A 55,833-nucleotide genomic window follows, 5' to 3' on the forward strand; every position below is an offset into this window, starting at 1 on the left:
GCACGAACGGCTGCCAGTTCTTCCCGCGACGGCCGTTCGTCTCACCTTGTGTGGCGGAGAAATACGCCATGGGTCCTTTGAACTGCACGGCGGGGACGTACCGCCGGGACAGTGCGTAATGGCGTCGATGCGCCTCGAACATGCGATGGAAGGTGCGCTGTCCCAAAAGCCCGTAGGGGCTTCCGGACGCAGCCAGTTCGCTCCGGAGGGTTTCGAGGTCCAGCGCGGACGCCTCTGGCGGCCGGTCAGTGGCACCAGGCGATGCGGCCTTGTCGTCGAGTTCCCCGAGCATCATCAGGAAATACCGTCTGACGGCGTTTTCCAGTACGAATCCATCGGACTCGCCGGCTGCCGGAATCTCCCGGCGCTCCTGCGGTGGCGGTGGCGGCGCGCTGTCGAGCAGGGCGAGGAATGCCACGCCCTCTCCGGCCTGCTGAAGCCGCACCGCTGCTTCGAACGCCACCCGCCCTCCGAACGACCAGCCCAGGACGTGGTACGGGCCGTGCCGCTGCACCTTCCTGATCTGCTGGACGTAATCGGCTGCCATCTCCTCCACCGATTCCGGTAGCGCGCCACCGCTCAGGACACGCGACTGCAAGCCGTAGACCGGCCTGTCCCGCAGATGGCGCAGCAGTCCGGAATAGCCCCAGCTCAGGCCGGAAGCGGGGTGGATACAGAACAGTGGCGGTTTCGTGCCGAGCGTGCGCAGCGGCAGTACGACATCGAGTGCGGCACCGGCGTCCGCGGGCACCTCGCACCGGCCGGCCAGCGCGGCGACGGTGGGGTGCTCGTAGACCGTGTTCAGCGCGATGTCGAAGCCGAGCGTGTCGCGGATCGACTCGATGAGTTCCACGACACCGAGTGAATCCCCGCCGTTCTCGAAGAAGTCGTCCTCGATACCGACCCGGTCCAGCCGCAGCGCCTCCGCGAACAGTGAGCACAGCGTGTGCTCCTGGGGAGTACGCGGATTCCGGTACGAGCTGCCGCCCGCCTCGTGTTCGCGCGCCGTGACCGTCATCGCGCCGCCTCCGCCGGAACCTGGTCGGCACGACCCGATGTGACGGCATCGGGAGCGAACCGCAGGACGCCTTTCAGCAGGCAGCGCTCACCGTAGAACGAGTTGCGGCCGTGCAGCAGGCGGCGGTTGTGCATGAACACGGCTTCCCCCGGCGTCAGCAGAACCGGCTTCGCCAGCCCGCCGTCCACGACCTGGTGCTCACAGAAGTCCGCGAAGCGACGCGCCATTTCGATCACTTCGGGCGGGTTCCCGGCGGAGACGCGGGTGCTGCTCCAGTTGAACGAAGGGATTCCCTGGTCGTAGTAGAGGATCGTGGAGACGCGGCGCTTCTCGCCCTTCTCGAAGAGCACCTCCGTCTCCAGGAGTTGCTGGAACAGCCCGGGGTCGAAAACCGACAGGTAGTCGAACACTTCGGACCCGTCGGCGACTACTGTCGCGCCGCCGAACCGCGCCTGCTGCACACAGTAGAAGAAGAAGATGTCGAATTCGACGTCGGTGTACGCTCCGTCGATGTGAAGTGGCATCCGGGTGTTGCCATAGCGGTACAGCGACTGGTCGACCGCGGCGGGGTCGTACCGGATGTCCAGCCAGCCGGCGGATTCCAGAGAAGCGGTCCGCGCGTCTTCGTTCTTGAAGTGGAAATCGCCGAGCCGCGAAGCCAGTCCGTGATAGAAGGCCCCGTGGTCGACCTCTTCGGGAACACCGGAGACCCTGACGACTTTCGTGCGGCTCAGTGCCGCGGATACGTCCTCGGCGCACTGTTCCGCGCTCCGGTACCGCACCGTGGCGTAGAAGTCGGTGAGCGTCTGCATGGTCCGGTCCGCTCTCATGGCGTTTCCTGCCCCCGGCGTGTCGGGCGGCAACCGTCGGTGATCTGGACCCGGTGGATCTCACGGCGCAGGCCCGGGTAGTCGTTGAGCGCCTTGTGCTGGACACAGCGGTTGTCCAGCACCACCACGGTTCCGCGCGTCCAACGGATCCGTGCGGTGAATTCCTCCCGCACGACATGGCCCGCCAGGAAGTCGATCAGCGGCTGCGCCGCGTCGCGCGGAAGACCGGCCACACCCGACATGTGGCAGGCGCTGACGTAGAGCGTCGGCAGTCCGGTTTCCGGATGGACACGGACGAGGGGGTGCCGGAACTCCTGGTCGGCGCGCGTCCTGTCCGCCACCCGGGTCACGTCCCCCAACTCCAGTCCGGCCGCGGCGCTGCCGTGGACCTTGGTCGCCGTGAACACCCCGTCCAAGCCCTGGATGCGGCTCTTGACGTCCTGGGGGAGCGCCTCGTACGCGGCGGTCATATCGGCCACCAGGGTGTCGCCGCCACTCTCGGGAATATCGATCCCCATGATCACCGTGTGCGACGGCGGAATCTCGTGGTAGGGGGAATCGGTGTGCCAGACGCCGCCGAAGTTCCCCCGGCTCTCCGGCTCCTTGATGATGCGCAGAATCTCCGGAAGACCCTCCATCGGTTCGCCGAACGGGTAGGGAGTGACCGTCCCGAAGCGTCGTGCGAAACCGAGGAACTGCGCGGGGGAAAGGTGTGCCTGGCCCCTGATGCACAGCACATGTCTGTCGCGCAGGATGCCGGCGAGAGCGGTGAAAGCGGCATCATCGAGAGCGGCGAGGTCCACCCCGGTGATCTCCGCACCGAACGCGCCGTTCATGGCGGCCGTCCGAAGGCGCGCCGGCTGTTCGGCCGCCCCGGGCCCGGCTCCCGGCGGCGCCGTGGAAATCGGAGTGTGCGTGCTCGTCCCGGACGTCACGGCGCGCCTCCCGCCGGCATCGCGGCATCGCCCGCCGCGACGTGGTGCTCACCACCGGTCGGTTCGGATCCGATCGTGCGGTCCCAGTCGAGGGCGACACCGCACTGGCGTGGCTTGGGGCGCTCCGCGTCGGACAGCACATCGGTGTGCAGGGGCACGGATTCGTGCCAGAGGGACCGGAGGAAATCGGGGTCGTTCTTCGACAGATAGGGGCTCTGCAATCCCGTGTACCGGGCCGGGACGCAGGTCAGGGTCGGCACCCGGAGATCGGGGTACAACCGGCCGCTCCACAGATCCTTCGTATCCGCCGTGGGGCGGCACGCCCGGTGGTCGATCGCGTCGAGGACCGGGGAGCCCGGAACGAAGCGCAGGCTGTTCTCCCCCATCGGGAAATCCCGGTCGCAGAAATAGGCCACGATGCGGTCCTGCCTGCGGGCAAGGGCTGCGTCGCGGAACGCGGCCGTCATGATGGTCGGTACGGCCACTCCGCCCACGTCGCGGTACTGCTCGATCGCCGTCAGCCGCATCCGCAATTGCGGCCTGCTGTCGAAGGCGCTGACCGAGACGCGCAGCTCCGCGCCGAGTTCCGCCAGGCGGACGGCCGCTTCGTCCGGCAACGCCGTGAACACCTTGGTGATGAAGACCGTGTGATGGCCCGATTCCCTGATGAGCTCGGTCAGCCGTACGGCCTTCGGCCAGTCCCACGAGGCGTCGCTGTTCCAGCCGTTACGGAGGTAGCCCTGGGTGGCCGGAATCGCCGCCAGGTCGGCGCGGAACACCTCCTCGTCCAGCACGTTGGGCACCCGGGTGCCGAAGTCGTAGCCGGACTCGAAAGCCCCCTTGGCGGCGAAACAGCTGCCGTAGCAGACCTGGGAGGCCGGCAGGCAGCCCAGCATCAAGTCGGTGGTGAGCGAATCGAAGGGAAGCCCACCGGCACGGCCCGCACGGATAGGGCCGCCCTTCGGGACTTTCAGCGCGGCGCCCTTGCCGTAGGGCTGGTACGCGCCGGCCGCCAGCCGCCGCAGCCGTTTCGCCGCTTCGTCGCTCTCGCCGGTGAGTTCTGCCAGTTCCCCGGCCATCACCTCGGACTTCGCGGCAGTCATACACCGCCTCCGGCGTCGGCGACCGAAGGCGTGGCGACAAACGTCCGGCGGGCCCGCTTCAGCTCACGGTGGACACTGCGCAGCTGACCACAGCCGCCGCCCACGTCCACACCCGCGCTCACGCAGATGCTCACATCGAGCCCGGCGGCGTCCAGCCCGCTGCGGAAGTACTCGTACCGCTCGGGCGGCGACGGAATAAGCCCCGCGTCCGGGACCTCGTTCCATGACTTGAGCTTGACCGAGAAGGCGTCGCCGTCCAGGAGTTTCACCAGTCTGTCCAGATCGGCGTCGGAATCGTTGACGCCGTCGAACAGCAGATAGTTCATGATGACCGGCACCCCGGAGGCCATCCGGTACTCCCGGGCGGCGTCCAGCACGTCTTCCAGCGGATACGTCTTGTTCGTGGGGATCAGCCGGGTGCGCACCTCGTTGGTCGTCGCGTGCAAGGACACGCTCAGCAGGCTGATCGGCATGCTCGGCAGCCGGCGCATCTGGGGGACGATGCCGGACGTCGTCACCGTCACCTGTTCGGTGAGGCCGTCCGCCAGCAGCCGCGTGGCGGCGTCCCGCAGATTGTCGAAATTGAGCAGCGGCTCCCCCATTCCGGCCACGACCACCTTGGTGAACCTGCCGCCCGGAACTCCGTCGGGCAGGTCGGCGGCGGTCAACGCCACCTGGCCGTAGATCTCCTGGCTGGTCAGGTCACCGAGATTGCGCTGCTTGCCGGTCTCGCAGAACACGCACCCGACGTTGCAGCCGGCCTCCGTGGAGATACAGGTGTGCGGCTCGCCGTCGAGCGTGTAGTAGATGCTCTCGACCGTGCTCCCGGAACTGGGGACGTTCCACAGGTACTTGATGCTGCCGTCGGCCGAGTTTCTCTTCTCCGCCATCTTCATACGTTTCCACGCTCCTCGATCGCCGTCCCGGACGCCGCCAGCTCCGTCTCCCCCGTGTCCCGCCCGGCCGGGGATTCCACTCCCACGACTTCTCCGGCCGGCACCGCGAAATACTCCAGCGGAGCGAAGATCTTGGTTCCCTTGAGCCAGCGCATCCCTTCGAAGGTTTCCCGCCGGTGCAGGACTTGAGCGTTGTCGTAGACGACGAAGTCGCCCATCCGCCATTCATGGGCGTAGACGTTCCGGTCACTCAGGCAGTGGTGGAGCAGCTGAGCCTTCAGCACGTCGCCCGCTTCGTCGGATACACCGATGAACCGCTCGGTGTTCTCGCTGACATAGAGGAATTCGCCGTCCCCTCGGGGCGAGGTGAGAAGCACGGGGTGCGAGACCTCGACGTGGTCCACGTTGTCGTGCGTGGGGGCCGGCCGCCGGGTCGACCACAGCGGACGGACCCGTTCGACGAGCTCGGCCGGGAGGGAGAGCCGGTGCACGGCCGTCGTGGCGAAGCTCGTCGCCCCGCCGCGCGTCGGCGGGACCAGGCAGTACAGCGAGGCCAAGGTGGCCGGGTCGCAGCGGAATTCCTGGTCGGAATGCCAGTAGTCGGTGTGGTTGTCGGCGACGCCGAGGGGCTTTCCCGACTCGTCCCGGAAACCGGTGAGGTAGCTGACGAAGCGGGTCGACGGCGCGTGCGACCAGGTCCGGGCCGGCTCCTCCAGCCGCCCGTCGCCGAGCTGCCTGCTCGCGCGCTCCAGTGCGTCGTCGTCCAGGACCTGGTCCCGGAACACCAGGACGCCACAGCGTGCCAGTTCGGTACGGATCACATGAACGGCTTCGGCGTCGAGAGCGCGCACATCGAACCCGGTGACCTCGCGGCCGAACCGAGGATGAAGATTGTTGAACCTCATTATCAGAATCCCTGGATTGCGGCAGTTTTCATGCCGGGCGGCGAACGATCTCCACGTTCGCGACATGCAAGCTGCGGATTTCTCGACCGGGGTCGATGGGACAGCTTCGGCACCCATACCCGACATCACTCGCCCATCACGCGGACCGGGGCCCTGACGCCGCTTATGGAGCAACCGGAATCATGCCGTCGGGGGATTGCCGCCGGATCACCGGCGCAAGCCGTGGTGAAAAACTGTCCGGCCCGTGGCCTTATCGTGGCCGCCATTGAAATGATGGACGGGTAACTGCCGACTGCCGCAGGGAAGTTGTACGCCCTGCGCTTTCGGTCACGGCCGTCGGGGCAGCGGCCGCCCCGGCCGGCGTACCGCGGCCGGAACCGGGAAACCTCCCGGACCCCCGCCCAGCCCCTCTCCCGCCCTGTGGATACCCGCCCCACCGAGCGGGGAGTTATCCACAGGACTGCCGGATCGGGCGGGGAAGCGGAAGACTGGGGGTGCGAAGCCGATCAGCGGGGGCCGGGACGGGGGTGCTGCCCCGGTTGTCGGGGCGGGCCGGGAGGCCGGGGATTGCGGAAGGACCGGAATCCGCCGGGACGCTGGGAACTGCAGGAGGGGGAAGGCATGCCGGGCTCACTGGCCGTGCTGCGTGACAGTCACCGGGCGGATGCGCAAGGGCTGCTGGCGCGGGCCGTCGAGGAGGAGGTGCGCCGCTCGGGCGGGACGCTGGACCGGGGCGTCCTGCTGTCCCGGGCACAGGCGGCGCTGGACGAGCTGGCCGGCAAGGCGGCCGAGGAGTACGGCGCGTACGTCCACGCGCTGGACGAGTCGGCGGCCGGCCACCGGCCGCTCTCCGAGCGGCTGTCGCGCAAGGAGCTGGGGACGCCCGCGGTGGCCACCCTGGTCGCGGCGGTCGCCGCGTTCGGCACGGACCTGGCGTACGGCACGGGCGCCGGCCCGGCCCTCGGCGTCGGCGCCGCGGTGGTGGCCGCGGGCGCCGCGGCTACGGTCGTGAAGCTGACGGCGGGGCACTGGCCGGCGGCGCACCGGCGGGCGGGCATGCGCGGCCAGCCGGGTGGCCCCGAGCAGCTGCGCCTCCAGTGGCTGACGGCTCTGGAGGTGCGCGGCATCCGGCCGTTCCTGGACCAGCAGCGGATGCTGACGGCGGCGACGCGCGGCGGCTCCGCCAACTCCGCCGCGCCCCCGCGGCCGTCCCGGGTGCCGCAGCTGCGCGGTGCCGACCGCAGCGCGGCGGCCCGCCGGCGGTCCGTGCTGGAGCAGTCCTTCGCCCACCTGCCGCGGCCGACGGAGCCGTTCGCGGGGCGGCAGGCCCACCTGCGGCAGATCGCGCAGTGGGTGCAGGCGGCCCGCGCGAGCACGGAGACCCGGCCCACGGTCGTGGTGCTGCACGGCGAGCCGGGCTCGGGGCGCACGGCGCTCGCGGTGCGGGCCGCGCACCAGCTGCGGGACCAGTTCCGCGGCGCCTGCGTGGTGGACCTGCGCGGCGACACGCCGGGCGAGACGCCGCTGCCGACGCGGGACGCGCTGCTGCACCTGCTCAACCGGACGGGCGCGCCGCGCGAGCAGCTGCTGTTCCGGGAGCGGCCCTCCCAGGAGCAGCACGTCAAACGGCTCACGGAGCTGTATCACAAGCATCTGACCGGCCTGCCGGTGACGGTCCTGCTGGACGACGCCTCGGACCCGGAGCAGGTGCGCCTCCTGGTGCCGGACCGCTCCGACAGCCTGGTGCTGGTGACCACCCGCGAGCCGATGCGGCTGCCCGGCGATCTCCAGGCGTGGGTGCACCAGCTGCCGGTGGGCGCGCTGGACCCGGTGGGCACCGAGGAGCTGCTGCGGGCCACGGCCGACGAGTCCGAGGGCGAGACCGGGCCGTACGACCACCAGTCCGTCGAGCGGATAGCGCAGCTGTGCGCCGGGCTGCCGCTGGCCCTGCGGGTGGCCGGTTCGTCGCTGGGCTCCCGGTCGCCCGCCACCCTGGCCGCGGACCTGGAGGCGAGCGCCGCGCGCCCGGCCGACGCCGGCCGGGTGACACCGGTCGAGGCGGCCCTGTGGCTGCGCTACACGGACCAGTCGGAGACCGCCCGCCGCCTGCTGCGCCGATTGGCGCTCGTGGGGCGGGCCAGCCTGGGGGCGGCCGCCGCGGCGGCGCTGCTGGGCGTGACCGAGCAGGAGGCCGAGCGGCAGCTGGCCGACCTGGCCGCCGCGGGGCTGATCGAGCACGTGCGCAGCGACCGCTACCGCCTGCACGCCCTCGTGCACCTCTTCGCGCACGCCCGCCTCGTGGAGGAGGAGGACCCGGCCGAGCGCGGCACCGCCCAGGAGCGGCTGATCCGCAGCTACGCGGAGCTGGCCGACTCGGTGATCCGCCTGGTGGACGGCCGTACGTCCACCCGCGCCGACCGCTTCGGCTCGCACGGCTTCACCTCCCTGGACGCGGCCCTCCAGTGGCTGGACGACGAGACCAGCTTCATCACGGCCGCGCTGCGCCACGCCGACCAGGGCGTGGACCAGGCGACCGTCTCCCACCTGCTGGGCGCGCTGGCCGACTACTGCCTGCTGCGCGGTGATCTCTACCGCCTGGGTGAGCTGAGCGAGCTGACCAAGGCCACGGACCAGGGCCTGCTCGCCCGGTCCGTGCAGTGGCGCACCGGTGTCGCGGCCCGCCAGCTCGGCGAGCTGGACAAGGCCCGTACGACCCTGACCTCGGTGGTCGACCTGTACTTCGAGGCGCAGCACCCGGTCGGCGCCGCGCGCGCCCTGCGTGACCTCGGGATCACGCTCCAGCAGCAGGGCAATCTGACGGAGGCCGCGGCCAAGCTGCGCGAGGCCATCGACATGCAGTCCGGCGCCGACGTGCGCGGCGACCGGGCGTGGACGCTGCACGCCCTGGCGGCGGTCGAGCGCGACCGCGCGCAGGTGGCGGAGGCGCTGGCGCTGCTGCGCGAGTCCCTTGAGCTGCACCGGGAGAGCGAGAGCGTGCACGGCCAGGCGTGGGCGCACTTCCAGCTCGGCCAGGTCTATCTGCGCATGGGCGAGGTCCCCCAGGCGGAGGCCGAGTTCCACGCGGCCATGGAGCTGTACGGCCGTACGCACGACGACCGCGGCACGGCGTGGGCGATGACCCAGCTGGCGCGGGCCCGCCTGGTGGACGGCGACCCGGACCCCGCGGTGGACCAGCTGCGCCAGGCCCTGCCCCTGCACCGCCGGTACGAGGACGCCCGCGGCGAGGCCTGGACGCTGTACTACCTCGGCCAGTCGCTGGAGGAGCAGGGCGACCTGGACGCGGCACTGCGGCACCTGGAGCGGTCGCGGACGATGTTCAGCCGGATGCAGGACGGCTACGGCCTGGCGTGTGCCCGGCACCACTCCGGGCGCGTCACCCGGGACCTGCGGGCGGCGCAGACCGGCTCGCTGCGCAACAGCGGCTTCGCCCGGCAGCTCCTCCAGGACGCCCGCAAGGACTTCCAGCGGATCTCCGTACCGCACGGAGAGGCCTGGTCCTGCCTGGAGTTGGTGATCATCGACGCGGGCAACGGCCGCACGGCGCAGGCGCTGGAGCTGGCCGACGAGGCGGCGCGCACCTTCGCCGGCTACGGCGACCGGCGCGGCGAGGACTGGGCCCGCTTCCTGCGCTGCACGCTGCTGCCGTTCGCCTCACCGGGCGGCTCGGTGGTCGGCTCGGCCGTGGCGCAGGAGGAGCTGGCCCAGCTCGTACAGGACCGGCACCCCACCCGCGACTCGAAGCTGGAGGACTGTGCGGAGACGTTCGCGCTGCTGCTGGACCGCGGCGTGGAGCTGGAAACGGGATGGGAGGCATGGCGGCTCGGCATGGTCCCGAACCGCCACGCGCGCGAGGTCATGGGCGTGTCCATACCCCCCGGGCAGTGACAACCCCGGTCCGGGCCCGGGCCAGGGCCCGGACACCGGCTCCGACGCCGGACGGGTCGGTGGCCGGCCGGCCGCCGCCCACCCCGTCCGGCACCGGGGGCGCCGCTCAGCCGGTCTTCGGCTGCGCCTTGCCCGAGGTCCGCTTGGCGGAGCCCTTCGCCACCTCCGCACCGCCGGAGGCGGCGGGCGCCTCCGGGGTCTCCTCGAAGTCGACCTTCTTCATGTGCCTGTTCATGGACTTCATCAGCAGCCAGACGGCGCCGCCGATGACCGCGAACACGATGAAGCCGAGGACGCCGGGGGTCACCTTGTCCTTGTCGAAGCTGTCGGCAAGGGTGACGAAGTGCGTCACGGCGAGGGTGCTAGTCGCGCTCATCATGGAGTCAATTGTTGCGGATGCCCGCGAAGAGGTCGTCCTCGGGGAGGGACGTGTCCACCAAAGACTTGGCGAGCTCGTACTCCTCCGTCGGCCAGACCTCCTTCTGGATGTCCATCGGCACCCGGAACCAGCCGCCGTCCGGGTCGATCTGCGTCGCGTGCGCGATCAGCGCCTTGTCGCGGATCTCGAAGAAGTCGGCGCAGGGCACGTAGGTGGTCAGCGTCCGCTCGCGGCGCTCGAACTCCTTCCAGCGCTCCAGCCACTCCCCGTACGGCGACTCCAGCCCGCGCTCCAGCAGCGCCTCGTGCAGCGCGACGGTGCGCGGCCGGTTGAAGCCCTGGTTGTAGTAGAGCTTCTGCGGCTGCCAGGGCTCGCCCGCGTCCGGGTACTTCTCCGGGTCGCCGGCCGCCTCGAAGGCCACCATCGAGATCTTGTGGGTCATGATGTGGTCGGGGTGCGGGTAGCCGCCGTTCTCGTCGTAGGTCGTGATGACCTGCGGCTTGAACTCACGGATCAGCTTCACCAGCGGCTCGGCCGCCGCCTCCACGTCCTGGAGGGCGAAACAGCCGTCGGGCAGCGGCGGCAGCGGGTCGCCCTCGGGCAGCCCGGAGTCGACGAATCCCAGCCACTCCTGCTTGATGCCCAGGATCTCCCGGGCCTCGTCCATCTCCTTCTTCCGCACCTCGTGGATGTGCTCCTCGATGTACGGGTCACCCTGGAGCTTGGGGTTGAGGATGGAGCCGCGCTCCCCGCCCGTGCAGGTGACGACCAGCACGTCCACCCCCTCGGACACGTACTTGGCCATGGTGGCCGCGCCCTTGCTCGACTCGTCGTCGGGATGGGCGTGCACTGCCATCAGTCGCAGCTGCTCAGTCAAGACTCGATCCTCAGTGAAAGGCCGGAGTAGATGTTTCCTATAGTGACCGAAGCACGGGGCGATTAATTCCGGAGCCCCCGGCAGGAGGTCGATCATGACTGCGGTGCGCGAGGGGCTGCCCGACGGACGCTACGGCCGCTCCGCCGACCGGCGTGCGGATCGCAAGCTGAAGATCGTCGGTGCCGTGCTGGGCGTGGCGCTCCTCGGCGTGGTCGGCTGGTCCGGCTACTCCTACATCGCCGGGCAGGACCTCAGCGGCCGGGTGATCACCTGGGACCGGGTGTCGGACCACGCGGTCAAGGTGCACCTGGAGGTCGTCAAGGGCAAGGGCGACACCGGCGTGTGCACGCTGCGCTCACAGGCCGACAGCGGCGCCGAGGTGGGACGCAAGGACGTCACCGTGGACGCCCCGAAGGAGCAGGTGGACGTGGAGGTCACGATCCGTACGACGGCGCGGGCGACCAACGCCGTACTGGTCGGCTGCACGTCCGCGGACCGCGGCTGACCGGAATCCGCCGCCCCGCCGCTTCCGCGGGCCGCCCCCGCGCACACCGTCCGGTGTGTCGCCCGGCACACTCCGCGCCGACGCGCTGACCGGCCACGATCCGGGCAGGTCCAGTTCTCGGCAAAATATCTCTTCCCCGTTTTGTGCCGGAATTGTTAGGCTCGTGGTTTCGCCCACCCGTGGAGGCGCAGCCTTCCTGGTAGGGCGTTTGATTTATCCCCAGCACCGACGAGGAGCACCTGTGACCCAGACCAGCGACAACGTCACCTGGCTGACCCAGGAGGCGTATGACCAGCTCAAGGCCGAGCTGGAGTACCTGTCTGGTCCCGCACGCGCCGAGATCACCGAGAAGATCGCGGCGGCCCGCGAGGAAGGTGACCTGAAGGAGAACGCCGGGTACCACGCGGCCAAGGAGGAGCAGGGCAAGCAGGACCTTCGCATGCGCCAGCTCAAGCAGCTGCTGGAGACCGCGAAGGTCGGCGAGGCCCCTGCCGCCACAGGTGTCGTGGCCCCCGGCACGGTCGTCACCATCGCGTTCGACGGAGACCCGGACGACACGCTGACGTTCCTGCTGGCCTCGCGGGAGTACGCGAGCTCGGACATCGAGACCTACTCCCCGCAGTCCCCGCTGGGCGGCGGCGTGAACGGCAAGAAGGTCGGCGAGACCGCCGAGTACGAGCTCCCCAACGGCAAGAAGGCGTCCGTGAAGATCCTGGACGCCCAGCCGTACCAGGCCTGAGCGCCCCGCGGCGCCGGCCTGTAGCAGACGACGTCCGGCCCGGAGCCCCAGCGGCTCCGGGCCGGACGTGTGTGTACGGGGTGGTGGCGACGGCGTACGGCGTACCGCACCCGCGCGGGGCGCGCCCGGCCCCCCGCTCCGGGCCCGCCCGCGGGCCGGTGGCTCAGGCCGTGGCCGATCGGTACTTGCGCACCGCGAGCGTACGGAAGGCCACGATGATCAGGACCGACCAGATCAGCGACGCCCACACCGGGTGCTGCATCGGCCAGGCGTCGGGCGCCTTGTAGTTCGGCGGCAGGTTGCCGAACAGCTCACGGGCGGCCTGGACCGTGGCGCTGAAGGGGTTCCACTCGGCGATGTGCCGCAGGAACGTCGGCATGTTGTCCGAGGGCACGAAGGCGTTCGAGATGAACGTCAGCGGGAAGAGCCAGATCAGCCCGCCGGAGGTGGCGGCTTCCGGGGTGCGCACGGACAGGCCGATGAGCGCGCCGATCCAGGAGAACGCGTACCCGAGCAGGAGCAGCAGCGCGAAGCCGGCGACGATCTTGCCGAGGTTCTCGTGGGTCCGCCAGCCGACCAGGAAGGCGACGACGGCCAGGACGACCAGCGTCAGCGCGGTCTGCACCAGGTCGGCGAGGGTGCGGCCGGTGAGGACGGCGCCGCGCGCCATGGGCAGCGAGCGGAACCGGTCGATCAGGCCCCGGTGCATGTCGTCGGCGATGCCGGCGCCCGCGCCCGCGGTGGCGAAGGTGACGGTCTGCGCGAAGATGCCGGCCATCAGGAACTCGCGGTAGGCCGCGGACGAGGTGCTGCCGCCGACGTTGATGGAACCGCCGAAGACATAGCTGAACAGCACCACGAACATGATCGGCTGTATCAGCCCGAAGATCACCATCTCCGGGATGCGCAGCATGCGTATCAGGTTGCGCTGGGCGACGGTCAGGGAGTCCCGTATGGACTGGCTGATCGCGCCGCGCCGCTTGGGCACCCCGACGCGCGGGGCCGCTGGGGTCACGGTGGTCACTTGGCGCCCTCCTTGGTCTCGGGTGCCGGCTTCGGGGCGCGGCGCCCCGAGCGAGCGGTCCGGCCGGACGCGGCGCCGCCGTCCGCGTCGTCGCCGTCCTCGCAGTTCGGCTCCGCGGCTTCCGCGACATGGCCGGTCAGCGAGATGAACACATCGTCCAGGGTCGGGCGGCGCAGCCCGATGTCGTCTATCTCCACACCGCGCGCGTCCAGTTCGCGGATGACCTCGGCGAGCAGCTTGGCGCCGCCGGTGACCGGCACAGTGATCTTGCGGGTGTGCTGTTCGATCTTGCTCTCGCCCTTGCCGAAGCCGCGCAGCACCTCGTCGGCCGTGCCGATGTGCTCGGCGGCGTGCACCACGACCTCGACCCGCTCGCCGCCCGTACGCGCCTTGAGCTGGTCGGACGTGCCGCGGGCGATGACCTTGCCGTGGTCGACCACGCAGATGTCGTGCGCGAGGTGGTCGGCCTCTTCCAGGTACTGGGTCGTGAGCAGCAACGTCGTGCCGCCGGCGACCAGTTCCTGGATGACCTCCCACAACTGCTGGCGGTTGCGCGGGTCCAGGCCGGTGGTGGGCTCGTCCATGAACATCACGGGCGGGCTGACGACCAGCGCGGCCGCCAGGTCGAGCCGGCGCCGCATGCCGCCGGAGTAGGTCTTGGCCGGCCGGTCGCCGGCGTCGGCGAGGTGGAAGCGTTCCAGTAGCTCGGTGGCCCGGGCCTTCGCGTCCCGGCCGCTCATCTGGTAGAGCTTGCCGACCATGGTCAGGTTCTCACGGCCCGTCAGGTACTCGTCCACGGCGGCGAATTGGCCGGACAGGCCGATGGACCGGCGTACTTCGTCGGGGTGCTTGAGGACGTCGATACCGGCGACGACCGCGGTGCCCCGGTCGGGCCGGAGCAGGGTGGTGAGGACGCGTACGGCGGTGGTCTTGCCCGCACCGTTCGGGCCGAGCAGTCCGAGGACGGTTCCTTCGGGGACGTCGAGGTCGACGCCGTCCAGAGCCCTCACCTTGCCGAAGGTCTTGACCAGACCCTCGGCGTAAATGGCGCCTGGCATGTGGGTACTCCCAAGGTATGGGTTAACTCCAGGAAGAATTTTACTTTTCGGACCATGGCCGCGCTATGGGCACATATCCGGCAACGGGGATGCCGTCCAGCGCACGGCGGCGCCCCCCGTCGACCCGAACCATAGCGCACACGCGATACATCGCGATATACGCCAGAAGACGTTTGCGTACCCGCGTCACCATGGCCCGCGCGATACCCCGGTCCCGCACCTCGGCTCTCGGCGGCCCGACAGCGGCGGAACCGCCCGGCCGGACAGGTTCTCAGCCCATGACGGTGTAGCCCGCCTGCCGCAGGGCCGTGCCGACCTCGGTGCAGTGTTCGGGGCCCTTCGTCTCCAGGTGCAGTTCCACCTCCGCTTCCGTGAGCCCGAGACGCGGATCGGTCCGTACGTGGCTCACGTCGAGGACGTTGGCGTCGACCTCCGACAGCACCGCCAGAAGCGTCGCCAGGGCGCCCGGCCGGTCCGTCAGCCGCAGGCGCAGGGACAGATAGCGTCCCGCGGCCGCCATGCCGTGCCGCAGGGTGCGCTGCATCAGCAGCGGATCGACGTTTCCCCCGGACAGCACCGCGACCACCGGCCCCTCGAAGGACTCGGGCCGCGACAGCAGCGCCGCCACCGGACTCGCCCCCGCCGGCTCCACGACCAGCTTCGCGCGCTCCAGGCAGAGCAGCAGGGCACTGGAGAGCTCGTCCTCGGTGACGGTACGGACCTCGTCGACGAGATCGCCAACGATTTTGAACGGCACGTCGCCCGGCCGCCCCACCCTGATGCCGTCCGCCATCGTCGTCGGCGCCTCGATCGAGACCGGCCGCCCGGCCGCCAGCGAGGGCGGATAGGCCGCGGCACCCGCCGCCTGCACCCCGATGATCGTCACGTCCGGCCGGACCGACTTGACCGCCAGCGCGACACCCGCCGCCAGGCCGCCGCCGCCGATGCCCACGACGATCGTGCGCACCTCCGGGCACTGTTCGAGGACCTCCAGGCCGACCGTGCCCTGGCCCGCGATGATGTCCCGGTGGTCGAAGGGGTGGATGAAGACCGCGCCGGTCTCGCGCGCGTACTCCTGGGCCGCGGCCAGCGTCTCGTCCACGACGTGGCCGTGCAGGCGTACCTCGGCGCCGTACTCGCGGGTCGCCGCGACCTTCGGCAGCGGCGCGCCGACCGGCATGAACACCGTCGAGCGCACCCCCAGCAGGGAGGCCGCCAGCGCGACGCCCTGCGCGTGGTTGCCGGCGCTGGCGGCGACCACGCCGGCCGCCCGCTCCCGCGGCGACAGGCCCGCGATCCGCACGTACGCGCCACGTATTTTGAACGAGCCGGTGCGTTGCAGGTTCTCGCACTTCAGATGCACCGGCGCCCCCACCAAAGCGGACAGGTGCCGGCTCCCCTCCAGGGCGGTGGACCGGGAGACGCCGGACAGGATCTTCTGCGCCTCCCGTACGTCCTCGACGGTGAGCGCGGCGGAGGCGGCGGACACCCCCGCCGTGCCCGGACCGGAAACGGAGGCGGAACCGGAACCCGGCTCCGGCGCCCGGACCGCACCGGACGGCGCCACACCCGCCGGGCCCGATGCCGGCCCGGGCGCCGGACCGGCCGCGGAACCGGAAGCGGAACCCGAAGGGGAACCGGAGGCGGGAGTCGACTCGTGCGGCGTGTGATCGGCCATGATGCCCAGTCTTACAGTTCGGCACGCGACGGGTCCGGTCGGCCGCCGGACCGGTGCCACAAGGGCACGTCTTTGGACAGCGCCGGTACGGTGCGCGCCCGGGCCGCGTACTCTGTCCCCCAATCCGTACGCATCCCATGAAGCGAGCTCCCGGCCATGCCCACCTCTTCGGACATGACGACCCACACCGACACCGCTCTTCTCGACGCGCTGCAACACCAAGTCGCCGTTTTCGCCCGCCGCGCCGAACAGAGCCGGCTCGGCGGCGTCGGCCAGGCGCGCAATTCCATGGACCGTGCCGCCTACCTCCTCCTCAACCGCCTGGACAAAGAGGGCCCGATGGGTGTCAAGGCGCTGGCCGCCGGCATGGGCATCGACTCCTCCACCGTCACCCGGCAGGTCGCCCCGCTGGTCGACTCCGGCCTGGTCAACCGCGCCTCGCACCCGGAGGACGGGCGCGCGGTCGTGCTCCAGCTCTCCGAGCGCGGCCGGTCCCGCCTGGAGGAGGTACGGGCCTCCCGCCGTGCTCTGATGGCGCTGGTCACGGAGGAGTGGACGGAGGAGGAGCGGGACGCGTTCTGCAGCCTGCTGACGCGCTTCAACGCCTCGCTGTCCACGGTCACGGCGACGCTGCCGGCGGTGCCGTCGAATTCCTGAGCGGGGCGTCGGGCGGTGAGCGGTCTTGCCGCGTCCCTGAGCGGGGCCGTCGAACGGTGAGCGGTGCCGCCGGGTCCCTGAGCAGGGCCGTCGAACGGTGAGCGGTGCCGCCGGGTCCCTGAGCAGGGCCGTCGAACGGTGAGCGGTGCCGCCGAGTTCCTGAGCAGGGCCGTCTAAACGGTGAGCGGTGCTGCCCAGGCCGCAGCGGTGCCCCCGGATCCTGCCGGTGCCGCCGAGGCCGCAGCGGTGCCTCCGGACCCTGCCGGTGCCGCCGAGTCCATAGCGGTGCCCCCGGACCCTGCCGGTGACCGTCGGGCCCCCAGCAGCGCCGCCGAACTTCTGAGCCGGGGCGAAGGCGTGCCGGAACGGCGCACTCCCCGCCCGCCCCGCGGCGGGGCGCATCCGTAGGGCCCCGGTTTTTCCCGGCCGCCTCTTGACCCGGTGCCGGGCCTGCCGTGCCATGTAGCTGTGCGAGAGCGGCGGGCAGCGCAGGAACGCCGTCGTGCCCGGGAGTTCGAGGCGTTCGTCGCGGGCGCGGCCGGACGTCTGCTGCGCGCCGCCACCCTCCTGACCGCCGAGCCCGAAGGGCAGCCGGCGCCCGCCGCCGAGCGCTTGCTCACGCTGGCCCTGGCCCGTACGTACGCCGCCTGGGATCGGCTGCGCGGCGAGGACCCGTACGACCGCGCGCGCCGGGAGATGGCCGCCCACTACGCGCACTCCGCCTGGCGGTCCCGCCTCCCCCGCGCCCTACGGCCCGGCACGCCCCCGCCGCCCGGCGGCCTGCTGGAGCGCCTGTCCCCGCCGGAACGGCTGGTACTCGTACTGCGGCTCTACGAGGGCGTGGCCGAGGAGCAGACCGCGGCGCAGCTGGGGCTGCCCGCGGAACGCGTCCATACGCTGTGCCTGCGGGCGGTGGGGCGTATGCGGAGCAAGCCACCGACCGGTAGCGCCGGGCGGTCCGTACCCGTCGGGGGCGAGACACCCCATCCCACACGGGAGGTACCGGGCCACCCCATACAGGACGTACCGAACCGCCCGCACGTACCGGACACATCACCCCCGGCGCCCCGGCACACGGAAGCCGCCGCACCATGACCCTCCCCGACCGCAAGGAGGCCGAGGTACGGCGGATGCTGGACGGGCCGCATCCGCCGGTCCCGCCCGACCTGGCGCTGCGCGCCGCCGCCGACGGCCGCCGGTTGCTGTCCCACCGGCGACTGGCCCGGCTCGTGCTGTGGCTGCTGGCCCTGGCAGCGCTGGCCGCGCTGCTGGTCTGGGCGGCGGTCGACCAGCCGTGGCTGCCGCCGCCGACGCACACCACCCCTCCGGTGGAAGGGTGGTGACCCGGACTCCACCGGCCCGCCGTCGTCCGCACACGGCGACCGCTCCGCCCCGCACCCGGGGCGGCCCCGGAATACGCCTTATCCCAGCGCCTGGGTGAGGTCCGCCACCAGGTCGTCGATCGACTCGATGCCGACCGAGAGCCGTACCAGGTCGTTGGGGACCTCCAGCAGCGAGCCCGCCGTCGAGGCGTGCGTCATCTTGCCCGGGTGCTCGATCAGCGACTCCACGCCGCCGAGCGACTCACCGAGGGTGAACAGCCGGGCACGGTTGCACACCTCCACCGCGGCCTGCTCACCGCCCGCGACGCGGAAGGACACCATGCCGCCGAAGGAACGCATCTGCTTGGCGGCGACCTCGTGGCCGGGGTGCTCCTTCAGGCCCGGGTAGTAGACCCGGGTCACCTTGTCGTGCGCGGCGAGCAGGTCGGCGATGCGGGCGGCGTTGGCGCTGTGCCGGTCCATCCGTACGGCCAGCGTCTTCAGGCCGCGCATCACCAGCCACGAGTCGAAGGGGCCGGCGACCGCGCCCATGGCGTTCTGGTGGTAGGCCAGTTCGTCGCCCAGTTCGGCGTCGCTCACCACGAGCGCGCCGCCGACCACGTCCGAGTGGCCGCCCATGTACTTGGTCGTGGAGTAGACCACCACGTCCGCGCCGAGGGCCAGCGGCTGCTGGAGGTAGGGGCTCGCGAAGGTGTTGTCCACGACCAGGCGCACCCCGGCGTCGCGCGCGACGGCCGCGAGCGCGGGGATGTCCGTGATGCCGAGGAGCGGGTTGCTGGGTGTCTCCACCCAGATCGCCTTCGTACGGGGGCGCAGGGCGTCCCGTACGGCCTGCGGGTCGGAGGTGTCGGCGACCGACCACTCCACCCCCCACCGCTCGACGACCTTGGAGATCAGGCGGAACGTGCCGCCGTACGCGTCATTGGGGATGACGACGTGGTCGCCGGGCACCAGGAGAGTGCGCAGCAGGGTGTCCTCGGCCGCGAGCCCGGAGGCGAAGGCCAGGCCACGGCGGCCGCCGTCGAGGGCGGCGAGGTTCTCCTCCAGGGCGGTACGGGTCGGGTTGGCGCTGCGGCTGTACTCGTAGCCGCCGCGCAGCCCGCCCACGCCGTCCTGCTTGTAGGTGGACACCTGGTAGATGGGCGGTACCACCGCGCCGGTCGCCTCATCGGGCTCCTGACCTGCGTGAATGGCAAGGGTCTCGAAATTCTGGGGGCGCTGCTCGCGCTGATCGCTCATGTCTGCCGAGGGTAGTCGTCCACACCCGCGAACTTTTCGGAACTTTCTGGTTCGCTGGATAGTGGATACATACAAGACACATCCGCGCCGGGATACGCCGAGACAGACCGAGACACACCGAGACACACCCCCGCCGATCCGCACCACGGCGGTACGCCCCGGCGCCCCCTGCCCGCCTCCCACGACCGGAATCCGAGACTGACCACATGGACGCTCTGCTGGTTCTCTTCGCCGCTGCCGCCCTCGGCGGTCTCGTCCTGCTGCCCTGGCTGCGGCGCAGGCAGGCCGCGCAGCAGACCCAGCAGGGCATGACGGTGGCGGCCGACCCCATGGCGGGCTACGGCTTCGTGCCGGCCCAGCAGCTGGACGTACGGCTGCCCGGCCCCGACCCGGAGCTGGAGGAAGCCCTCGACGAGATCCGGCGCGCGCACGACTGGCGCCCGGCCGCGCAGCTGCTCAGCGCGACCGGCGAGGACTGGGAGCGGCGCTGGCAGCGCGTGCAGACGCTCGCCGGGGCCGCGGCCTTCGAGCTGGCGGAACGGCCGGGGCAGGGCGGCATCTGGCTGCGGACATGGCGCTCGGAAGCCCCCAAGGACCCGGGCGGCGCGCAGACCCACGCCCAGTTCCTGGTCCTCCAGGCACTGCGCGACCCCGGCTCGCAGGACTTCCGCATGATCCTGGAGGAGGCCCGTACGGTCTGCCACGAGGCCGCGCTGCTGGCCCCCGGCAGCCCCATCCCGTACATCACCGAGCTGGCCGTCGCCCGCGGCCTCGGCGAGCGCCGCGCCGACTACGACGCGCTGTGGTCGAAGGTCACCCAGCGCGCCCCGCACCACATGGGCGCCCACCTCGCCGCACTGCCCTACTGGTCGCAGAAGTGGCACGGCTCCAAGGAGGAGGCCGCCGCCTTCACCGAGGCCGCCGCCGCGGCCGCCCCCGCCAAGAGCCTGCTCCCGGCCCTCCCGCTCTTCGCGGTGTACGACCACCTGCCCGAGGCCAACATGGTGCGCGGCCTCTTCCAGAGCGCCGTCGTCGAACGCGCGATAGAGGGCGCGCACTTCGCCCTCCGCGAGGCCCCGGCCGACCACCCCATGGCCCCGCACGTCCGGCACCTGCTCATCTGGTTCCTCGTCCACGCCGAGCGCTATGACGAAGCGATGGAGCAGCTCAGCCTGGTGGACGGCCACGTCGGCGCGGTCCCGTGGTCGTACGGCAGCAGCCCCGCCGCCGAGTACGCCGCGTACCGGGCCCGGGCCATCGCGGGATGGGAACTCGGCGGCGGCACGGCGGCGGACTTCCGCTCACGGTCATAACGACCGGGACGCCGGCCCCCACACCGAAACACTCCCACGCCCACTTCAGAACGCTTACGCACCCACACCGGAACGCTTCCACACCCGCTTCGGAACGCTTACGCACCCAACCCGAACGCCACCACACCCGCACCGGAATGCTTCCGCGCCCGCCCGGCGTTGAACCCGTCGGCCGCCCTTCCCCGTACGGTTTCCGTCCTCCTGCCATTGGAGCCCGACGCCATGCTCTTCAACCGCTTCAAGACTGCCCTCCCCTCCCCCGACGAGGCACTGAAGGGCCGCCCCGAGCCTGCCTTCACCGTCCCCGACCGCCACACGGTCCTCGGCACCCCGCTGCTCGGCCCGTACCCCGAGCACCTGCGCGTCGCCGACTTCGGCCTGGGCTGCTTCTGGGGCGCCGAGCGCAAGTTCTGGCAGGCCGAGGGCGTCTGGACGACCCTGGTCGGCTACCAGGGAGGCCACACTCCGAACCCCACCTACGAAGAGGTGTGCAGCGGCCTCACCGGCCACACCGAAGCGGTCCGCGTCGTCTACGACCCCGCCAAGACCTCCTACAACGCCCTCCTGAAGCTCTTCTGGGAATCCCACGACCCCACCCAGGGCTTCCGCCAGGGCAACGACACCGGCACCCAGTACCGCTCCGCGATCTACACCCACTCCCCCGCCGACCAGCAGGCAGCCGAAGCCTCCCGCACGGCCTACCAGTCCGTCCTGCACTCCTCCGGCTACGCCGACATCACCACCGAAATCCTCCCCGCCCACCCCGACCGCCCCTTCTATCCGGCCGAGGACTATCACCAGCAGTATTTGGACAAGAACCCGGCGGGGTACTGCGGGATCGGGGGGACAGGGGTGAGCTGCCCCGTCGGCATCGCGCCGGTCGGCGACTGACGGCTCGGGCTCTCAGCACAGGAGACGGCGGCCCCCTTGGCGGACGCGCCGATCGTCGCCAGTCACGGGTGGCCGGCCCGGTGGGCGGCAGGTCGGTGGGCGGCAGGTCGGTGGTCTGCCCCGTCCCGACCTGCCGCCTCCGTGAGAGTCAGCCTTGATGGCACGTTTTCCAGCCGCCTCCGGCCCGGCAGCGGAGCCCGGATGTCTTGTGCCGCGCGCCCTTGGGTCAGGGGCGTGCCACTGCTGCCGGTGCCGCTGTTTCCATGCGGCTGAGGAGAGCGCCGGCGGTCCCGGCTCCCGCCGTGGTCTTGCCGCACAGTGCCTGGGTGATGTGCGTGTCCAGGGCGGCGTCGATCGGGTGGAAGCCGGACGGACCGGCGTCCAGACGCTGGTACTTCATCAGGTTGATGCCCAGCGACATCTGGCGTCGGCCGTCCTCGCTCGTCAGCGCGTAGGTGCCGGCGCCGAACGCTCCGCCGTCGTGGCCCCAGAACCGGCCGCACGTCGGCAGGTCCTGCGCGTACAGACCGAGTCCGTAGTACCTGCCGGGGATGCCCGGGACCGGGACGGTGGTCTGCATCTCCCGCAGCTCGGCGGGTGCCAGGAGTTCGCCGGTGAGCAGCGCGCGGTAGAACTGGTTCAGGTCGGCGGTGGTCGAGACCAGTGAGCCGAGAGCCCAGGCCCAGGACATGTCGTAGACGCTGTAGTCGCGCGGCGGGTCGATCCGGCCGTACAGGGCCTCGTACATCTTCGCGTGCGGACCCTTGATGTACGGGGTGCGCGGGAAGTAGGTGTGGCGCAGTCCGGCCGCGCGGATGACGTGCCGCGACAGGTACGTCTCCGCGTCCTGGCCGGTGACCTTGGTCAGGATCAGCCCGGCGAGCACGTAGTTGGTGTTGGAGTACGAGTGCACGGCGCCGGGTTCCCCGGTCCGCGGTTCCGCCAGGCCGTACCGGACGAGTTCCAGGGGGCTGAAGTGGCGGAACCGGTTGTCGTCGATGCTCTGCGGGTCCATGCGGCGCAGGGACGGGAAGGCGCCCGGGATGTAGTCGCCGATGCCGCTGGTGTGGTTGAGCAGCATCCGTACGGTGATCCGGCGGCCCAGGTCGCCGGGGACGACGCCGGGGAGGTAACGGGCGACCGGCGCGTCGAGTGCGATCCGGTCCCGCGCGACCTGCTGGAGGATGCCGACCGCGGTGAACGTCTTGGTGATGCTGCCGACCCGGTGTTCCATCTGGGAGCGGACCGGGCGCCCGGTGTCGACGTCGGCGAGGCCGGCGGCTCCCCGCCATTCGTCCTCGCCGTCGCGTACGGCCGCGTAGACGCCGTACATGCCGGCCGAGTGGACCGCGGCGAGGGACCGGTCGAGTTCCTTGCGGTCGAGTTCCTTGCGGTCGAGGCCCTTGCTGATCAGGTGGTGCGAAACAGAGGCGGGGCCGGAGGTGGAGGCGGGGGCGGTGTTCGCCGCCGCCGGGGTCGCCGCCGTGGCCGTCAGCGCGAGGGCGACCGCCACGGCGGCTCCCGCGGAGCGCCATCTGGCGCAGTGGCCGCCGGGGCGGCGGAGCAGAGTGGGTATCGGTAAGGGCATGAAGCCGGTCTCCCGTGGAGCGTCTGTGGCCCGGCGGGCGGGCCAGGCGGAATCGGACCGTACGTTCGCCGTCCGGGTAGCGGATACCAGACATCGGGCAGCGGGCAGCCGCGGCCGTTGTCCGGCCGCGGCATATGCGGATCATGATTCTCGCGGGCGCGGCGGGGCCCGCCATCCTCCGTGAGCAGGAGCAGGTTCCGGCCGATGCGATACGGCTCGGACACGTCGCCCGGCCCCGGCCGTCCCGAGCGGGGCGGGGGCCTACGCCTCCCCCCGCCTCCCCAGCCGCGCCCGGTCCGCAGCCGCCCTGCCCTGTTCCCAGCCGGCGGCGTCGCGTACGCCGCGCATGCGGACGGCGGCGGTGTCGGGAAAGAGTTCGCCGGCGGTTTCGGCCACCGCGACTTCGCGGGCGGCCAGGACCGGGAGGAGGTCGGGGGTGCTGGTGGCGGCTTCCGAGGTCGCCTCCTCGGTGGCCGCTGCCAGGCGGGTGCGGATGCGGTCGGCGTAGGCGACGAGGAAGGTCTGGCGGAAGTCGCGGGTGCGGCGGGAGCGGCCGTGGCTGTGGTGGGCGTCTCCCGCGCGATGCATGGCGGTGGTGGCCTGGAGGAGCAGTGAGGTGTAGAGCAGTTCGGCGGCCTCCAGATCGGCCTCGAAGCCGATGAGCGTGGAGAAGGCCACGTCGCCGGACCAGACGGCCTGGCAGCGGTTGGCGGCGGCGACCGCGTCGAGCAGCAGCGCCTTCGCCTGCTCGTACGGTCCCTCGATGCCGATGCGGATGGCGGCGGGGGCGGTGGCCCGGCCGGCGCCGGGGCCCGCGCCGGCCCCGGCGTGGTCGAGCAGCGCCTCGTCGATGCTGTGCCGCGCCATCAGCTCCTGGGCCTTGGCCGACAGGGCTTCCGCTTCCTCCGGGTAGTCCGTCGCCTCGGCCTTGGCGAGCAGGCCACGGATGCGGCCGAGGAGTCGCGGCTCGGTGGGGGCGCTGCCGGTGCCCCCGGTGTCCCCGGTGCGCCCCCGTGTGGGCCGGGCGGTCGGCAGAGGGGTGATGCGGGGCAGACGCGCCAGGACTCGCAGCGCTGCCAGTACGTCGTACGTCGTCTCGAAGCGCGAGCTACGGCGACGGCGCGCCAGTTCTTCCAGATAGCCGGGCTCCGGCCCCCACCAGACATGGGCCCCGAGGTTGCGTAGCTGGGCCGCCCAGCGGGGGCCGCGGGCGCGCTCGGCCGCCCGGCCCGCGCGCTGCGACTCGGCGGCCATCGCGTCCACGACGACTGCCGTACGCGGACCGCCGCCCGTCTCCCTCCGTACGATCCGTTCCAGGTCGGCGGGCTGCCAGCCGCCCTGCCAGCAGCGGTGTACGGCGTCCTCCGCCGCCGCCAGCAGCGCGGCGCCGACGGCCTGCGGGCCCGCGGGGGCGGCCGCCAGCATCGAGGCACCGGCCTCCAGGGCGTCTTCGGCGGGCGGCCCGTCGTCGGCGTACCGGACGCTGCCGAGCACCGTGCCGACCAGTTCACGGGCCGCGGCCCGGTCCTGCTGCCGCTGTCCGTCCTTGCGCTTGCTCACATGGTCACGATACGGAGGACGGGCCCCCGCCCAAGCACCGGCGGGGGCCCGCTCCCGGAGGGGCGAAGGCGTGCTACTTCACGGCGCTGCCCGCGACCCACTCGTTCCAGTCCATGTTCCAGCCGTTGAGGCCGTTGTCCGGCTTGATGGTCTTGTCGGGGGAGTTGACCATCTGGACGACGTCGCCGATCAGCGAGTTCTGGTAGAACCAGGCGCCGTCGGTGCCCGGGTCCCCGGCGCCCTTCACGTCCTCCAGGCCGATGCAGCCGTGGCTGGTGTTGGCGTTGCCGAAGATGCCCTTGCCCCAGTAGTTGCCGTGCAGGAACGTGCCGGAGCTGGACAGGCGCATGGCGTGCGGCACGTCGGGGATGTCGTACTCGCCCTTGCCGTCGTTGTTCGTGAAGCCGACCGTGGAGCCGTCCATCCGGGTCTGCTGGTACTTCTCCGAGACGACCATCTTGCCGTTGTACGTCGGGTGGTCCTTGCTGCCCGCGGAGATCGGGATCGTACGGATGGTCTTGCCGTCGCGCACGACCGTCATCTGGTGGGTCTTGGCGTCGACCGTGCTGACCTGGGAGCGGCCGATCTGGAAGTTCACCTTCTTGTTCTGGACGCCCTTGACGCCGGGCGCGGCCTCGACGCCGTCCAGCTTCATGTCCACGCTGACCTTGGAGTTCGGCTTCCAGTAGTCCTTGGGGCGGAAGTCCAGGCGCTGGTCGCCGAACCAGTGGCCGACGATCTCCTGGTTGCTGGTGGACGCCACCTTGATCGCGGCCTGGACGTCCTTCTTGTTCTTCACCGGCTTGTCGAAGTTGACCGACACGGGCATGCCGACGCCGACGGTGGAACCGTCCTCCGGCGTGTAGTTGCCTATGAAGCTGTTCTTCGGGGAGACCGTGGTGAAGGTCGAGTGCTCGACCGCCTTGCGGCCCTTGGAGTCGGCGGCGTGCGCGGTGATCGTGTACTTGGTCGAGCGCTCCAGCTGCTTCTTCGGCTTCCAGGAGGAGCCGTCGGCGGCGAGCGTGCCCTCGACGGGCTTCTTGTCCTCACCCGCGGTCATCCGGACGTCGGTCAGCTTGCCGCCGGTGACGCTGACCTTGGCATCGCTGTTGATGCCCGCGTCGGCCGCGCCGTTCTCCGGCGATATCTTGATCTTGGCTTCGGAGGCGTCCTTCGCCGCCGCCTCGTCGACCTTCTTGGTGTTGTCGTGGCCGCCATCGTCACCGCCGTCGCCACCACCGCACGCTCCGAGGGTCAGCACACCCCCGAGCAGCGCTGCAGTGGCTATCAGGCCCTTGCGACGCTTGCTGTCCTTCATCACACGACTCTCCATTGCCTTGCTGCCGAACCCGGAAACCCCCGAGCCGGGCGCCGCACCGCGGACTGCCGGGCGACACCTCAGGAACGTCTGTTCCGTTTCGTCCGTTCCATACGTAGGACAGCTGTGGCAAATGACACGCAACCCCCGGACGCGGCGGGGCGTCGTCCGGGGGTGCGCGATGGGGGCCTGGGGGCGTGATGGGGGTGTGTGAGGGGAGTGCGGGCGGCGTGCGGGATGCCGGCGGGCAGGCGCGCGTCGTCGGCGACGAGCCCTCCGGCGTGCGCGGCCCGCTCAGAAGCGGACCCGCACCCCGTCCGCGGTCTCCGCGCCCTCGGGCTCGTCGTCCTCCGGGTAGTCCTCGTCCTCCGCGTCGTCCCCGAGGACCCACTCCGCGTCCGCGTCGTAGTCGATCTCCTCGCTGCTCCACGACGCCTGGGTCAGCTCCACCCCGGGCACGTCCTCGACCAGGTCGATGGGGTCCACGAGGTACGCCAGGGCCTCCGCCGGATCGCTCCGCACCGTTTCGCGCGCATGACCGCGCTCCTCGGTGGGCAGGGACGGGTCGGCGTCGATGTGGTCGAGTGCGGCGCCGGTCAGCCGGTCCGAGTCCGCGACCTCCATGACCAGTTCGACATGGAGCCGGACAAACCGTGATGTCTCGTCATTGCTCATGTCTGGGAGCGTAAGCACCAGCCGGTCCTGACTTCCCCACGACCCGCGGCTGTCACTAACATCTGTTGTCAACGGTCAATTTACCGAGCCCACAAGGGGGATCGTTTCCGTGCCCGTGACCGCACGTCGACCACTGCTGACCGCCGCAGCCGCGGGATCGGTACTGCTCGCCCTGTGGTTCGTCCCGTCCGCGAACGCCACCGTCGAACACGGCGAACGGACGACGCACGCCCCCCGCTCGGCCCAACAGGACCCGGCCACCCAGCCGCAGTCCGCCGGCCAGACGCCGCAGAGCGCGCAGCGGGAGCCGGACGCGCTGCTCGCGGACACCGGCGCCTTCGACACCACGCCGTACGTCATCGGCGGCGCGGCCTTCCTCGGCATCGGCGCCGGCCTGGTCGGCTTCTCCGTGCGCCGTACGCGCGGCAGCGGGATCTGAGCGGGCTCCCAGCCGGGGCCAGGGGCGTCCGTACGGATCCCGCCTGCGAAGAGTGCCGACAGAAACCTGACGGGGACCTGGCAAAGAAGTGCCGAACCGCGCGCGGACCGGGCCGGGCGGACCGGACCGCGCGCCGGTCCGGCGCAGCGGGCCGCCCCGCCCCGCCGGACCCGCCGTCCGTCCGCTCCGGCCCGTCAGGCCAGTTCGCCGGTGACCTGCTCCACCGTCTCCACCAGCCGGCCGCTGCGCACGAAGTCGTACGCCGCCTCCAGGTCCGGTGCGAGGAAACGGTCCTCCCCCGGTCCCTGGACCCCCGCGGCGCGTACGGCGTCCAGCACCGCGCGGGTGGCGGGCGCCGGGGTCAGGCCGTCGCGCATCTCCACCGCCCGGGTCGCCGCGTACAGCTCGACGGCGAGCACCCGGGTCAGGTTGTCCACGGCCGTACGCAGCTTGCGCGCCGCCGACCAGCCCATGGAGACGTGGTCCTCCTGCATGGCGGAGGACGGGATGGAGTCCACCGAAGCGGGCGCCGCCAGCCGCTTCAGCTCGCTGACCAGCGCGGCCTGGGTGTACTGGGCGATCATCAGGCCGGAGTCGACGCCCGGGTCGGCGGCCAGGAACGCGGGCAGGCCGTGCGAGCGGTTCTTGTCCAGCAGCCGGTCCGTACGGCGTTCGGCGATCGAGCCGAGGTCGGCGGCGGCGACGGCGAGGAAGTCCAGGACGTAGGCGACCGGCGCGCCGTGGAAGTTGCCGTTCGACTCGACCCGGCCGTCCTCCAGGACCACCGGGTTGTCCACGGCGGCGGCCAGTTCGCGGCTCGCGACCAGGCGGGCGTGGTCGAGGGTGTCCCGGCCGGCGCCCGCGACCTGCGGGGCGCAGCGGACGGAGTAGGCGTCCTGGACGCGCGGCGCGTCGTCCTGGTGGTGGCCGGTGAGTCCCGAACCGGCCAGTACCTTGAGCATGTTGGCGGCCGAGGCGGCCTGCCCGGGGTGCGGGCGGATGGCGTGCAGTTCGGGCGCGAGCACCTTGTCCGTACCGAGCAGCGCCTCCAGGGAGAGCGCGGCGGTGATGTCGGCGGTGGTGAACAGGCGGGCCAAGTCGGCACAGGCCATGATCAGCATGCCGAGCATGCCGTCGGTGCCGTTCAGGAGGGCCAGGCCCTCCTTCTCGCGCAGCTCGACCGGCGCGATGCCGTGCTCGGCGAGCAGCTCGCCGGCCGGCCGTACGACGCCGTCCGGGCCCTCCGCCTCGCCCTCGCCCATGAGCGTCAGCGCGCAGTGCGACAGCGGCGCGAGGTCGCCGGAGCAGCCGAGCGAGCCGTACTCGTGGACGACCGGGGTGATCCCGGCGTTGAGGATCTCGGCCATGGTGGCGACGACCAGCGGCCGCACGCCGGTGTGCCCGGAGGCCAGGGTCTTCAGGCGCAGGAACATCAGCGCGCGCACCACCTCGCGCTCCACCCGCGGCCCCATGCCGGCGGCGTGCGAGCGCACGATGTTGCGCTGGAGCTGGGCCCGCAGGTCCGGGCTGATGTGGCGGACGGCGAGGGCGCCGAAGCCCGTGGAGACGCCGTAGACCGGGTCCGGCTTGGCGGCGAGGTCGTCGATGACCGCGCGGGCGGCGGCGACGGCGGCCGTGGCCTCCTCGGACAGCTCGATACGGGCGGCGCCGCGGGCGACGGCGATGACGTCCTGTGCGGTCGTGCCGGACGTCCCCAGCACCACAGTGTGCATATCCATATTCAGGCACCCTAGAAGCTGAATCCCTGGATGTCACCACTGGGTTCGCAGCGGCCCCGGCAATGCCCGCCGCCCGACCCCGTCACCGGCCGGAGCTCCGGCCACCGTACGGGCGTCTCACCTCCGGAACCGGCGCCGTTCCGTCGTCGAGGCGCGCTCCGGGGCGTCGGCCAGGCGTACCACCGGGTCGTCCGTACCGCCGTCCCGGCCCGCCACGACCGGGCGGCGCGAGCCGGCGCCCTTGGCCCGGTACTGGGCGGCGTCGGCCAGCCGGAACAGGCGCCGGGCGGAGCGCACCGGGCCGATCGGGTCGCCGGTCGAGGCGACGCCGACCGCGACGCCCTCGCCCAGCTCCAGCTCCGCGGCGCGGTCGCACAGCTCGGCGGCCACCTTGGCCACCTCGTCGGCCGACGGGCCCACCGTGAGCAGGCAGAACTCGTCGCCGCCGAGCCGGGCGGCGAGGGCGTCCGGGAGTATGGCGCCGCACAGGGAGAGCACCGAGCCGAAACGTTCCAGCAGCCGGTCGCCGACGGCGTGCCCGCAGGAGTCGTTGACCCGCTTCAGCCCGTTCAGATCGCACACCACCAGGCTCACCACCGCGCCGTCCCGGCGGTGCCGCTCCAGCGCCTCGTCGAGCCGCTTGTCGACCGCGCGGCGGTTGGCCAGGCCGGTCAGGGCGTCCGTGAACGCCAGCCGGCGCGCCTCCGCCAGCCGCTCCGCCTGCGCGATCCCGGCGGCGGTCACCGCGGCCAGTACGGTGGCGAAGTCCGCGTCCGCCGGTGTGAAGACCGGCTCCCCGACCGGGCGGGCCACGTACAGCTCGCCCCACGCGCGCCCGTGCAGCACGATCGGCGCGACCACGCAGCAGCCCCGGCCGCGACGGCGCAGCGCGGCCACCCGCTGGTGGTTGTACGGCCCCTCCCGGACCGGGCCGTCGGCGGTCTCGACCCACGCGCCGGGCCGGCCGCCCGCGGCCCACTGCTCGTGCAGGAATCCGACGATCTCCGGGAACTCGTGCACCGGATACGCCTCGTCCCGGGGGAACTCCTCCTCGCCCTCGGCCAGTTCACCGGCGTTGACCAGCACTTTCAGCCGGCCCAGCTCACGTTCCCAGGCGGAGATCGCCGCGAAGGAGCCCCCCAGGGCCGCCCGCACCCCCTCCGCGGCGGCGAGCACCGACTCGCGCGGCGTGTGGCTGTCCGCCATGGCCTGCGCCAGCGCCGCCACGGCCGGGAGCCTGTCGTCACCGTCGTCCGTCACCGGACCTCACATTCCGTCACCGTGCGCGCTTCGTATCACTACAGCGTAGGAACGTTCGGGACCGTTCGCCTTCTCCGGGCGGACACGGTGGGTCACGACGCCGTCGGACGGGCCGGGCTCACCCGGCACGCGCGGCGGCGGCGCTCACTCCCCGGGCCACTCCGGCCGCCGCTTCTCGTTGAAGGCGGCCACGCCTTCCGCCCGGTCGCCGGAGAACGCCACACTGCGCCAGGCGCCGTCCTCCAGGTCCAGGCCGGTCCTCAGATCGAGGCCGTGGCCCAGGCGCAGGGCGCGTTTGGCGGCGCGGAGGCCGACCGGGGAGTTGCGTGCGATGCGTCCGGCCAGGGCCAGGGCCTCTTCGGTGTCCCGGCCCTCGTCGACCAGCTGGTCCACCAGGCCCAGCTCATGAGCCTCGGCCGCCTCCACCCGCCGCCCCGTGAAGATCAGCTCCGCCGCGCGGGCCGCGCCGACGCGCCGCGGCAGCAGCTGCGTACCGCCGCCGCCCGGGATCACGCCCACCGACACCTCCGGCAGGCCGACCACGGCCGTACGGTCCGCCACGATCAGGTCGCAGGCGAGCGCCAGCTCGTAGCCGCCGCCGAGCGCGAAGCCGTGGACGGCGGCGACGGTGGGCATCGGCAGTTCCAGGACGCCGGTGTAGGCGGCCCGGGCGCGCGGGCGCTGCCGCATCAGGTCGGCGTCGCTGAAGGAATTGCGCTCCTTCAGGTCGGCGCCCACGCAGAACGCCCGCTCGTGGGTGGAGGTCAGCACGGTGGCGCGGACCTCGCGGTCGGCCGCGAGGGCGTCGCAGGCGGCCGTGATGGCGTCCGCCATGGCCGTGGACACCGCGTTCATCGCCTTGGGCCGGTCCAGCCGCAGTTCGGCCACGTGCCCGTGCCGGTGTACGCCGACGAAGTCCCCGAAGCGTTGCGTGTCCATGCGGAACCCTCCCTGGTTAACGATCGTTCCGTCACTCTAACCAGGGGGCGCAAGAGGCAGCCGGGCGCGGAGCGGCCACGGCGCACGGTTCAGCCGGGCGCGGAGCGGCACGGCCCACGGCCCGGCCGCGCCGGACGCCGGTCGCGGGCGCCGGATGTCCACCGGCGCCGGGCGATCACGTACGCCGGCCCAGCAGCCACGGCTCCACGACGCCCAGGCCGCGCACCGGCCGCTGCCACATCGGCCGGAGCGCGAAGCGGTACTCCGGCAGCGGCCCCGCGCCGCCCTCCGCGGCCTCGGCGGCGGCCTTCGCGTCGGCCTCGGAGACCGGCGCCTCGCCCGTACGCCCCAGCTCCTCCGCGAACGCCTCGTCGACCAGCACCGTGTCCCTGGGCGCTATCGACGTGAGACGGCTGGCCAGGTTCACGGTCGTGCCGAAGACGTCGCCCATCCGCGTCGTGACCGTGCCGAACGCGATGCCGACGCGCAGCTCCGGCATCGTCTCGTCGTTGGCCATGGTCTCGATGAGGCGCAGGCCGATCTCGGCCGCGGTGCCCGCGTCGTCGGCCGCGAACAGGACCTCGTCGCCGAGCGTCTTGATGAGCCGGCCGCCGTGCGCGGCGACCAGGTCGGCGGCGGTGGTCTCGAACGCCTCGACCAGTTCGCCCAGTTCCTCCTCCTCCAGGCGGCGGGTCAGCCGGGTGAAGCCGACGAGGTCGGCGAAGCCCACCGCGAGCCGCCGGTCGACCATCTCCGCGTCGTCCTGGGCCTGGACGACGCGGCCGGTCGCGGCGGCGAGCTGGCGGCGCCAGACGTAGACCAGGAACTCCTCCAGCTCGGGCAGGAGCAGTTCGACGAGCGGGTAGGTGATCTCCGTACGGGTCATGCCGGAGTCCGCCGGCTCGGTCAGGCCCTCCAGGAAGGAGTCGATCTGCCAGTCGGCGAGCCGGGCCGTGGTCTGCCCGGTGGAGCGGGCCACCTGGACCGCCATCGCCTCGCTGAGCAGACCGGCCTCCACCAGGCCCGCCAGCCGCCGCAGCGCCAGTACGTCGGCCTCGGTCAGCGCTTTGACCTGGCCGATGTCGGCGAAGCCCATGGCGCGCCAGAAGCGGGAGGCCAGCTCCATGGAGACACCGGCGCTGCGGGCGGCCTGGAAGGGGGTGTAGCGGCGTTCGGCGCCGAGGATGAGCTGTTCCAGGCGGATGGCGATGGTGTCGTCGTCACCGGCGTCGCCCGCGCCGTCGGCCCGTGCCACGCCGTTCACCGCGCCGTCCGCGGCCCCGGCGCCCGCCGTACGGCCGCCGGTACGCGTGGCGGCGGCGTCGGCGGACGCGCCGCCGTCCGTCCGCGCCGGGTCCCCCTCACTGCGAGCAGCCCCCGTCTCACGAGGGGCGATGTCCGCTTCGCGCGGGCCGGCGCCCGAGTCGTCGGCGGTCACCGCCCGCTCCCTGTCCGTTCCCTGCGCACTGCCCTTCCGATCACTGCTCGCTCGTCGTCCGCTGCACGGCGGACCGCCTCAACGATACGGCAGGTGTGCTCTGGCTCACTCTCCCACCTCGTTGCTTTCGCCCCCAACGGCACATAAGTGCGATTGCTCCCGAGGTTTCTTGACCAGGATCTGATCGTTCTTGACCGCTATATGGACGCAACCGGATACGCGGGCCCGATCAGGGCTCCCGTCGGCCCGTGCGGCCCCTTCCCGGCCCGCCATCCCCCTTCGTTCCCATCGACCTCATCGGCCCCACCGACCCCCCGGCCCGTCACTCCTGCCCCGCCGGCCGCAGGTGGACGATGTCGCCCGCGTCGACCGGCTGCTGCATCCCCTCCTCCGTCGCCAGCACCAGCCGCCCGTCCCCGTCGATGGCCACCGCCTCGCCGCGCAGCTCCCGGTCGCCGGGCAGCTGGGCCCGTACGGTCCGGCCGAGCGTGGCACACCCGGCGGCGTACGCGTCCTGGAGGCGGCAGGCCGCCGCGTCGCCGTCGGCCGCGGTCCACTGCCCGTACCAGTCCTCGACCGACCGCAGCACCGCCCGCAGCACCGGGTCACGGTCGGTGACCTTGGCACCGGCCAGGGCCAGCGAACCGGCGCCGGGCACGGGCAGCTCATCCGCGCGCAGCGTGACGTTGAGGCCGATGCCGATCACGACGCCGTCCCCGGCGCGCTCCGCGAGGATGCCGCCGGCCTTGCGCTCCTCGTCACCGACCGTGACCAGCAGGTCGTTGGGCCACTTCAGGGCGGTGTCCACCCCGGCGGTGCGGGCCACCGCGCTGGCGGTCGCCACCCCGGCGAGCAGCGGCAGCCAGCCCCAGCGCTCCACGGGCACCTTCGGCGTCAGGTAGAAGGAGAAGAAGAGGCCGGAGCGCGGCGGCGCGGACCACCGGCGGTCCAGCCGCCCGCGCGCGGCGGACTGCTCCTCGGCGACGAGGACGGTTCCCTCGGGCAGTCCGGCCGCGGCCCGCGCGGTGAGGTCGGTGTTGGTCGAGCCGGTGGCGGGCACCACATCGAGGTCGGTCCACAGCGCGCCGGGCCGCAGCAGCGCGCGGCGCAGCGCCATGGGGTTCAGCGGCGGGCGCTCCAGGTCGGACCAGCGCCCCCCGGCGCCGGGCCCCGAATGGTCTTTGTCCTGGTTTTCCGGTGGTTGAGGCGTCATGGCCCCAGCCTAGGTGTGGTCAACGACGCAGTGCCGCTGAGCAGTCCCGCCGATACGCTACGAATCGGTAGCCATCCCCGTTCAACCCCCGTACCACCTTCGTACGAGCACCAGTCCAGGACGAGCAGGAGCCGCATCCCGATGTCCGAGCCGGAAGCACACATCACCACGACCGCGGGCAAGCTGGCCGATCTTCAGCGCAGGATCGAGGAGGCCACCCACGCCGGGTCCGCGCGGGCCGTGGAAAAGCAGCACGCCAAGGGCAAGCTGACGGCGCGTGAGCGCGTGGAGCTGCTGCTCGACGAGGGCTCGTTCGTCGAGCTGGACGAGTTCGCGCGGCACCGCTCGACCAACTTCGGCCTGGAGAAGAACCGGCCGTACGGCGATGGTGTGGTGACCGGCTACGGCACCGTCGACGGCCGTACGGTCTGCGTCTACTCGCAGGACTTCACCATCTTCGGCGGTTCGCTGGGCGAGGTCTACGGCGAGAAGATCGTCAAGGTGATGGACTTCGCCCTGAAGAACGGCTGCCCCGTCATCGGCATCAACGACGGCGGCGGCGCCCGTATCCAGGAGGGCGTGGCGGCGCTCGGCCTGTTCGCGGAGATCTTCCGCCGCAATGTGCACGCCTCCGGCGTGGTGCCGCAGATCTCGCTGATCGTCGGCCCGTGCGCGGGCGGCGCGGTGTACTCCCCCGCCATCACCGACTTCACGGTCATGGTCGACCAGACCTCGCACATGTTCATCACCGGGCCCGACGTCATCAAGACCGTCACCGGCGAGGACGTGGGCTTCGAGGAGCTGGGCGGCGCCCGGACGCACAACACCACCTCGGGCGTCGCGCACCACATGGCGGGCGACGAGAAGGACGCCATCGAGTACGTCAAGGCGCTGCTGTCCTACCTGCCGTCCAACAACCTCTCCGAGCCGCCCGCCTTCCCCGAGGAGGCGGACCTGGAGACCTCGGACTACGACCGCGAGCTGGACACGCTGATCCCGGACTCGGCGAACCAGCCGTACGACATGCACACCGCCATCGAGCACGTCCTCGACGACGGCGAGTTCCTGGAGACGCAGGCGCTCTTCGCGCCCAACATGGTCACCGGCTTCGGGCGGGTGGAGGGCCACGCGGTCGGCATCGTCGCCAACCAGCCGATGCAGTTCGCGGGCACGCTGGACATCAACGCGAGCGAGAAGGCGGCGCGGTTCGTGCGCACCTGCGACGCGTTCAACGTCCCCGTGCTGACGTTCGTGGACGTACCGGGCTTCCTGCCGGGTACGGACCAGGAATGGGACGGCATCATCCGGCGCGGCGCCAAGCTGATCTACGCGTACGCGGAGGCGACGGTTCCGCTGATCACGGTGATCACCCGCAAGGCGTTCGGCGGCGCGTACGACGTCATGGGCTCCAAGCACCTGGGCGCCGACCTGAACCTGGCCTGGCCGACCGCGCAGATCGCGGTGATGGGCGCGCAGGGCGCGGTCAACATCCTGCACCGCCGCACGCTCGCCGCGATCGAGGACCCGGCCGCGCAGGACGCCCGCCGCCAGGAGCTGATCCAGGAGTACGAGGACGCGCTGCTCAACCCGTACGTGGCGGCCGAGCGCGGCTACGTGGACGCGGTGATCATGCCGTCGGAGACCCGCCGGCACATCGTGCGCGGGCTGCGCACGCTGCGCAACAAGCGCGAGTCGCTGCCCCCGAAGAAGCACGGCAACATCCCGCTGTAGGGCAGCCCGTGCCCGTCACCGGCACTGTCCGCCGTTCGCCGCAACCCCTCCAGGAGGTCGGTTGACCATGATCAAGGTCGTCCGGGGCAACCCCACACCCGAGGAGCTGGCCGCCGCACTGGCGGTGGTCCGCACCCGCGCGGCGGCCGCCGCCGCTGCCGCCGCGTCCGCCGCGCCAGGCCCGGAGCGTACGGACGAATGGGCCGACCCGGCGTCCACGATCCCGCGCCGCCGGCTGCCGCACCCGGGGCCGCGGGCGTGGCGCACGAGCTACTGGCCGCGCTGAGGCCGCCGTAGTCCCCATACCCGACGGCGCTTGAGTACGCGTACTCAGGCGTCGTCGGCGTTCCCGGCGCAGGATCGAAGGATGCTGTGGTCCGATCCGCCCGACGAGCCTCCCGAGGAGCTGCGCCAGGTACAGGCGATGCTCCACCGGGTGGGCATCGTGCTGGCCGTGGCCGCGGTGGTGCTGATGGTCATGCTGGTCGGCGGGGCCTGAGCGCCCGGCGCTCCCGTGGGCCCCGGCCGCCGCCCGGAAACGGACGAAGAGGACCGGCTCACACACCCCGACTGCAACCGCCACCCCCACTTGGGACATCCTTTACCTCTGAAGGCCGCAATTCGGGCGCCTGTACGGCGCGGCCCGCGCGGCACCGGGCCGTACGGCAAGGGGAGTGGAGAGCGATGAACAGGCCGCTGAGACACATAGCCGTCTTCTGCGGGGTGCTGGTGCTGGCGCTGCTGGTGCACGCCACCTGGGTGCAGTTCGTCCAGGCGGACTCGCTGGCGAACGACGAGAACAACCGCCGGGTGAAGATCGAGGCGTTCTCCTATCCGCGCGGCAACATCATCGTCGGCGGCAAGCCCATCACCGGGTCCGTCGAGACGGCCGGCGACTTCAAGTACAAGCGGGTCTACAAGGACGGCCCGATGTACGCGCCGATCACCGGCTATGCCTCGCAGTCCCAGGGCACCACGTTCCTGGAGGGCGTCTACAAGGACATCCTCAGCGGCAAGGACGACCGGCTCTTCCTCAAGCGCGCCAAGGACGTGCTGACGGGTGAGAAGCCGCGCGGCGGCGACGTGCTGACGACGATCAACGAGAAGGCGCAGCGGGCCGCGTACAAGAGCCTGACCGACCTCGACGCCAAGGGCGCGGTGGTCGCGCTGGAGCCGGGCACCGGCAAGATCCTGGCGATGGCGAGCACGCCGTCCTACGACCCGTCGGTCTTCGCGGGCAGTTCCTTCAAGGAGGGCGACAAGTACACGTCCCTCATCAAGGACAAGTCCAAGCCGATGAACAACCGGGCGTCCCTGGAGATCTACCCGCCCGGCTCCACGTTCAAGATCCTCACCGCCGCCGCGGCCCTGGAGCACGGCGTCGTCCCGGACATCGACACCCCGGTGCAGGCCCCGGTGCCGTACACGCTGCCGCAGACGGCCACCAAGGTCGGCAACGACATCGCCACCGCGCCGTGCGAGAACGCATCCCTCAAGGTCGGCATGCAGTGGTCCTGCAACAACACCTACCTGGAGGCGGCGAACCGGCTCGGCAAGGACAAGATGCGCGAGACGGCGGAGAAGTTCGGCTTCAACCAGAAGCTCTTCACCCCGGTCCGCACGGCCACCAGCGGCTATCCCGAGAAGCTGGACAAGCCGCAGACCGCGCTGACCGGCATGGGCCAGGGCAGCCTGACCGCCACCCCGCTCCAGATGGCCATGGTCGTCGCCGGGCTCGCCAACAACGGCAAGGTCATGCAGCCGTACCTGGTCGAGGAGACGCGCGGCCCGGACCTGTCGACGATCGAGAAGTTCGAGCCCAAGGAGCTGAACCAGGCCGTCTCCGAGAGCACCGCGAAGAAGGTGCAGGAGATGATGGAGAACACCGCGGAGAACGGCACGGCGAAGAAGGCGCTGATCGACGGCGTCAAGGTCGGTGCCAAGACCGGTACCGCCCAGCACGGCGCGAACGTCCGCGACGAGCGCCCGTACGCCTGGTTCGTCTCGTACGCCAAGCAGGGCAACGGCTCGCCGGTCGCGGTCGCGGTCTTCGTCGACCCCTCGGACATGGACATCCCGCGCTCGGAGATCGCCGGCGGCAAGCTGGGCGGCCCGATCGCGAAGAAGGTCATGGAGGCCGTGCTCGGCAAGTGAGCGAGCCGCCGGACCGGCAGGGAGGGGGCGGGCGCCGTACGGCGTCCGCCCCGCTCCGTACGATGGAGGTCATGACCGTTCAGCCCGGCGCCGCCGCCCGCCGTCTCGTTCTCGCCTCCCAGTCCCCCGCCCGGCTCGGCCTGCTGCGCCAGGCCGGGCTCGCGCCCGAGGTCGTCGTCAGCGGCGTGGACGAGGACGCGATCACCGCCGACAGCCCGGCCGAGCTGGCCCGGGTGCTCGCCGAGGCGAAGGCGGACGCGGTGGCCGCGCGCCCGGAGGCCGCCGGCGCGCTGGTCATCGGCTGCGACTCGGTCCTGGAACTGGACGGGCGGGCGCTCGGCAAGCCCGCCGACGCCGAGGACGCGACCGCCCGCTGGAAGTCGATGCGCGGCCGGTCCGGCGTCCTGCGGACCGGCCACTGCGTGATCGACACGGCCGCCGGGGACCGCCGGGTGTCGGCCACCGCCTCCACCACCGTCCGCTTCGGCGAGCCGAGCGACGCCGAGATCGCCGCGTACGTCGCCTCCGGCGAACCGCTGTACGTGGCGGGCGCCTTCACCCTGGACGGCCGGTCGGCGCCGTTCATCGACGGCATCGACGGTGACCCCGGCAACGTCATCGGCCTGTCCCTGCCGCTGCTGCGGCGGCTGCTGGCGGAGCTGGACGTGGCGATCACCGATCTTTGGGCCTAGAGGGAGCCTTCAGCGGAGGCCGAAGCACGGCTGCCACAGCCGGTCCGCCTCCGGTACGGCCACGCTCAGCAGCGCGCACAGCGGACCGGTCGCCCCGCCCAGCAGCCCCATCCGCTCCTCCCCCAGCGCCCGGACATCGGGCAGCCGGTCCAGGAGGTGGCGGGCCAGCCGTGCGCGCAGGGCCGTCGCGGCGGGCAGCCGCGCGTGGTGGTGGAAGGCGTCCGCGACGGCCAGGACGCCCGCGGCGCCGTGACAGCAGGCGAGCAGGTCCGCGGGGTGGTCGCCGAAGAGGTGGAAGTCCGTGTCGTACCGCTCGGCGAGGCCGGTGAAGGCCCGCGCGGCCCACGCCGCCCCCGCGGCGTCGTCCAGGGCGTCCGCGGCGTTCCACAGCGCCCAGGTGACGCCGGGGTTGCCGTAGCACCACGCCTGGCGGGCGCGGGCGCCGCCGGGCGGCGGCCCGTCGGGCCCGGCGCCGTCCCAGCTGCGGATGGAGCGGGCGTCGTCGAAGGACTGGCGGGCGAGCCAGTGCGTGGCGTTGCGCAGCGCGCGCCGGGTCGCCCGGTTGGACCCGGTGTGCCGGACCGCGGCGGTGAGCGCGGTGACCAGACCGGCGACGCCGTGGCCCATGCCGGTGTTGACGCGGCCCTGCATCCAGTTCAGGCGGGGGTGTCCGGCGTAGCCGTCGGTGTGCAGCCGGGGCAGCTCCCCGGCGTCGCAGAGCGATCTCAAGTGGCTCAGACAAGGCGCGAGTTGGTCCTCGCCCGGGTCCGCGCCGACACACAGGGAGAGCAGCGTCCCCGACGGCCCGACGATCAGGTCGTAATCCGGGAACCGAACGCCCTCGGGCCGCCACGGCCGGGCCTTCGCGACAGCGATCAGGTGGTCACGCAGCCGGTCGGCCAACCGGTGCAGCTGGGGGTGGAGCCGGGCCCCGAGACGGAGTCCGGCGAGGGTGCCCGCCAGGCCGCCGTCGTGCAGGCCCGGGCGGCCCTGGCCGCGGCCGACGCCCCGGGCCCACACGGCCACCGCGCCGCCCGCGGCGGCGGCCTCGGCGGGCGTGCCGGTGTCCGCGACGAGCACGGCCAGCGCGGGGACACCCGGGTCGCAAGGAGCGGTCCCGTCCTGCTCACCGGATGCCTGACGGCTGGCCCAGGCCTCCAGAAGCTCCACGGCGAGGGTGCGGAGCGCCGGTGCGGCCGCCCGCCCGGCCGAAGCCGGAGGGACGGCCTTGACGGTGCCGGTCAACAGACGGCGATGGTGCAGACGAGCACCGTGCACACACCACTGCAGTGGCCGGAGTCCGCTTCCGTCTCCGGCAGGTCGGTCTCGGTGATCCGGGTCTCCAGGTCACCGATCAGCTCGTCCAGGTCGGTCAGTTCGGTGCGTTCCATGGTGTCCGACATGACGATGTTCCCTTCTCTCAATGGATGGGGTCCGCCCCGGCGGCGCGCCCGTTGGGGGCGAGCGTTCCGGGGAGGTGGGTCCCGCCGCACAGGGCGGCGGCCGCGGACGCCGCGAGATCGCCGATCGCGCGGTCGTGCGGAAATCTCATGAGCAGCTGGGCGGCGACGTACGCGCCCTCGCGGCCCCGGTCGCCGCCCCGGTGCGCGCGGTCGCGCAGCACCAGGCCGTCCGGCGCGGGCAGCATCTCCTCGACCAGCAGTTCGCCGCCGCCCTCCGGCGCGCTTCCCCGGGCGAGCAGCCGGTCGACGACGCGCAGCGTGGGCAGTGCCGCGAGGTCGGCCGGTACGGGCTTGGCGCCCGCGCCGTACCGCAGGAACGCGTACCGGGGCAGACCGGCCGAGCGGCGCAGGGCCGCGAGGGTGCGCGCCTTGGCCAGGTCGGTGTCGCCGGCGCGCCACAGGGCCGTACGCGGCAGCCGCCAGACGGCCGGGGAGACGACCAGCCGTCCGCCGACCGTCAGCCTGGGCAGCCGCTCGGCGCGCGGGAACGCGCCCGCCAGCCCGTCGAGCTGGACGAGGTACGCCGTCGCGGGGTGGCCCGCGGCCATCAGCAGCCGCAGCAGCACGTCGTACGGCGGCAGGGCGCTGCGCGTCCCGTGGTGGACCGGCAGGATGCGCCGGCCGTCCGCCTCCGCGATCACCCGGGGGCCGTCGCGGCGCAGCGTGATGCGGTCGAGGGGCAGGTAGCGGGCCGTGCCGGGGTCCGGGGCGGTTCCGTAGTACGGCGCGGGGTCGGGGTCGCCGGTCCACCAGCTGGTGACCAGGGGACGGCGTACGGCGTTGGCCGCCCGCTCGGCCAGCGGCAGCACCAGCACTTCCACGAACCGTACGTCCGCCTCCCGCTCCACGGCGGCGAGGAAGGCACGGTGGCGCTCGGCGTTGCCGTAGCCCCCGTGCCCGGCGTGCAGGGCGTCCAGTGCGTCGGCGAACCGGGCGTCCAGCATGCCGGCGGGTGAGACCGTCTCCAGGACGGCCGACGGTCCGGGACCGGCGAGGGGCCGCAGCAGGCAGTCGACGGGCCAGGGCGGCAGGACGGCACTGCCCGGGGGCGCGCCGAAGGTGTCGAGCAACGCGTCGGTGAGGTCCACCGGCCGCGCGTCGCCACGGGTGGCGAGGTGGGCGAGCAGGCGGGCGTATCCGGAGTGCGCGGTACGGGCCGGGTGCCAGCCTTCGTAGCGGTGGAGCTCGGGGGCGGTGGGCCTGCCGTCCTCCGGTAGTGGCCCGGTGCCGGTCCAGTGCCCGGCCAGGAGATCGCTGAGGGGACGTGGCCGCTCGTCCAGGTCACGCAATTCGTCCGGCAACCGGCGTGCAGGGGCGGCGTGTTGGGCCTCGGGATGACGGTCGGCCTCGCGCAGCGCGGCCAGGCGGGCGGCGGTGCGCAGGGCATCGCGTACGGCGTCGGCGGCCGCCACGGGCACCGAGGCCGCCCCTGAGCCCGCCCCCTCGGCCATGCGGTACGAGTCCACGAAGTCCGCGTCACCCAGCGGCTCCGTGCACGGCAGCCGGTCCCGTTCGCGGACGGCCACCGCCGGGGTCCACGCGCTGCGCCGACGGCGCGGGGCGGCGCAGACCTGGAGGACGCCGAGGCCGTGCAGGTGGGCTAGGAAGCCGCGCAGGACGCGGCGGGTGTCGTCGTACGGCGTACCGGGTCCCGAGCCGGGGGCGGAACCGGGGGCGGAGGCGGAACCGGTGCCGGGCCCGGCACCCGGCCCCATGCCTGGCCCGCCGCCCGTGGTGCCCGTGGTTCCCAGCAGCGCCGCCTCGATCTCCCCCAGCGGGCGGGGCCCTTCCGCCAGCAGTGTCAGTACGGCGTCCAGCGGCCGGGTGCGGCGCAGTTCGACCCGGCGCAGCCGGTCCCGTACGGCCGGATCGATCACCCAGCACCGTACGGCGCCGTCCGCGCGGAAGTGCAGCGGCGCGGGGGCGAGCGGGGTCGCGGGGTCCGCCGTCGTCAGGTCCACGGCGGTCAGCCGGGTCCGCGCCACGTGCACGTTCTCCGCCGTCTCGGAGGCCATGGGGCCCAGGGCCGTGCCGGGCGCGAGCAACGGCGGCTCCTCCGTGGCCGCCGTACGGCCGGACCGCGGAAGGGCTTCGAGCGGGACCGGCGCGACCTGGCCCACCCAGCCGCGCGGCGTGGTCTTCACCGCGGCCCGGCCGAGCGCCCGCCACAGATACGCGGCGCTCTTGCGCAAGCGCTTGCCGCTCCAGGGCTCGCCGTGCGCCAGCCGCCGCTCGACGGTCGGCACCAGGTCCGGTGCCGCTTCGTCCAGGAAGGCCCGCATGACCGGGCTCGCGCAGGCCAGCGACCAGCCAAGCGCGCCCACACGCTCCGCTTCGTCCGCCACCGCGCGTTCCAGTTCCCGGCGCGTACGGGACAGCCGTACGTCGATCCGGTGCACCGCGACGGCCTCGTGCACCAGGCTCTCCGGGACGGTGGCCAGGGATTTCAGGTATGCGCAGTCCGCTTCGCCGGGGGCCGCGCCGCCGTGCAGGCGGCGGCGCAGGGACAGGACGGCCCCGCGGTCGGTGTCGGCGAGTCCGGGGTGCGGGACCACAGTGGTGCCCAGCTGTTCGGCGAGGGCGCGGGCGCGGTCGGCCTGCTGCCGCCGGGCGCGGTCGTACTCGCCGACGCGGTCGAAGAGCTGCGGGTTCCCCGCGCGGGTCCAGAACTCGGCGGGCAGGCCGGCGGTGCGCAGGAGGGCGGTGGGGACGGTGGGGGCGGGGCCGTCGGGGCCGCGCGTGTTCGCGTCATCCACCGCTGGTCACCGCCGCCACCGCGCGGGAACGGGTCCCGGGCGCCCGGCTCATCTCGGGCGCCGCCAGGGCCGCCGTCAGCAGGGACTGCCGCGCCAGGGAGAGCCGGCCGCGGTTCCAGTGGAAGATCACGCAGTACGCGGCGGCCCGGCGCGGCCCGGTCCCCGTCGCGTCGCCGGACTCGAAGTACCCGGTACGCCACTGCCGCGCCGCCGCGCCGACCGCGTCCCGGTGGGCTTCCAGGGCGGCGCGCTCCGGCGCGGGCAGCCCGTCCGTCAGCTCGTCGCGGCCGCGCCGCCAGAACGCGCGGATGCCCTCGGCGGCGCGCCGCGTGGCCGCCGCGTCGGGGCCGTCGCCGAGCCGCCGCCCGGTGTCGTCCCGTACGGACTCCCACACCCCGCGGTGCTCCCAGCCGACGATGCCCAGCCCGTCGAGCAGGTCGCGCAGCAGCGTCAGCGAGACCCGCCAGTCCGCCGCTCCGGAGGTGCCCGCTGCCGCGTGATGATCGAGCCAGGCGAGCGAGTCCGCGGTGAACAGCGCGTGCACCCACGGCATCGCGCGTGCCCCGCCGAACAGGTACGTCTCCGGCTCGTAGACCCCGCAGACCGGCGGACGGGACAGCGTCACGCCGGGCACACCGGGCACACCGGGGACACCGGGTCCGGCGTCGGTGGCGAAGCGGCCCAGCAGTTCCGCGCGCAACGCGTCGCGCGCGTCCCGTGCGGGCGCCTGGAAGCGCAGGCGCAGGCCCGGCGGCTTGTGCATGAAGAAGAAGTTGCGGGCCGCGCCCGCGGCGAGGAGCTCGCGGGCGGTCCGCGCGAGATGGCCGTACAGGCCGTACGGCGCCCTCGCGCCCGTGTCCAGGCTCACCTGCACCCAGTCCGCACCCGGCCCATCGTCACGGAGTGTGGCCAGTCCGGCGGCGAGGAACGCGCGCCGGGCATCGGCGTATCCGGGGTCGTCCGGCCCGATCGGCACCGTGCCGAGCGAGGTGGCACGGGCGTCCCGCAGACAGTCGGCCAGCAGATCGGCGACCGGCAGCATCCCTACCTCCTCACGGAGCGAGCACGGGGCACTCTTCGCATGGTGGCCCCGGGACGCCGCCGTCGCATGCGGAGCGGTCTCCGGTTCGGGTGACGGACGGTGATGGGCCGGGGGGGCACGCCCGGCGGAAACCGAACCGTCGGCTCGACAGACCGGCGAAGCGACCGTTGCGGCCTGACACACGGCAGCTTTAACATACATACATGCATGTACGTAAGAGCGCCGGGACGGACGACGGGCCGGACCGTCCCGGCGGGCGGGGTGCGGCGCGGCAGCCCCGTGCCACGCAGGCCGACCGGCGGGCGCGCACGCGTGCCGCGCTGCTCGAATCGGCCGCCCGGGGCCTGTCCCGGTACGGCTACGGCAACCTCAGGCTCGAACAGGTCGCCCAGGACGTCGGGTACACCCGCGGCGCGCTCTACCACCAGTTCACCGGCAAGCAGGACCTGGCCCTGGCCGTGACCGAATGGGTGCTGGACACCTGGTGGCAGGAGGTCGGCGTGCTCGTCGAGCGGGCACCCGACCCGGTCGCGGCGCTGCTGACACTGGCGCGCGGGCACGCCGTCTACTGCCGTCGCGACATCGCCCGCGTGGCGATGGCGCTACGGCTGGAGTTCGCCGGACAGGACCACCCGGTCGGGCGCGCGGTCGAACAGGGCTACCGCGATCTGCTCGACCGCTGCACCGCCCTGATCGAGGCGGCGCGCGAGGCGGGAGCGGTCCCGGACGGCCCGGACGGCCCGCCCGCCGGGACCCTCGCGCTCGCCTACATCGGCGCGATCGAGGGCACGTCGATCGCCCTGTCGGGGCACGCCCCGCACGACGCACCACTCGTGGCCAGGGCCGCCGCCGGCGCGCTCGGCCTCACGTACGACCCCGGGGAGCACCCGGACCCGGGCCGCACGGCACACCGTCGGACCATACGAAGGGAAGCATCATGAAGGTCGGCATGGTGGCACACCACTACCCGCACGCCACGCACCGCGACGAGTTCGTCTCCCGCGTCCACCGCACCGCCGAGGAGTTCCGCCGTACGCCCGGCTGCCTGTCGGCGGACTACTGGCTGACGGCGGACGGCGACGCGGTGGTCTCGATCGTGCAGTGGGAGTCCGAGGAGGCGTCCCGCGCGTCGCTCGCCGCCGTGCAGGCGGCGCCCGGACTGGACCTCGCCTTCGACGAGCGGGAGGTGCGCCCGCGCGAGATCGTGCGCCTGGTGGCGCCCTGACCTCCGCGGGCTCCGTGCGCTACGCCGCCGCCGTGGCCGCGTGCCGGCAGTGCGTGCAGAGCAGGCGGCGACCCGCCGTGTGGGACGTGCTGCGGCCCAGGCCCGCCGTCCGGTGGACCGTGCGCGGGACCACGGCGGCGTGCGCGGCGCACGCCGCCGCACCGCACTCCGCGCAGACGGCCAGCGCGGCGGTGGCGCTGCCGAGTTCCGCACAGTCGAAGCACTGCATCGAGATGACTCCTGTTGAGCTAGGTTCCGAGATCGCGTTGACGTCGCGGCATCGGAAAAGTGGTGGCCCTGCGCACAGCAACAGCGTCGCGGAGCCGGACATTCCGGATTCCCCCGAGCGGTGACGACCGTCACCACTACCGGCGGGGCCCGCCCGTGCACCCGGCCCGGCCGGCCGAAATGCTGTGCAAGCCTGGAAGGCCGTACGCGTACACCGACCAACCGCCCGTCCGCCGTCCGCGCACGCAGCCCCCGACCGCCCCGTACCACCGGAGGAAGCCCCCGATGCCGCAGTCCGTCGACCGTGCCCTGGACCTGCTCGACGCGGTCGCCGAGGCGGCGGAGCCGGTCCCGGCCAAGGTGCTGGCCCGGCAGCTGGACTGCGGCCTGTCCACGGTCTACGACCTCCTCGGCTCGCTGACCGAACGCGGTCACCTGGCCCGTACGCCCGCCGGGTACACCCTCGGCTACCGCGTACCGGCCCTGCACCACGCGTTCCAGCGGCAGTTGCGGATCGACGAGCGGGTGCACGAGGTGCTGCTGCGGCTGCGCCGGTCGTCCGGCGCGGACGTCTTCTTCAGCACGTACCGGGACGGCGGGATCGCCGTGCTGGACGGCGCCGCCGGCCCGGACTCCGCCTTCTCCGTCGGCCAGGACACCGCCGCACACGCCACGGCACACGGCCGCGCCCTGCTGGCCGCCCTCCCGGCCGCCACCCGGCGCCAGTACCTGACCACCAGCGGCCTGCCACCCCGCACCCCGCACACCATCACCGCCCCCGACCGCCTGGAACGCGAACTCCGCCGCGTCCGCCGGAACGGCGTGGCCGTGGAACGCGAGGAGTCGGTATCCGGCATGGCGTGCATCGCCGTCCCGGTCCCGATACGCCCCGGCGGCCCCGGCACCCCGCCCACCGCGCTCACCGCCGTCTCGGCCGCCCTCCCGGTGGCGGACTTCGCCCGCCTGCGCGGCCCGCTGACCGAGGCGCTGCGGCGGGAGGTGGCGGGGTTGGGGTGAGGGCGGCGGCGCTAGGTTGGTAGCGGCATTGCGTGGAGGAGCGGGGGAAACACATGGCCGGTAACGCCACGGTGGCAGAACTGACGTACTACCCCATCAAGGGATGCGCCGGAGTCTCCGCCGGCACCGCGGAGCTGACGCCCGCCGGGCTCGCGCACGATCGCAGCTTCATGGTGACCGGCGCGGACGGTGTGTTCCGGAGTCAGCGCCGCGATCCCCTGCTGGCGGTGATCCGACCTGACATCAGCCCGGACGGCACCCGTATGGCGCTCCGCGCGCCGGGGATCGAGGAGCTGTTCGTGGAGGTGGACGCTTCGTCCGCTCCCCGGGACGTGGAGATGTTCAAGACGCCCTACCGGGGCATCGATCAGGGGGACGCCGTCGCCGGCTGGCTGAGCGAGGTGCTCGGTGCGCCGAGTCGGCTGGTGCGGGTGCCGGAGGACCACGGGCGGGTCACGGACGGGCTGACGCCCGGGACGTCCGGGTACGCCGACAGTTGCGCGGTGCACATCGTGTCCCGCTCGTCGCTGGAGCTGCTGCACGCGCGGCTCGCGGAGCAGGGGGCGGCGGCGCTGCCGATGGACCGGTTCCGGCCGAACGTCGTGGTCGACGGGTGGGACGAGCCGCACAGCGAGGACCGGGTGCGTCAGGTACGGCTGGGGGACGCCGAGTTGGGGTACGCCAAGCTCGCCGTACGGTGCGCGGTCACCACCGTCGAGCAGTCCTCCGGCGCGCGGACCGGCCCCGAGCCGCTGCGGACGCTGGCCGGGTACCGGCGCGCGGCCGGTGGCGGTGTGGTGTTCGGCGCCAAGTTCGCCGTGCTGCGGCCGGGCAAGGTGTCGGTGGGGGACGAGGTCGCGGTCAGCGCGTGGGGGGAGTCGGAGCGGTAGCCGGTACGCCGCTCCCGGTCCTGACCCCCTCGCCGGTCCCGCCGTACGCCACGAGCGTCAGCACCAGCAGCGCGAGGACGGCCATCAGCAGCGCGAACGCCGTCCAGCCGACCAGGCCGACCGCGAACGCCCCGAGGACGGCGTGCACGACCGCGCAGGTGATGAGCGCGATGCGGCCGAACGTTCCCGGCGGGCGGTCGCGGAGCGCGGTGCGGGCCAGGAGGGCGGCGCAGCAGACCAGGTAGAGGGCGAAGACGGCGCCGAGCACCCAGGCGCCGGCGGACATCGCGGCGGGGTCCATGCCCGCCATGGACATGTGCTGCTCGTCCACGACGACGCTCAGGACGTAGTCGAGGAAGAGGACGCCGAGCGCTTCCAGGACGAGTACCACCGCCGCCACCCACGCCACCGGTCCGCGTGCCGCCACCCCGTCCACCCACTTCCCAGCCGTTGCACTGTTACCGCGAGTACGAAAGACCATCGCGCACGTTACTCCTGGGTACCCCCCGCTCTTCAAGAGGCCGGGGGCGGGTAAGAGCCGGGGAGCGGAAGCGGACGCGCCGCCGGACGCAGACGCGGGCAAAGTTTCCTTCGCCCATTCGTAGGGACTCCACAAAGAAACGGGGTTCCGTCGGCGGACGGCCGGGCGAGACCTTGCCCACATTTTGATCACCGCACCGGCCCGGGAATACGGGCCTTACCCTGGGATACCGGGGGACTTCGGCCCCGGACCCGCACCGGGCACACGCTCCGTGTGGGCAAGCTCACTACCGGGAACGGGTCGGCACGCGGTGTCGCCAGTCCCTAAACTCGCGACGTCCTAATTTGTTGCGGCGAAGCGCCAAGGAGGAACCGATCGTGCGCAAGGTGCTCATCGCCAACCGAGGCGAAATCGCTGTCCGCGTAGCCCGTGCATGCCGGGATGCCGGAATCGGGAGCGTAGCCGTCTACGCCGACCCTGACCGGGACGCCCTGCATGTCCGCGCGGCAGACGAGGCCTACGCCCTGGGCGGTGACACTCCTGCCACCAGCTACCTCGACATCGCCAAGGTCCTTGCGGCCGCCGCCGATTCGGGCGCCGACGCCATCCACCCCGGTTACGGCTTCCTCTCCGAGAACGCCGAGTTCGCGCAGGCCGTCCTCGACGCCGGTCTGACCTGGATCGGCCCCCCGCCGCAGGCCATCCGCGACCTCGGCGACAAGGTGGCGGCCCGTCACATCGCGCAGCGCGCCGGTGCGCCGCTGGTCGCCGGCACCCCCGATCCGGTCTCCGGGGCGGACGAGGTGGTGGCCTTCGCCGAGCAGCACGGCCTGCCGATCGCCATCAAGGCGGCGTTCGGCGGCGGCGGGCGCGGCCTGAAGGTGGCCCGCACGCTGGAAGAGGTCCCGGAGCTGTACGACTCCGCCGTACGCGAGGCCGTCGCGGCCTTCGGGCGCGGCGAGTGCTTCGTCGAGCGCTACCTGGACCGCCCGCGCCACGTGGAGACCCAGTGCCTGGCCGACAAGCACGGCAACGTGGTCGTCGTCTCCACCCGTGACTGCTCGCTCCAGCGCCGCCACCAGAAGCTGGTCGAGGAGGCGCCCGCGCCGTTCCTGAGCGACGAGCAGAACGCCGAGCTGTACCGCGCGTCCAAGGCCATCCTCAAGGAGGCCGGCTACGAGGGCGCGGGCACCTGCGAGTTCCTGGTGGGCCAGGACGGCACGATCTCCTTCCTGGAGGTCAACACCCGCCTCCAGGTCGAGCACCCGGTCACCGAGGAGGTCACCGGCCTGGACCTGGTGCGCGAGATGTTCCGCATCGCCGACGGCGAGGAGCTGGGCTACGACGACCCGCCGGTGCGCGGCCACAGCTTCGAGTTCCGCATCAACGGCGAGGACCCGGGCCGCAACTTCCTCCCGGCCCCCGGCACGGTCACCAGGTTCGAGGCCCCGGCCGGTCCCGGCGTGCGCCTGGACGCGGGCGTGGAGTCCGGCTCGGTCATCGGCCCGGCCTGGGACTCGCTGCTCGCCAAGCTGATCGTCACCGGCGCCACCCGTGAGCAGGCGCTGCAGCGCGCCGCCCGCGCGCTCGACGAGTTCACCGTCGAGGGCATGGCCACCGCCATCCCGTTCCACCGCACGGTCGTCAAGGACCCGGCGTTCGCGCCCGAGCTGACCGGCTCCGCCGAGCCGTTCCAGGTGCACACCCGCTGGATCGAGACCGAGTTCGTCAACGAGATCAAGCCGTTCGCCGCGCCCGGCACGGACGAGGCCGAGGCGGACACCCGCGAGACGGTCGTCGTCGAGGTCGGCGGCAAGCGCCTGGAGGTCTCGCTGCCGTCCTCGCTCGGCATGCCGCTGGCCCGCGCCGCGGTCGCCGGGGGCGCCAAGCCCAAGCGCAAGGCGGCCAAGAAGTCCGGTTCCGCGGCTTCCGGCGACACCCTCGCCTCGCCGATGCAGGGCACCATCGTCAAGGTCGCCGTCGAGGAGGGCCAGGAGGTCGCCGAGGGTGACCTGGTCGTCGTCCTGGAGGCGATGAAGATGGAGCAGCCGCTGAACGCCCACCGCTCCGGCACGATCAAGGGCCTGACCGCCGAGGTCGGCGCCTCCCTCTCGTCCGGCGCGGTCATCTGCGAGATCAAGGACTGAGGTCGGGCAGGGGCGTAGGGGCCTGCGGTTTCTCCGTAGGGCTCTGCGTACGGAGGTTTGCGTGCGGTCCTGCGTACGGGACCTGCGTACGGTCTTCCGTACGGCCTGCGTACGTCCCTGCCCGCCGTCCGCGCGGGGTCCGTGGTGCGTGAGTACCACGGACCCCGCGCTTTTTCGCACCAGGAAACCTCGCGCCCGGAAGCGGTGCCGCGCGTCCGCCATCGAGGACCGAAGTCGTCCGCAAGGCTTCCTATGGTCCTGCCATGACGGAAACGCAGAAGGTCCTCGTCACCGGTGCCACCGGAACCGTCGGCCGTCAGGTCGTCGCCGAACTGCTCGCCCGCGGCCACGCGGTCCGCGCCCTCACCCGGGATCCCGCCAAGGCGGACTTCCCGGCGGGCGTCGAGGCCGTCCAGGGCGACCTGACCGAGCCCGACAGCCTCGTGCCCGCCCTGGAGGGGGTCACCGGGCTGCATCTGATCACCTTCAGCGGGGCCGGCTTCACCCCGCTGGAGACCGGCCCGCGCATTCTGGAACTGGCCCGCGCGGCCGGCGTACGCCGCGTCACCGTGCTGCACGGCGGCGGCCCCTCCCCGCTGGAGGACGCGGTCCGCGCCGACGACGGCGTGGACTGGACCGTCCTGATGCCGGTCGAGTTCATGTCCAACGCCCTGGAGTGGGCGCCGGGCGTCGTGGCGGCGGACGAGGTCCGCGAGCCGTTCGCCGACCGGCTGAGCGCCATGGTCCACGAGGGCGACATCGGCGCCGTCGCCGCGGTCGCCCTCACCGAGGAGGGCCACGCGGGCCGGGAGTACGTGATCACCGGCCCGGAGGCGCTGACCGTCGGCGACAAGGTGGCCGCCCTCGCCGCCGCCCGCGGCCGGGAGATATCCCTGGTCGAACTCACCCGGGAGCAGGCGATCGCACAATGGCGGGCCGCGGGTCACCCGGAGGAGGTGATCGGCTTCCTGCTGGAGGTGTACGGGAACACGCCGGCGGTGGGCCGTACGGTCGTCGACACCGTCGAGAGGGTCACCGGCCGCCCGGCCCGTACGTTCGCCGAGTGGGCCGCCGAGCACGCGGCCGTCTTCGGCGCGGCGGGCGCCGCGTAACGCCGTTCCCGCCCGGCGGGGCACGCCCCGCCGGGCCGGAGCCTGGTCACGAAGTGCCCACCACGTCCTGCGGGAACGTCAGCTGCCTGCTCATCCACTGGAGCGCGGCGGGCAGTTCGCGCCGCCAGGTGGCGAAGTTGTGGCTGCCCTGGTCAAGGATGATCGACTCGGCCTTCATCGGCGGCTTGACCGCGTTCAGGAACTCCTTGGCCGCCGGGTAGTTCTTCTCGCCCTCCCGGCTGGTGCCGATCAGCACCGACACCTGCGGCGCGGGCAGGTGCGCCAGCCGCCACATCAGGTCGTGCTCCCGCTTGCGCTTGGCGCGGTCCTTGTCGTCCCCGAAGAGGTTGCCGGTGGTGGGGTCGCTGGTGACCTTGTAGTCGGGCGAGAGGGCCGCCGCCGAGGTGTACGTACGGGGGTGCCGCATGGTCAGCTGGAGGGCGCAGCTGCCGCCGGACGAGTAGCCGAGCACGCCCCAGCCGCCCGGGTCGTGGCCGACCCGGTAGTGCTCCTTGAGCGCGGTGGGCAGATCGCTCGCGAAGAACGTCTCCGCTTGCGGGCCGCCCGGCACGTCCACGCACTGGGTGTCGCGCGGCGGCGCGATCGTGGGCCGCAGCATGACGATGATGGTGGGCTGCATCTTGCCCTTGGCGATCAGGTCGCCGGCGGTCTGCGTCACCCGCAGGTGCTGGGCCAGCAGGTAGTGGCCGCCCGGGTAGCCGCTGATCGCGACGATGACGGGGAAGCGCTGGCGCTCGTACTGCTTCTGGAAGTACTGCGGCGGCAGGTAGACGTACGCCGGGTCCACGGCCTTGGTGGTCTTGCCCACGATCCGTACGGACTCCACCTTGCCGGCCTTGTCGGGCGCCCCCTTGGGCAGGCCGTGCACCTTGTCCAGGCCCTCGGCCCCGGCGGGCTGCACAAGGCCCTTCGACGGGTCGCCGGCCGGGCCCGCCTCCCCGTCGCCCCACTTGGCGACCGCGCCGGGGGCGTCGTCGTACAGACCGAGGAGTTCGTGCCAGGAACCGTAGAACTGGAAGTTGGCGTTCACGACGAGGCCGAGCGCGGCGACGATGGACAGCTGCGTGGCCAGGATGGAGCCGATGCGGCCCAGCCAGGCCAGCGGCCCCTTCTTGGCGAAGCGCGGCCACTGCCAGAGCGTGAGTCCCACGCACACCACGGCGACCGCGATCATGGTGTACAGCAGCGATCGGCTGGTCAGTTCCATTGCTTCCCCAGGTGTTCCCGCACGCGTTCCGACGGTCTCCGTAGAGCCCATTGCGCCAGGTTTGATGCCTCCTGGGGGCACGTCGTTGCCGCCGTGCGCACTTGTTCCCCAAGGCGCCCACGCCCCCTTCCCTCCCCGTCACCTGCGGGCCGTCTCCCGTCCACCCCGCGCGGCGGACGCGGCCCGGCGGCGGGGCGCGGCACCGGTCCGAAGGCCCCCGCCGTGGGGGCAGTGGCATCCTGGGGACACCGGTCCGGTGGAGGGCCGCGCTCAGGGAGGACGGCGAGGACGGCGATGGTGACCGAGACGGCAGGGCAGGAATCCGTACGACCCATGCGCGCCGACGCGCGCCGCAACTACGAGCGGCTGCTGGCGGTGGCCCGTACGGCCTTCACGGAGCACGGGACGGACACCTCGCTGGAGGACATCGCACGGCGCGCGGGCGTCGGGATCGGCACCCTCTACCGGCACTTCCCCAACCGGACGGCCCTGATGGGCGCCGTGTTCCAGGGCGAGGTGGACGCGCTGCTGGCGCACGCCAAGGAGCTGAGCGACGCGCCGCACCCGTGCGCGGCGCTGGTCGAGTGGCTGCGCGCGATCATCGCGCACGCGAGCACCTACCGCGGGCTGTCCCGGGCGCTGATGGCTGCGCCGGGCGACGCCAGCTCCGGGCTGTCGCGGTGCAGCGTCCCGATGCGCGAGGCGGGCGGCGAACTGCTCAGCCGCGCGCAGGAGGCGGGCGCCGTACGGACCGACGTGAACATCAGCGATCTGATGCAGCTCACCAACGGCATCGCGCTGGCCGTGGAGGAGTCACCGGACGACCCCGGTCTGGCCGACCGGCTGCTCACGCTGACGCTGACGGGGCTGCGGCCCGAGAAGGGATGAGCGAGCCCGAGAAGAGGTGAGCGGGCCCGAGAAGAGGTGAGCGGGCCGGACGGTGTCCTCCGGCCGCCCGTCGTCGGGCGGTGCCGGCACGGCCGTACGCGCGTGCCGGCACCTCTTCAGCGGCGTCGGGGCGCCAGGTCGGCGACCCGGCCGCCGGGCGGCTCGGCCAGCGGCGCGGCCGTCCGCAGTTGCGGCCCGGAACCACCGCCGCCCGGAGAGAGGTTGCTCCGCTGGCCGGGCAGCGGTACGTCCCGGCGTGGACCGCGGCGGTCGGCCGCCACCACCTCCGATGCCGGCTGGCCGGCTCCCGCGCCGGCGCCCGGCCCGCCCGCCACCGAGATCTGCACGCCCTGGTCGGCCAGCGCCTGGAGCTCGGTCGCGGCACGGTCGTCGTGGCCCGGCGGCTCGTCGGTCACCAGCCGGGTGATCACGTCGGTGGGCACCGTCTGGAACATGGTGTCCGTACCGAGCTTGGTGTGGTCGGCGAGGACCACGACCTCGGCCGCCGCCTGCACCAGCGCCCGGTCCACGCTCGCGGAGAGCATGTTGGACGTGGACAGGCCGCGCTCGGCGGTCAGGCCGCTGCCCGAGAGGAAGGCGCGGGAGACCCGCAGCCCCTGGAGCGACTGTTCGGCCCCGCTGCCGACCAGCGCGTAGTTCGAGCCGCGCAGGGTGCCGCCGGTCATCACGACCTCGACCCGGTTGGCGTGCGCCAACGCCTGGGCGACCAGGAGGGAGTTGGTGACCACGGTCAGACCGGGCACCCGCGCGAGCCGGCGGGCCAGCTCCTGCGTGGTGGTGCCGGCGCCGACCACGATGGCCTCGCCTTCTTCGACGAAGCCGGCGGCGAGATCGGCGATGGCCGTCTTCTCCGCGGTCGCTAGATGGGATTTCTGTGGGAAGCCGGACTCCCGGGCGAATCCGCCCGGCAAGACCGCACCGCCGTGCCGGCGGTCGAGCAGTCCTTCTGCCTCCAGCGCCCGCACGTCCCGCCGTACGGTTACTTCGGAGGTCTGGACGACGCGGGCGAGCTCACGGAGCGACACCGCTCCGTTCGCCCGCACCATTTCGAGGATCAGTTGGCGACGTTCTGCAGCGAACACGAAACTGACAGTAACGCCAACGACCGTCTGCTTTCAGCAGGTTGCACCAATTAACGGAAGTTGTTCGTTCCCGACCCTCGCACGTGGTATATGCCGGTGGCCGGTCACGCAGTGACACCAGGGTGCCATGAAGCGGCTCTCGCCGGGGCCTCCCGCCGTCGGCAGGCAGGGGGAACACGCGCGCGGACGGCCCGCCCGCCGGGCTTCCGGGGGCCTCCCCCACGCCCGCGCGACCGGACGGGCCCCGGCCCGTTCATCCCGTTGGCCGCGATCTGTTCGGTTCTTTTCGGCGGCCCGCCGGCACGGCCCGGGGCCGCCGGGCGCGCTACTCGCTGGACATCTTGCGCGTGTGCAGCTGCCGCGCGACCTCGGCGATCGAGCCGGACAGCGACGGGTAGACGGTGAACGCGCTGGCGATCTGCTCCACCGTCAGGTTGTTGTCCACCGCGATCGATATCGGGTGGATCAGCTCGCTGGCGCGCGGCGAGACCACCACACCGCCGACGACGATGCCCGTGCCGGGGCGGCAGAACAGCTTCACGAAGCCGTCGCGGATGCCCTGCATCTTCGCGCGCGGGTTGCGCAGCAGCGGCAGCTTGACGACGCGGGCGTCGATGCGGCCCGCGTCCACGTCCGCCTGGCTGTAGCCGACGGTGGCGATCTCCGGGTCGGTGAAGACGTTCGCGGAGACGGCCTTGAGGTTGAGCGGGGTCACCGCGTCGCCGAGGAAGTGGTACATCGCGATCCGGCCCTGCATCGCGGCCACGGAGGCCAGCGCGAGGACGCCGGTGCAGTCGCCCGCCGCGTAGACGCCGGGGGCGGAGGTGCGCGAGACCTTGTCCGTCCAGATGTGGCCGGACTCCTTCAGGCGTACGCCGGCCTCTTCGAGCCCGATGCCCGCGGTGTTCGGGATGGAGCCGACCGCCATCAGGCAGTGCGAGCCGGTGATCGTCCGGCCGTCCGCGAGGGTGACCTCGACCCGGTCGCCCACCCTCTTGGCGGAGGCGGCCCGCGAGCGCGCCATCACGTTCATGCCGCGGCGGCGGAAGACGTCCTCCAGGACGGCGGCGGCGTCCGGGTCCTCGCCCGGGAGCACCCGGTCGCGGGAGGAGACGAGGGTGACGCGGGAGCCGAGCGCCTGGTAGGCGCCGGCGAACTCGGCGCCGGTGACGCCGGAGCCGACCACGATCAGCTCTTCCGGCAGCTCGTCGAGGTCGTAGACCTGCGTCCAGTTCAGGATGCGCTCGCCGTCCGGCTGCGCGTCCGGGATCTCGCGCGGGTGGGCGCCGGTCGCGATCAGCACGGCGTCCGCGGTGAGCGTCTCCTCCGTGCCGTCCGCCGCGGTGACGGTGACCGTGCGCGAGCCGTCCGGCGACTGGCCCGGCTCCAGCCGGCCGCGGCCGCGCAGCACACGGCCACCCGCCCGGGTGACGGAGGCGGTGATGTCATGCGACTGGGCGAGCGCCAGGCGCTTGACCCGCCGGTTGACCTTGCCGAGATCCACACCGACGACGCGCGCGGGGCGGTCGACCGGCGGGGTGTCGTCCTCGACGATGATGCCCAGCTCGTCGTACGACGAGTCGAACGTGGTCATCACCTCGGCCGTCGCGATGAGGGTCTTGGACGGGACGCAGTCGGTCAGCACCGACGCCCCGCCCAGTCCGTCGCAGTCGACGACGGTCACCTCCGCGCCGAGAGAGGCGCCCACCAGGGCCGCCTCGTATCCGCCGGGTCCGCCACCGATGATCACGATCCGAGTCACGTACTCCATTGTCCCGTACGCCCGCGCCGGGTTACCCCCCGGGGGCCGCCGTTCGAACCCCGAGTACCACGAGCGCACCCCCTGACCTCCCGTACCCTCGGAACCATGTCGCTCTACGCCGCGTACGCCGGCAACCTCGACGCGCGGCTGATGACCCGCCGCGCCCCGCACTCGCCGCTGCGCGGCACGGGCTGGCTCAACGGCTGGCGGCTGACGTTCGGCGGAGAGCAGATGGGGTGGGAGGGAGCGCTTCCGACGATCGTCGAGGCCCCCCGCTCGCAGGTGTTCGTCGCCCTCTACGACATCGCGCCCATGGACGAGGAGTCCATGGACCGCTGGGAGGGCGTGGGCATGGACATCTACCGCCGGATGCGGGTACGGGTGCACACCCTCGACGGCGACGACGCCGCCTGGCTGTACGTCCTCAACGGCTATGAGGGCGGCCTGCC

General features: G+C 72.4%; 52 protein-coding genes (2 of these 52 cut by a window edge). 22 read left to right on the plus strand and 30 right to left on the minus strand.

The annotated features are described in order from the left end of the window. The 6 genes from CP973_RS34745 to CP973_RS34770 all read right to left on the minus strand — a co-directional run. Positions 1–1,018: the 5' portion of an alpha/beta fold hydrolase gene (locus tag CP973_RS34745; protein WP_150247923.1), read on the minus strand. 110 nt of this gene lie to the left of the window's left edge; only the first 1,018 of its 1,128 coding nucleotides appear in the window; the start codon lies at positions 1,016–1,018; its stop codon lies beyond the left edge, outside the window. Continuing rightward, positions 1,015–1,830 carry a TauD/TfdA family dioxygenase gene (locus tag CP973_RS34750; RefSeq protein ID WP_167538569.1) on the minus strand — a complete coding sequence of 272 codons (816 nt, stop codon included), beginning with the start codon at positions 1,828–1,830 and terminating at the stop codon, positions 1,015–1,017. Before CP973_RS34750 ends, CP973_RS34745 begins: the two co-directional genes overlap by 4 nt. 14 nt (positions 1,831–1,844) lie before the next feature. Next, entirely contained in the window at positions 1,845–2,684 is an 840-nt protein-coding gene (locus CP973_RS34755; RefSeq protein WP_150247927.1) for a TauD/TfdA dioxygenase family protein, read from the minus strand. A gap of 95 nt (positions 2,685–2,779) precedes the next feature. Beyond that, entirely contained in the window at positions 2,780–3,886 is a 1,107-nt protein-coding gene (locus CP973_RS34760; protein WP_150247929.1) for a hypothetical protein, read from the minus strand. Then, a complete protein-coding gene (locus tag CP973_RS34765) occupies positions 3,883–4,776 on the minus strand; it encodes a radical SAM protein (RefSeq protein ID WP_167538570.1) in 894 nt (297 codons plus the stop codon). Before CP973_RS34765 ends, CP973_RS34760 begins: the two co-directional genes overlap by 4 nt. Before the next feature lie 2 nt (positions 4,777–4,778). Then, a complete protein-coding gene (locus tag CP973_RS34770) occupies positions 4,779–5,687 on the minus strand; it encodes a TauD/TfdA dioxygenase family protein (RefSeq protein WP_167538571.1) in 909 nt (302 codons plus the stop codon). A gap of 621 nt (positions 5,688–6,308) precedes the next feature. On the opposite strand from CP973_RS34770, the gene CP973_RS34775 reads away from it, so the two are divergent. After that, a complete protein-coding gene (locus CP973_RS34775) occupies positions 6,309–9,593 on the plus strand; it encodes a tetratricopeptide repeat protein (protein WP_150247935.1) in 3,285 nt (1,094 codons plus the stop codon). A 106-nt stretch (positions 9,594–9,699) separates the two neighbouring features. Here CP973_RS34775 and CP973_RS34780 read toward each other — a convergent pair whose 3' ends face one another. Then, positions 9,700–9,969 carry an RAMP4 family protein gene (locus CP973_RS34780; RefSeq protein ID WP_425282079.1) on the minus strand — a complete coding sequence of 90 codons (270 nt, stop codon included), beginning with the start codon at positions 9,967–9,969 and terminating at the stop codon, positions 9,700–9,702. Positions 9,970–9,976: 7 nt separating this feature from the next. After that, positions 9,977–10,849: a mycothiol conjugate amidase Mca gene (gene mca / locus CP973_RS34785; RefSeq protein ID WP_150247939.1), complete on the minus strand. Its 873-nt coding sequence runs from the start codon at positions 10,847–10,849 to the stop codon at positions 9,977–9,979. 94 nt (positions 10,850–10,943) lie between these two features. Here mca and CP973_RS34790 point away from each other — a divergent pair, with 94 nt between their 5' ends. Both CP973_RS34790 and greA read left to right on the plus strand, forming a co-directional pair. Continuing rightward, positions 10,944–11,354 carry a DUF4307 domain-containing protein gene (locus CP973_RS34790; protein WP_150247941.1) on the plus strand — a complete coding sequence of 137 codons (411 nt, stop codon included), beginning with the start codon at positions 10,944–10,946 and terminating at the stop codon, positions 11,352–11,354. Between the two features lie 241 nt (positions 11,355–11,595). Next, positions 11,596–12,093, plus strand: coding sequence for a transcription elongation factor GreA (greA, locus tag CP973_RS34795; protein ID WP_150247943.1), 498 nt, complete (start codon positions 11,596–11,598; stop codon positions 12,091–12,093). A gap of 163 nt (positions 12,094–12,256) precedes the next feature. Here the strand turns inward: greA and CP973_RS34800 are convergent, their stop codons facing one another. The 3 genes from CP973_RS34800 to ilvA form a co-directional block, all read right to left on the minus strand. Further along, the gene (locus CP973_RS34800) at positions 12,257–13,117 is read right to left on the minus strand and encodes an ABC transporter permease (RefSeq protein WP_425282050.1); all 861 of its coding nucleotides are present in this window, start codon (positions 13,115–13,117) and stop codon (positions 12,257–12,259) included. Then, the gene (locus tag CP973_RS34805) at positions 13,114–14,175 is read right to left on the minus strand and encodes an ATP-binding cassette domain-containing protein (RefSeq protein ID WP_150247946.1); all 1,062 of its coding nucleotides are present in this window, start codon (positions 14,173–14,175) and stop codon (positions 13,114–13,116) included. The genes CP973_RS34800 and CP973_RS34805 overlap by 4 nt, the downstream gene beginning before the upstream one ends. A gap of 271 nt (positions 14,176–14,446) precedes the next feature. Further along, complete coding sequence (ilvA, locus tag CP973_RS34810; RefSeq protein ID WP_150247948.1) at positions 14,447–15,664, minus strand: threonine ammonia-lyase; 1,218 nt, start codon at positions 15,662–15,664, stop codon at positions 14,447–14,449. A gap of 345 nt (positions 15,665–16,009) precedes the next feature. Here ilvA and CP973_RS34815 point away from each other — a divergent pair, with 345 nt between their 5' ends. The 3 genes from CP973_RS34815 to CP973_RS34825 all read left to right on the plus strand — a co-directional run bounded on the left by CP973_RS34815 (position 16,010) and on the right by CP973_RS34825 (position 17,853). After that, positions 16,010–16,510: a MarR family winged helix-turn-helix transcriptional regulator gene (locus CP973_RS34815; RefSeq protein ID WP_150247950.1), complete on the plus strand. Its 501-nt coding sequence runs from the start codon at positions 16,010–16,012 to the stop codon at positions 16,508–16,510. Between the two features lie 468 nt (positions 16,511–16,978). Then, positions 16,979–17,605: a sigma factor-like helix-turn-helix DNA-binding protein gene (locus tag CP973_RS34820; RefSeq protein ID WP_150247952.1), complete on the plus strand. Its 627-nt coding sequence runs from the start codon at positions 16,979–16,981 to the stop codon at positions 17,603–17,605. Then, positions 17,602–17,853 (plus strand): hypothetical protein, encoded by a 252-nt coding sequence (locus CP973_RS34825; RefSeq protein ID WP_150247954.1) that lies wholly within the window; start codon positions 17,602–17,604, stop codon positions 17,851–17,853. The genes CP973_RS34820 and CP973_RS34825 overlap by 4 nt, the downstream gene beginning before the upstream one ends. 78 nt (positions 17,854–17,931) lie before the next feature. Here CP973_RS34825 and CP973_RS34830 read toward each other — a convergent pair whose 3' ends face one another. Further along, positions 17,932–19,092 carry a cystathionine gamma-synthase gene (locus CP973_RS34830; protein ID WP_150247956.1) on the minus strand — a complete coding sequence of 387 codons (1,161 nt, stop codon included), beginning with the start codon at positions 19,090–19,092 and terminating at the stop codon, positions 17,932–17,934. A gap of 206 nt (positions 19,093–19,298) precedes the next feature. Here CP973_RS34830 and CP973_RS34835 point away from each other — a divergent pair, with 206 nt between their 5' ends. Both CP973_RS34835 and msrA read left to right on the plus strand, forming a co-directional pair. Further along, entirely contained in the window at positions 19,299–20,405 is a 1,107-nt protein-coding gene (locus CP973_RS34835) for a hypothetical protein (protein ID WP_150247958.1), read from the plus strand. Positions 20,406–20,627: 222 nt separating this feature from the next. Next, a complete protein-coding gene (gene msrA, locus CP973_RS34840) occupies positions 20,628–21,296 on the plus strand; it encodes a peptide-methionine (S)-S-oxide reductase MsrA (RefSeq protein WP_150247960.1) in 669 nt (222 codons plus the stop codon). A gap of 226 nt (positions 21,297–21,522) precedes the next feature. Here the strand turns inward: msrA and CP973_RS34845 are convergent, their stop codons facing one another. The 4 genes from CP973_RS34845 to CP973_RS34860 form a co-directional block, all read right to left on the minus strand. After that, the gene (locus CP973_RS34845; RefSeq protein ID WP_150247962.1) at positions 21,523–22,884 is read right to left on the minus strand and encodes a serine hydrolase domain-containing protein; all 1,362 of its coding nucleotides are present in this window, start codon (positions 22,882–22,884) and stop codon (positions 21,523–21,525) included. Positions 22,885–23,145: 261 nt separating this feature from the next. Then, positions 23,146–24,444: a DUF2786 domain-containing protein gene (locus CP973_RS34850; protein WP_244410192.1), complete on the minus strand. Its 1,299-nt coding sequence runs from the start codon at positions 24,442–24,444 to the stop codon at positions 23,146–23,148. 73 nt (positions 24,445–24,517) lie between these two features. Then, a complete protein-coding gene (locus CP973_RS34855; RefSeq protein ID WP_150247964.1) occupies positions 24,518–25,762 on the minus strand; it encodes a L,D-transpeptidase in 1,245 nt (414 codons plus the stop codon). A gap of 294 nt (positions 25,763–26,056) precedes the next feature. Continuing rightward, on the minus strand, positions 26,057–26,437 hold the full coding sequence (locus CP973_RS34860) for a hypothetical protein (protein ID WP_150247966.1): 381 nt from the start codon (positions 26,435–26,437) through the stop codon (positions 26,057–26,059). A gap of 115 nt (positions 26,438–26,552) precedes the next feature. Between CP973_RS34860 and CP973_RS34865 the strand changes: the two genes are divergently transcribed. Continuing rightward, positions 26,553–26,876 carry a hypothetical protein gene (locus CP973_RS34865; RefSeq protein ID WP_167538650.1) on the plus strand — a complete coding sequence of 108 codons (324 nt, stop codon included), beginning with the start codon at positions 26,553–26,555 and terminating at the stop codon, positions 26,874–26,876. 194 nt (positions 26,877–27,070) lie between these two features. Here the strand turns inward: CP973_RS34865 and hutH are convergent, their stop codons facing one another. From hutH to CP973_RS34890, 5 genes are all read right to left on the minus strand, one after another. Then, positions 27,071–28,615, minus strand: a complete 1,545-nt coding sequence (gene hutH / locus CP973_RS34870) for a histidine ammonia-lyase (RefSeq protein ID WP_150247970.1) — start codon at positions 28,613–28,615, stop codon at positions 27,071–27,073. A gap of 117 nt (positions 28,616–28,732) precedes the next feature. Then, a complete protein-coding gene (locus tag CP973_RS34875; protein WP_150250714.1) occupies positions 28,733–29,821 on the minus strand; it encodes a GGDEF domain-containing protein in 1,089 nt (362 codons plus the stop codon). A gap of 198 nt (positions 29,822–30,019) precedes the next feature. Continuing rightward, on the minus strand, positions 30,020–30,814 hold the full coding sequence (locus tag CP973_RS34880) for an enoyl-CoA hydratase/isomerase family protein (RefSeq protein ID WP_150247972.1): 795 nt from the start codon (positions 30,812–30,814) through the stop codon (positions 30,020–30,022). A 175-nt stretch (positions 30,815–30,989) separates the two neighbouring features. Next, entirely contained in the window at positions 30,990–32,252 is a 1,263-nt protein-coding gene (locus tag CP973_RS34885; RefSeq protein WP_150247973.1) for an adenylate/guanylate cyclase domain-containing protein, read from the minus strand. Between the two features lie 322 nt (positions 32,253–32,574). Further along, positions 32,575–33,465, minus strand: a complete 891-nt coding sequence (locus CP973_RS34890; protein WP_150247975.1) for a biotin--[acetyl-CoA-carboxylase] ligase — start codon at positions 33,463–33,465, stop codon at positions 32,575–32,577. Positions 33,466–33,606: 141 nt separating this feature from the next. Between CP973_RS34890 and CP973_RS34895 the strand changes: the two genes are divergently transcribed. The 5 genes from CP973_RS34895 (at position 33,607) to CP973_RS34910 (ending at position 38,042) form a co-directional block, all read left to right on the plus strand. Next, positions 33,607–35,196 carry an acyl-CoA carboxylase subunit beta gene (locus CP973_RS34895; protein WP_150247977.1) on the plus strand — a complete coding sequence of 530 codons (1,590 nt, stop codon included), beginning with the start codon at positions 33,607–33,609 and terminating at the stop codon, positions 35,194–35,196. 67 nt (positions 35,197–35,263) lie between these two features. Continuing rightward, a complete protein-coding gene (locus CP973_RS34900; RefSeq protein WP_030628704.1) occupies positions 35,264–35,482 on the plus strand; it encodes an acyl-CoA carboxylase subunit epsilon in 219 nt (72 codons plus the stop codon). An 81-nt stretch (positions 35,483–35,563) separates the two neighbouring features. Further along, positions 35,564–35,695: a morphogenic membrane protein MmpB gene (gene mmpB, locus CP973_RS41520; protein ID WP_280119047.1), complete on the plus strand. Its 132-nt coding sequence runs from the start codon at positions 35,564–35,566 to the stop codon at positions 35,693–35,695. A 185-nt stretch (positions 35,696–35,880) separates the two neighbouring features. Then, positions 35,881–37,350 (plus strand): peptidoglycan D,D-transpeptidase FtsI family protein, encoded by a 1,470-nt coding sequence (locus CP973_RS34905; RefSeq protein WP_150247979.1) that lies wholly within the window; start codon positions 35,881–35,883, stop codon positions 37,348–37,350. Positions 37,351–37,421: 71 nt separating this feature from the next. Continuing rightward, a complete protein-coding gene (locus CP973_RS34910; RefSeq protein WP_150247981.1) occupies positions 37,422–38,042 on the plus strand; it encodes a Maf family protein in 621 nt (206 codons plus the stop codon). A gap of 9 nt (positions 38,043–38,051) precedes the next feature. On the opposite strand, the gene CP973_RS34915 is transcribed toward CP973_RS34910, so the two are convergent. From CP973_RS34915 to CP973_RS34925, 4 genes are read right to left on the minus strand one after another with little or no spacing between them, the layout of a single operon-like run. Next, positions 38,052–39,287 (minus strand): lanthionine synthetase LanC family protein, encoded by a 1,236-nt coding sequence (locus tag CP973_RS34915; RefSeq protein WP_244410193.1) that lies wholly within the window; start codon positions 39,285–39,287, stop codon positions 38,052–38,054. Beyond that, positions 39,284–39,445, minus strand: coding sequence for a hypothetical protein (locus CP973_RS40265; protein ID WP_167538468.1), 162 nt, complete (start codon positions 39,443–39,445; stop codon positions 39,284–39,286). Before CP973_RS40265 ends, CP973_RS34915 begins: the two co-directional genes overlap by 4 nt. Before the next feature lie 17 nt (positions 39,446–39,462). Next, on the minus strand, positions 39,463–42,261 hold the full coding sequence (locus CP973_RS34920) for a lantibiotic dehydratase (RefSeq protein ID WP_150247983.1): 2,799 nt from the start codon (positions 42,259–42,261) through the stop codon (positions 39,463–39,465). After that, positions 42,254–43,303, minus strand: coding sequence for a thiopeptide-type bacteriocin biosynthesis protein (locus tag CP973_RS34925; RefSeq protein WP_150247985.1), 1,050 nt, complete (start codon positions 43,301–43,303; stop codon positions 42,254–42,256). Before CP973_RS34925 ends, CP973_RS34920 begins: the two co-directional genes overlap by 8 nt. 203 nt (positions 43,304–43,506) lie before the next feature. Here CP973_RS34925 and CP973_RS34930 point away from each other — a divergent pair, with 203 nt between their 5' ends. Further along, positions 43,507–44,244 carry a TetR/AcrR family transcriptional regulator gene (locus CP973_RS34930; protein WP_150247987.1) on the plus strand — a complete coding sequence of 246 codons (738 nt, stop codon included), beginning with the start codon at positions 43,507–43,509 and terminating at the stop codon, positions 44,242–44,244. Next, positions 44,241–44,528: an antibiotic biosynthesis monooxygenase gene (locus CP973_RS34935; protein ID WP_150247989.1), complete on the plus strand. Its 288-nt coding sequence runs from the start codon at positions 44,241–44,243 to the stop codon at positions 44,526–44,528. Before CP973_RS34930 ends, CP973_RS34935 begins: the two co-directional genes overlap by 4 nt. A 19-nt stretch (positions 44,529–44,547) precedes the next feature. Here the strand turns inward: CP973_RS34935 and CP973_RS34940 are convergent, their stop codons facing one another. Further along, positions 44,548–44,757 carry a DUF2180 family protein gene (locus CP973_RS34940; RefSeq protein WP_150247991.1) on the minus strand — a complete coding sequence of 70 codons (210 nt, stop codon included), beginning with the start codon at positions 44,755–44,757 and terminating at the stop codon, positions 44,548–44,550. A 284-nt stretch (positions 44,758–45,041) separates the two neighbouring features. On the opposite strand from CP973_RS34940, the gene CP973_RS34945 reads away from it, so the two are divergent. Together CP973_RS34945 and CP973_RS34950 are read left to right on the plus strand one after the other, a co-directional pair. Further along, the gene (locus tag CP973_RS34945) at positions 45,042–45,773 is read left to right on the plus strand and encodes an IclR family transcriptional regulator (RefSeq protein ID WP_150247992.1); all 732 of its coding nucleotides are present in this window, start codon (positions 45,042–45,044) and stop codon (positions 45,771–45,773) included. A gap of 53 nt (positions 45,774–45,826) precedes the next feature. Further along, on the plus strand, positions 45,827–46,663 hold the full coding sequence (locus CP973_RS34950; protein ID WP_150247994.1) for an MOSC domain-containing protein: 837 nt from the start codon (positions 45,827–45,829) through the stop codon (positions 46,661–46,663). On the opposite strand, the gene CP973_RS34955 is transcribed toward CP973_RS34950, so the two are convergent. Further along, entirely contained in the window at positions 46,635–47,144 is a 510-nt protein-coding gene (locus CP973_RS34955) for a hypothetical protein (protein WP_244410194.1), read from the minus strand. The genes CP973_RS34950 and CP973_RS34955 overlap by 29 nt on opposite strands. A gap of 377 nt (positions 47,145–47,521) precedes the next feature. Between CP973_RS34955 and CP973_RS34960 the strand changes: the two genes are divergently transcribed. Together CP973_RS34960 and CP973_RS34965 are read left to right on the plus strand one after the other, a co-directional pair. After that, on the plus strand, positions 47,522–49,291 hold the full coding sequence (locus CP973_RS34960) for an acetyl/propionyl/methylcrotonyl-CoA carboxylase subunit alpha (protein WP_150247996.1): 1,770 nt from the start codon (positions 47,522–47,524) through the stop codon (positions 49,289–49,291). A 263-nt stretch (positions 49,292–49,554) separates the two neighbouring features. Next, positions 49,555–50,403 (plus strand): NAD(P)H-binding protein, encoded by an 849-nt coding sequence (locus CP973_RS34965; RefSeq protein WP_150247998.1) that lies wholly within the window; start codon positions 49,555–49,557, stop codon positions 50,401–50,403. 46 nt (positions 50,404–50,449) lie between these two features. Here the strand turns inward: CP973_RS34965 and CP973_RS34970 are convergent, their stop codons facing one another. Beyond that, the gene (locus CP973_RS34970) at positions 50,450–51,631 is read right to left on the minus strand and encodes an alpha/beta hydrolase (RefSeq protein ID WP_150248000.1); all 1,182 of its coding nucleotides are present in this window, start codon (positions 51,629–51,631) and stop codon (positions 50,450–50,452) included. 294 nt (positions 51,632–51,925) lie between these two features. On the opposite strand from CP973_RS34970, the gene CP973_RS34975 reads away from it, so the two are divergent. Next, positions 51,926–52,519: a TetR/AcrR family transcriptional regulator gene (locus CP973_RS34975; RefSeq protein ID WP_150248002.1), complete on the plus strand. Its 594-nt coding sequence runs from the start codon at positions 51,926–51,928 to the stop codon at positions 52,517–52,519. 116 nt (positions 52,520–52,635) lie between these two features. On the opposite strand, the gene CP973_RS34980 is transcribed toward CP973_RS34975, so the two are convergent. Both CP973_RS34980 and CP973_RS34985 read right to left on the minus strand, forming a co-directional pair. Further along, positions 52,636–53,622, minus strand: coding sequence for a DeoR/GlpR family DNA-binding transcription regulator (locus tag CP973_RS34980; protein ID WP_150248004.1), 987 nt, complete (start codon positions 53,620–53,622; stop codon positions 52,636–52,638). A gap of 325 nt (positions 53,623–53,947) precedes the next feature. Further along, positions 53,948–55,393 (minus strand): NAD(P)H-quinone dehydrogenase, encoded by a 1,446-nt coding sequence (locus CP973_RS34985; protein ID WP_150248006.1) that lies wholly within the window; start codon positions 55,391–55,393, stop codon positions 53,948–53,950. Positions 55,394–55,489: 96 nt separating this feature from the next. Here CP973_RS34985 and CP973_RS34990 point away from each other — a divergent pair, with 96 nt between their 5' ends. Continuing rightward, positions 55,490–55,833: the 5' portion of a gamma-glutamylcyclotransferase family protein gene (locus tag CP973_RS34990; RefSeq protein WP_150248008.1), read on the plus strand. Its footprint extends 94 nt past the window's final position; 344 of the gene's 438 nt are visible here — the first part of the coding sequence; its start codon is at positions 55,490–55,492; its stop codon lies beyond the right edge, outside the window.

It is taken from the genome of Streptomyces albofaciens JCM 4342, from assembly GCF_008634025.1.
GTDB lineage: Bacteria > Actinomycetota > Actinomycetes > Streptomycetales > Streptomycetaceae > Streptomyces > Streptomyces albofaciens.

Excerpts from the sequence above, each read along its gene's own strand:
- CP973_RS34750 (WP_167538569.1), bottom strand. The coding sequence starts at position 1,830 with ATGCAGACGCTCACCGACTTCTACGCCACGGTGCGGTACCGGAGCGCG.
- CP973_RS34755 (WP_150247927.1), bottom strand. The coding sequence starts at position 2,684 with ATGAACGGCGCGTTCGGTGCGGAGATCACCGGGGTGGACCTCGCCGCT.
- CP973_RS34760 (WP_150247929.1), bottom strand. The coding sequence starts at position 3,886 with ATGACTGCCGCGAAGTCCGAGGTGATGGCCGGGGAACTGGCAGAACTC.
- CP973_RS34765 (WP_167538570.1), bottom strand. The coding sequence starts at position 4,776 with ATGGCGGAGAAGAGAAACTCGGCCGACGGCAGCATCAAGTACCTGTGG.
- CP973_RS34770 (WP_167538571.1), bottom strand. The coding sequence starts at position 5,687 with ATGAGGTTCAACAATCTTCATCCTCGGTTCGGCCGCGAGGTCACCGGG.
- CP973_RS34775 (WP_150247935.1), top strand. The coding sequence starts at position 6,309 with ATGCCGGGCTCACTGGCCGTGCTGCGTGACAGTCACCGGGCGGATGCG.
- CP973_RS34780 (WP_425282079.1), bottom strand. The coding sequence starts at position 9,969 with ATGAGCGCGACTAGCACCCTCGCCGTGACGCACTTCGTCACCCTTGCC.
- CP973_RS34790 (WP_150247941.1), top strand. The coding sequence starts at position 10,944 with ATGACTGCGGTGCGCGAGGGGCTGCCCGACGGACGCTACGGCCGCTCC.
- CP973_RS34805 (WP_150247946.1), bottom strand. The coding sequence starts at position 14,175 with ATGCCAGGCGCCATTTACGCCGAGGGTCTGGTCAAGACCTTCGGCAAG.
- CP973_RS34815 (WP_150247950.1), top strand. The coding sequence starts at position 16,010 with ATGCCCACCTCTTCGGACATGACGACCCACACCGACACCGCTCTTCTC.
- CP973_RS34825 (WP_150247954.1), top strand. The coding sequence starts at position 17,602 with ATGACCCTCCCCGACCGCAAGGAGGCCGAGGTACGGCGGATGCTGGAC.
- CP973_RS34830 (WP_150247956.1), bottom strand. The coding sequence starts at position 19,092 with ATGAGCGATCAGCGCGAGCAGCGCCCCCAGAATTTCGAGACCCTTGCC.
- CP973_RS34835 (WP_150247958.1), top strand. The coding sequence starts at position 19,299 with ATGGACGCTCTGCTGGTTCTCTTCGCCGCTGCCGCCCTCGGCGGTCTC.
- msrA (WP_150247960.1), top strand. The coding sequence starts at position 20,628 with ATGCTCTTCAACCGCTTCAAGACTGCCCTCCCCTCCCCCGACGAGGCA.
- CP973_RS34845 (WP_150247962.1), bottom strand. The coding sequence starts at position 22,884 with ATGCCCTTACCGATACCCACTCTGCTCCGCCGCCCCGGCGGCCACTGC.
- CP973_RS34855 (WP_150247964.1), bottom strand. The coding sequence starts at position 25,762 with ATGAAGGACAGCAAGCGTCGCAAGGGCCTGATAGCCACTGCAGCGCTG.
- CP973_RS34860 (WP_150247966.1), bottom strand. The coding sequence starts at position 26,437 with ATGAGCAATGACGAGACATCACGGTTTGTCCGGCTCCATGTCGAACTG.
- hutH (WP_150247970.1), bottom strand. The coding sequence starts at position 28,615 with ATGGATATGCACACTGTGGTGCTGGGGACGTCCGGCACGACCGCACAG.
- CP973_RS34875 (WP_150250714.1), bottom strand. The coding sequence starts at position 29,821 with ATGGCGGACAGCCACACGCCGCGCGAGTCGGTGCTCGCCGCCGCGGAG.
- CP973_RS34880 (WP_150247972.1), bottom strand. The coding sequence starts at position 30,814 with ATGGACACGCAACGCTTCGGGGACTTCGTCGGCGTACACCGGCACGGG.
- CP973_RS34890 (WP_150247975.1), bottom strand. The coding sequence starts at position 33,465 with ATGACGCCTCAACCACCGGAAAACCAGGACAAAGACCATTCGGGGCCC.
- CP973_RS34895 (WP_150247977.1), top strand. The coding sequence starts at position 33,607 with ATGTCCGAGCCGGAAGCACACATCACCACGACCGCGGGCAAGCTGGCC.
- CP973_RS34900 (WP_030628704.1), top strand. The coding sequence starts at position 35,264 with ATGATCAAGGTCGTCCGGGGCAACCCCACACCCGAGGAGCTGGCCGCC.
- mmpB (WP_280119047.1), top strand. The coding sequence starts at position 35,564 with ATGCTGTGGTCCGATCCGCCCGACGAGCCTCCCGAGGAGCTGCGCCAG.
- CP973_RS34905 (WP_150247979.1), top strand. The coding sequence starts at position 35,881 with ATGAACAGGCCGCTGAGACACATAGCCGTCTTCTGCGGGGTGCTGGTG.
- CP973_RS34910 (WP_150247981.1), top strand. The coding sequence starts at position 37,422 with ATGACCGTTCAGCCCGGCGCCGCCGCCCGCCGTCTCGTTCTCGCCTCC.
- CP973_RS40265 (WP_167538468.1), bottom strand. The coding sequence starts at position 39,445 with ATGTCGGACACCATGGAACGCACCGAACTGACCGACCTGGACGAGCTG.
- CP973_RS34925 (WP_150247985.1), bottom strand. The coding sequence starts at position 43,303 with ATGCTGCCGGTCGCCGATCTGCTGGCCGACTGTCTGCGGGACGCCCGT.
- CP973_RS34930 (WP_150247987.1), top strand. The coding sequence starts at position 43,507 with ATGCATGTACGTAAGAGCGCCGGGACGGACGACGGGCCGGACCGTCCC.
- CP973_RS34935 (WP_150247989.1), top strand. The coding sequence starts at position 44,241 with ATGAAGGTCGGCATGGTGGCACACCACTACCCGCACGCCACGCACCGC.
- CP973_RS34940 (WP_150247991.1), bottom strand. The coding sequence starts at position 44,757 with ATGCAGTGCTTCGACTGTGCGGAACTCGGCAGCGCCACCGCCGCGCTG.
- CP973_RS34945 (WP_150247992.1), top strand. The coding sequence starts at position 45,042 with ATGCCGCAGTCCGTCGACCGTGCCCTGGACCTGCTCGACGCGGTCGCC.
- CP973_RS34950 (WP_150247994.1), top strand. The coding sequence starts at position 45,827 with ATGGCCGGTAACGCCACGGTGGCAGAACTGACGTACTACCCCATCAAG.
- CP973_RS34955 (WP_244410194.1), bottom strand. The coding sequence starts at position 47,144 with ATGGTCTTTCGTACTCGCGGTAACAGTGCAACGGCTGGGAAGTGGGTG.
- CP973_RS34965 (WP_150247998.1), top strand. The coding sequence starts at position 49,555 with ATGACGGAAACGCAGAAGGTCCTCGTCACCGGTGCCACCGGAACCGTC.
- CP973_RS34970 (WP_150248000.1), bottom strand. The coding sequence starts at position 51,631 with ATGGAACTGACCAGCCGATCGCTGCTGTACACCATGATCGCGGTCGCC.
- CP973_RS34975 (WP_150248002.1), top strand. The coding sequence starts at position 51,926 with ATGGTGACCGAGACGGCAGGGCAGGAATCCGTACGACCCATGCGCGCC.
- CP973_RS34985 (WP_150248006.1), bottom strand. The coding sequence starts at position 55,393 with ATGGAGTACGTGACTCGGATCGTGATCATCGGTGGCGGACCCGGCGGA.